The sequence below is a fragment of the Modicisalibacter sp. 'Wilcox' genome, from assembly GCF_010993675.1.
GTDB classification, from domain to species: Bacteria; Pseudomonadota; Gammaproteobacteria; order Pseudomonadales; family Halomonadaceae; genus Modicisalibacter; species Modicisalibacter tunisiensis.
Genome location: NZ_WNXF01000010.1, coordinates 1 through 57671, shown reverse-complemented (window position 1 = coordinate 57671; position 57671 = coordinate 1). Strand labels below are relative to the sequence as shown.

The window sequence follows — 57671 nt, the reverse complement described above, 5'->3', positions numbered from 1 at the left end:
GCAGAGCGATCAGGAAAAGCTCAGCTACAGCATTGGTGTGACGCTCGGCCAGAGCCTTTCCCAGGACATCAAGAACCTGGATATCGACAGCTTCACGCAGGCCATTCAGGACGTCTACGGTGGCAACGATCTGCAGATGAGCAAGAAGGCGATGACCGAAGCCCTCACGGCCTTCCAGAAGCAGAAGATGGCCGAGCGCAAGGCCGAGGCGGAGAAAGTCGCCAAGCAGAACAAGGCCGAGGGCGAGAAGTTCCTGGCCGAGAATGCCAAGAAGGACGGCGTCAAGGTCACCGATTCCGGTCTGCAGTACAAGGTCATCGAGTCCGGTGACGGCGCGAGTCCCGATGCCAACGATCAGGTCAAGGTCAACTACGAGGGCAAGCTGATCGACGGTACCGTCTTCGACAGCTCCTACAAGCGCGGCGAGCCGGTCGAGTTCCAGGTCGACCAGGTCATCCCCGGCTGGCAGGAAGCGCTGAAGAAGATGCACGTCGGCGACACCTGGATGATCTACCTGCCTTCCGACCTGGCCTACGGACCGGCCGGCACCGGCGGCCCGATCGGCCCCAACGAGGCGCTGACCTTCAAGGTCGAGCTGCTCGACGTCACCAAGAAGCCCAACGACGCCAAGGCCGACGCGGGCGCCAAGGCCACCCAGCAGGCCACCGACACCGCGAAGAACTGATCCCCCGCACCACCGGCCGCCCGAGGGCGGCCGGGCCCTCACGCCAGCGGCGCGTCAGGCGCCGTTGCCGGCCCCCGGCCGGTGCACATCGAAGTCGAACCAGCTGCCTCGCCGCCCTTCCGGGGTGGTCACGATCACCTCCGCCCGCCAGCGCGTGACCGACTCGTCGTCGACGCTGTTGACACTCAACACCCCTTCCCCGTGAAAGTCGCCGTCGCCCCGGTCCTGAAGCACGTAGCGGCGCAGCCCCATGTTGCGGTTGCGGCCGATGAAGGCCACCACGACCCGCTCGGGGCTCAGGCCGTCGACATGCACGTCGAGCGGCAACGGGTGCAGGGGGACGACCGCGCTGCCCAGCGAGAGCGTGACCCGCACGTCACCGCCGAGCCCGGCATGACAGGGCCCCTGGTGCAGCCGGCAGATCCCGTCCGGCGGGTACCAGACGACATCGTTGCTGCCGCCGCGCAGGTAGTAATGCGCCAGATAGCCGACGGCCACCACCATGGTCACCAGCGTGACAATGATCAGCAGGTTGAGAAACGGCGAGCGAGCGTTGTCGTCGTCGGCATAGGGCATGATCGGGCGGCGGACCTCATCGACAGGCGGGACAATCCGGGTAAGCTTACCAGTTCGCACTCGGGCGTGACGCGCGTAAGGTTGTCGCAGCGCCCTCGTCATGCACGCGACAAGGAGACTCGCCATGTCCGGCGTCCAGGCGGCACTGGGCCCTTTGTTCCTGCTGATCCTGCTCGGCGCCCTGCTGGGGTGGCGCCGCCTGCCCTCGGATACCTTCTGGCCGGCCATGGAGCGGTTGATCTACTTTTTGCTGTTCCCCGCCATGCTGGTGGCGACCCTGGCCACCGCCGACGTCTCGCGCGTGCCGATCGGCCAGGTGGCGATCGTGCTGCTGGGCGGCATCGGCGCCTTCGCCGCGCTGCTGTGGTGGGTCAAGCCATGGCTCGGGCTCGAGGCCCCCGCCTTCACCTCGGTCTTCCAGGGCGCGCTGCGCTTCAACACCTATGTCGGCGTCGCCGGTGCCGCGGCGCTGCACGGCCAGCCCGGCGCCACGGTGGCCGCGGTGGCGGTCGCCCTGATGGTACCGACCATCAACGTGCTGTGCGTGGCCAGCTTCATCGCCGCCGGCACCCTGGGCCCTTCCAGCCTGTCGAAGAGCCTCGCCGCCCTGACCCGCAACCCGCTGATCCTCGCCTGCGTGGCCGGCATTGCGCTCAACCTGAGCGGCATCGGCCTGCCGGGCTGGAGCGAGCGCGCGGTGTCGCTGCTGGGCCGGGCCGCCCTGCCCCTGGGCCTGGTCGCCGTCGGCGTGGCCCTGCGCCCGCGGGCGCTGCTGCGCCTGGACCGCGGCGTGTGGAGCGCCAACCTGGTCAAGCTGGCGCTGATGCCGGCGGTGGTGCTGGCCCTGGGCGCACTGGTCGGCCTCGACCCGGTGAGCCGCGATGTCACGCTGCTGTTCGCCGCCCTGCCCACCGCGACCTCGGCCTACATCCTCGCCCGCCAGCTGGGCGGCGACGCCGAGCTGATGGCCGCGCTGATCACCGGCCAGACCCTGCTGGCGATGCTCAGCCTGCCGCTGTGGCTGAGTCTGGCGGGCGGCTGACCGTCCACCGGCCGAAGTTGAAAATGATTCTCGAATGCCTTGACGATATAAATGAGAATCACTATTATCCACCTCGTGGTGCTCGCCAGGCACCACACAACCATCGCAGCGACCGTCAGGTTCCTGCCATGGTTATCTCCTCATCAGCTAGTCACGGTCTTGCGGCGGCTCCATCGAGCCGCCGCCTTTCTGTGTGCCTCGGGGAGACCGGGAAGGGAAGGCGCGGCGCGAGGCTCAGCCGTCGTGGCGCTCGAAGATCAGGTCGAAGACGCCATGGCCGAGTCTCTCGCCGCGGCGTTCGAACTTGGTCAGCGGACGGAAGGCCGGGCGCGGCACGTAGACGCCCTCGCTCGCGGTGTTGCGCCAGCCCGGGGCCGCGGCCATCACCTCGGCCATGTGCTCGGCGTAGGGCTCCCAGTCGGTAGCCATGTGCAGCCAGCCGCCGGGCTTGAGCCGCGAGCGCACCAGCGCGACGAACGCCGGCTGCACGATGCGCCGCTTGTGGTGCTTCTTCTTCGGCCAGGGATCGGGGAAGAACAGCTGCACGCCGTCGAGGCCGGCTTCCGGCAGGCAGTGACGAAGCACTTCCAGGGCATCCTCGCGGTAGACACGCAGGTTGGCGAGACCGCGCTTGTCGGCCTCGTCGAGCAGCTTGCCCACCCCGGGGGCGTGGACCTCGATGCCGATGAAGTCGGTGTCGGGGTGCGTCTCGGCCTGCTCGACCAACGAGCCGCCCATGCCGAAGCCGATCTCCACCACACGGGGCGCGCGGCGTCCGAACAGGGCGTCGAGATCCTGCCGGCCATCGGCCAGGCGAAGCCCCAGCCGCGGCCAGACCTCCTCGAGCCCGCGACTCTGGGCGGCGGTCATGCGCCCGGCGCGCAGCACGTAACTTTTCACGCCGCGATGTGGACGGGATTCACTGGACTGGGGGGTATCGACGCTCACGCTGGAGTCACTCATGCTCGTTGAAGGATCACTCGTTGATAAGGCCCTGGGTCGGCGAGGACGCCTGGGCATAGGCGCGCCGCGGCATGCGCTCGGCCAGGAACGCCTCGCGTCCGGCCTCGATCGCCTTGCGCATGGCACCGGCCATCACCACCGGATGGCGGGCATGGGCGATCGCCGAGTTCATCAGCACCCCGGCGCAGCCCATCTCCATCGCCAGCGCCGCATCGGAGGCGGTGCCGATGCCGGCATCGACCAGCACCGGCACCGTGGCGTTCTCGAGGATCAGCCGCAGGCTGGCCGGGTTGAGCAGGCCGTGACCGGAGCCGATCAGCGAGCCCAGCGGCATCACCGCCTTGCAGCCGCGATTCTCGAGCTCCCTGGCGACGATCGGGTCGTCGCTGGTGTAGACCATCACGTCGAAGCCGTCGCGGACCAGCTCGTCGGCCGCCTTGAGCGTCTCGACCACGTTGGGGTACAGCGTCCTGTCGTCGCCGAGCACCTCGAGCTTGACCAGGTTGTGGCCGTCGAGCAGCTCGCGCGCCAGCTTGCAGGTGCGCACGGCGTCGCTGGCGGTGTAGCAGCCGGCGGTGTTGGGCAGCAGCGTGTAGCGTTCGGGGGAGACGGCATCGAGCAGGTTGGGCGCGTCGGCATCCTGGCCGAGATTGGTGCGGCGCACCGCGAAGGTGACGATCTCGGCGCCGCTGGCGGCCACGGCGGCGGCGGTTTCCTCGAGATCGCGATACTTGCCGGTGCCGACCAGCAGCCGCGAGGTGAATTCGCGGCCGGCGACGTGCCACGGCTGGTCCAGTTGGGGGTCGGTCATGACAACTCCTGGGCTGTTCGAAAAACGGACCGCGTCAGGCCCGGCTGGCCTGCGCAGGACAGGGTGGACGACACGGCTCAACCGCCGCCGATGGCATGCACCACCTCGACCCGGTCGCCCTCGGCCAGGCGCGTGGCCGCATGCTGACTGCGCGGGACGATCTGCTCGTTGACCTCGACGGCGATGCGCCGCCCGGCCAGCCCCAGGGTATCGATCAGGTCAGTGATGGTCGGCTGACCAGCGAGATCATGCCGCTCGCCGTTGAGCTGAATCTGCATGGCTGTCCCTCGGGTAGCGTCGAACGAAAAACGGCCCGTCGGGATCGACGGGCCGTCATTTTAACGCCAAAGAGCGACTCAGACACCCTTGGGCGGCCAGACATCGGCGTCGACCTGATCGGGGCGCTTGAGCACCTTGGGATCGAACACCGGCTCGCTGACGCCGCTGTTGCGCTGGCGCTCATAGTCCTGCAGCACGCGGATGGCGATCGGTGACATGATCAGGATGGCGAACAGGTTGGTGGTGGCCATCAGGCCCATCGCCAGATCGGCGAAGTGCCAGACGAACTCCAGCTTGGCCATGGCCCCGACCAGGGTCATCCCCAGCACCGCCCAGCGCAGCACATGCACCGCCTTCCGGGCATGATGACGGAACAGGTACTCGATGTTGATCGCCGCATAGGAGAAGTTGGCGATGATCGAGGTGAAGGCGAACAGCAGGATGGCGATGGCGATGAACACCTCGCCGAAGGTGCCCAGGTGGTCGACCATGGCGTCCTGGGTCAGCTTGATGCCCTCGATCGACTGGCCGGCATGGCTGGCCAGCATGTCCTGATAGACGCCGGAGAGCAGGATCGCCACCGCGGTGCAGCTGCAGATCACCAGGGTATCGACGAACACCCCGAACGACTGCACCAGCCCCTGGGCCGCCGGGTGCTTGACCGTGGCCTGGGCGGCGGCGTTGGGCGCCGAGCCCATGCCCGCCTCGTTGGAGAACAGCCCGCGCTTGATGCCGTTCTCCATCGCCGCCTTGATCGCGTAGCCGGCGGCGCCACCGACCGCCGGGCCGAAGCCGAAGGCGCTCTTGACGATCAGCGCCAGCATCGCCGGCACGGCACTGATGTTGGCGAACAGGATCCACAGCGCCACCAGCAGGTAGGCGATCGCCATGAAGGGCACGATCCACTCGGCGGTGCGCGCTACCGACTTCAGGCCACCGAAGATGACCAGCGCCACCACCGCCACCAGCACGATGCCGGACAGCCAGTGCGGAATGCCGAACGCGCCGTTCATGCCCTGGGCGATGGTGTTGGACTGCGCGGCGTTGAACGCCAGCCCGTAGGCGACCAGCAGGAAGATCGCGAACAGCGAGCCCAGCCAGCGCCAGCCCAGGCAGCGCTCGATGTAGTAGGCCGGCCCGCCGCGGAACACGCCATCCTCGTTGCGATGCTTGTAGGTCTGGGCAAGCGTCGACTCGACGAACGAGGTGGCGAAGCCGACCAGGGCGGTGATCCACATCCAGAAGATCGCCCCCGGGCCGCCGACCCACAGCGCGATCGCCACGCCGGCCAGGTTGCCGGTGCCCACGCGCGCCGCCAGCGAGGTGGCGAATGCCTGAAAGCCGCTGACGCCCTCGCCGGCGCCACGGGCGGTAACGGTAACCTTGGCCATGTGACCGAAGAGACGAAACTGCATGCCGCGGGTCATCACCGTGAACAGGACCCCCGCCCCCAGCAGCAGGTAAACCAGTATGTAACTCCATATGAAATCACTGACGGGCGTCATGACCGCGTACAGGCCGTCGCGCAGGGGCGCGACGAGCGAGGCGAGGGATTCCATGGCATCATTCTCCTGTAGTGTTGTCTGCCGCATTCTGGATCGCGGCCGGCAGCGAATTGTCGTCAGTGGCTGCCGGCAACGGGCCGGCATCATAGCGGCCGGCGCGGGATAACGAAACATGAACGCCGACAGCCGCTTACTGCCTCCCCGTCTCAGGGTAGCCATACAGGAGCCGCTCATCATGCGTTATCGCGCCGCCTGGATCACCGTCGCCCTCAGTGGTTTCCTCATGGTCGCCGCCGGGGCCTTCGGCGCCCACGGGCTGCGGGATCATGTCACGCCGCGCCTGTTCGACACCTTCGAGACCGGCGTGCGCTATCAGGCCTGGCACACCCTGGCGATGCTGGCGGTACTGGTCTGGCGGGCACATACGCCGCAACCCGGCCAGGGCTGGGCGCTCAAGCTATGGGGAGCCGGTATCGTGCTGTTTTCCGGCTCGCTGTATCTGCTGGTACTGACCGGCACGCCGATGCTGGGAGTCATCACGCCGGTCGGCGGCGTGCTGCTGATGGCGGGCTGGCTGGCGCTGGCGGCGAGCGCCTGGCGGGCCCGTGCGCCGTCATCCTGAAGGGGAGGTCTGCCGGGACGTGCCGCTCAGTCGTCGTCCTCGTCGCGATCCGGCAGCACATAGGTCGCGGTGACGATCGCCACCGGTGCGTCGTCACCGGCGGAGAACAGCTCCACCTCGCCCACCGCCAGGCGGCTGCCCAGTTTGACCAGCCGGGCATTGGCGATCAGGTCGCGGTCGCCGCGGGCGCGGCGCAGGAAATGGCAGTTGAGGTCGCTGGTCACCGCCATCGCCTCCGGCCCGATCTGGGCCAGGATCGCCACGTAGAGACAGACATCCGCCAGCGCCATCATGCTCGGCCCCGAGACGCAGGCGCCGGGGCGCAGGTGCTCGTCCTCGATGGCCAGGCTCATGGTCGCGCGCATGTCGTCGACCCCCTCGATGGTGCCCTGACGAAAGGGGAAGACTTCGTCGAGAAACTCCTCGATGGCGGCGGCGGTCATCACGGTCATTGGGGGTCTCCTGGCGCAGGGCTCGGCGTGTCACTGCGCCCAAGATAGCGCAACGCAACCCGGCCGCACAGGGCACAGGCCGCGAGCCGAGGCGCCCAGCGTCAATCCGCCCGCCGGCCGGGCCCGTTACCCTCCCCCGGAAACGGCACCGCCCCCTGCCGTTCATGGCAGGGGGCGGCTTGTGGGGCAGGACACGCCCGGCCGGTCAGCCGGGGCAGGCCAGGGTCACCCCTTGGCCTTGTGCACCGCCCGCCAGTGATGCAGCAGCGGCTCGGTGTAGCCCGCCGGCTGCTCGCGGCCCTTGAAGATCAGGTCCGAGGCAGCCTGGAAGGCGCTGGAGTCGGCCAGGTGCGAGGTCATCGGCGTGTAGGTCGGGTCGCCGGCGTTCTGGTCGTCGACCACCTTCGCCATGCGCTCGAGGGTCTCCCTGACCTGCTCTCGGCTTACGATGCCGTGGTACAGCCAGTTGGCGATGTGCTGGCTGGAGATGCGCAGCGTGGCGCGGTCTTCCATCAGCCCCACGTCGTGGATGTCGGGCACCTTGGAGCAGCCCACGCCGTGCTCGACCCAGCGCACCACGTAGCCGAGGATGCCCTGGCAGTTGTTGTCGAGCTCCTGCTGGATCTCGTCGGCCGACCAGTCGGGGGTCTCGACCACCGGCACGGTGAGCAGGTCGTCCAGGTAGTCGGTGGCCGGGCGCGACTCGAGGTCCTGCTGCACGGCGGCGACGTCGACCTGGTGGTAGTGCAGGGCGTGGAGCACCGCGGCGGTGGGCGAGGGCACCCAGGCGGTGTTGGCGCCGGCCTTCGGGTGGCCGATCTTCTGCACCAGCATGTCGGCCATCAGGTCGGGCATCGCCCACATGCCCTTGCCGATCTGGGCGCGACCGCGCAGGCCGCAGGCCAGGCCGACCTGGACGTTGTTGGCCTCGTAGGCCTGGATCCACGGGGCGCTCTTCATGTCACCCTTGCGGCGCATGGGCCCGGCTTCCATGGCGGTGTGCATCTCGTCGCCGGTACGGTCGAGGAAGCCGGTGTTGATGAACACCACCCGCGAGGCGGCTTCCGCGATGCACGCCTTGAGGTTGACGCTGGTGCGCCGTTCCTCGTCCATGATGCCCATCTTGAGGGTATCGCGCTCCAGGCCCAGCACGTCCTCGATACGCGTGAACAGGGTGTTGGCGAAGGCGACCTCGGCCGGGCCGTGCATCTTGGGCTTGACGATGTACACCGAGCCGGTGCGGCTGTTGCGCGGCTCATTCTCGCCCTTGTTGAGGTCGTGGATGGCGATCAGGCCGGTGAGCACGCCGTCGAGGAGGCCCTCGGGGATCTCGTTGCCCGCCTCGTCGAGCACCGCCGGGGTGGTCATCAGGTGGCCGACGTTGCGCACGAACAGCAGCGAGCGCCCGGGCAGGCGCAGGCTGCCGCCGTCGGGGGCGGTGTAGTCGCGATCCGGGTTGAGACGACGGGTGACGGTCCTGTCGCCCTTGGCGAAGGACTCGGCGAGATCGCCCTTCATCAGCCCCAGCCAGTTGCGGTAGACGCCGACCTTGTCCTCGGCGTCGACGGCGGCCACCGAGTCCTCGCAGTCCATGATGGTGGTCACCGCGGCCTCGACGAGCAGGTCCTTGACGTGGGCCGGGTCGGTCTTGCCGATGGGGTGGCTGGCGTCGATCTGGATTTCCAGGTGCAGGCCGTGGTGGGCGAGCAGCACCGCCTCGGGGGCGGCGGCGTCGCCGCGGTAGCCGACCAGCTGGTCGGGCCGCGCCAGGCCGGTCTCGCGACCGTTGTCACGCGTGACCACCAGCTTGCCGTCGCGGATCGCATAGCCGGTGGCCTCGGTGTGGGACCCCTCGGCGAGCGGCGCGGCTTCGTCGAGCACCTCGCGGGCGTAGGCGATGACCTTCTCGCCGCGCTTCGGGTTGTAGCTCGTGCCCTTCTCGGCGCCGTCGGTCTCGGGGATCGCGTCGCTGCCGTAGAGGGCATCGTAGAGGCTGCCCCAGCGGGCATTGGCGGCGTTGAGCGCATAGCGGGCATTGTTGACCGGCACCACCAGCTGCGGGCCGGCCTGCACGGCGATCTCGGTGTCGACGTTGCGGGTGGTGACCTGCACCTCGCCCGGCTCGTCGGCGAGATAGCCCTGCTCGCGCAGGAACGCCTGGTAGGCAGTCATGTCGCGCACCGGGCCGGGATGGGCCTGGTGCCAGGCGTCGAGCTCGCCCTGCAGGCGATCGCGCTCGACGAGCAGTGCACGGTTGGTGGGCGCGAGGTCGTGAACCAGGGCATCGACGCCGGCCCAGAAGGCCTCGGGGTCGACACCGGTGCCGGGCAGGGCCTCGTCGGTGATGAAGCGGTCGAGTTCGGCGGCCACCTGCAGGCGGTGGCGGGTAACGCGGTCGGTCATGGAAGGATGTCCTCTCGCTGCGCTGTCGCATCGGCGTTCGAGCGCCGATTCGGTATTCATTATGGCAAAAGCAGTTATGGAAACGTCTTCCATATATTAACCGAAAGCGGGGTCACTGTGGATACCGCTCGACTAAGGGCTAAGAGCCCGTACCGCGCCGACGCCGCCATCATGCGCATCACGGGGATTGACCGGCGACAGACGACCTGCTCTCGTTCACAATCGGTACAAGCATGGAAGCGAACCTGGGAGATGCCATGACCGATTTCGCGCCGTTACAGGCGCTGGGACCGCTGGCCGTGGTCGATGCGCCGCGCGCCGAGGCGCTGGAGGAGTACCTGGCCCACTACCGACTGGCTCCCCTGCTGTCGGAGGGAGTCGAGCTGTACGCCGGTTTCGTGGATGCCGAGCGCTACCGGCTGTGGGCCCAGGTCTGGTGTCCCGGCGAGCCCTGCGGCACGGCCTTCGTGGTCCACGGCTACTTCGACCATCTGGGGCTCTACCGCCACCTGCTGGAGCGCCTGCTCGACCGGGGCTGGCGCGTGGTGCTGTGGGACCTGCCCGGTCACGGCCTGTCGAGCGGCCCCCGCGCCACCATCGACGACTTCGAGGAGTACGGCGCCTGCCTGCACGCGCTCCAGCGCCACCTCACCCGGCGCACGCTCGCCCCCGGCCCCTGGGTGGGGATCGGCCAGAGCACCGGCGCGGCGATTCTCGCCACCGACGCCCTGGGACGCGGCACCACGGCCCCCTGGGAGGCCCTGGTGCTGCTCGCACCGCTGGTCCGCCCCTGGGGGTGGCCGCAGTCGAGCTGGCTGCATCGCCTGGCCAGCCCCTTCATAAGCTCGATTCCACGGCGCTACCAGCCCAACTCCAACGACGCCGAGTTCGCCGCCTTCCTGCGCGAGCACGACCCGCTGCAACCGGATCGCCTGACCCTGACCTGGGTGACGGCGATGCGCCGCTGGATGGCCCACATGCTGGCCCTGCCGGCCAGCGACCTGCCGGTGCTGATCCTGCAGGGCGAACAGGACCTGACCGTCGACTGGAGCTGGAACCTCGAGGTGCTGACCCGCAAGTTCCCCCGCGCCCGGGTCCATCGCCACCCCGAGGCGCGTCACCATCTGGTCAACGAGAGCCCGCCGATCCGCGACACCCTGTTCGATGAGCTCGACCAGTTTCTCGACGGCGTCATCGAACCGGCCGACCAGCCCTCGGTGACGCCGTGAAACGCACGCTCTGCAGCCTCTGCCTCGCCCTGCTGCTGGCCGCCTGTGCCGGCGCCCCGCCCTCGAGCACCACGCCCGAGCGCCGAGCCCTGCAGGGGCTGAGCCAGCGCGCCGCCGAGGCCGCCATGACCGCCCCCCACTGGGCGATCCCGGCCGAGGAACGCGTCCTGCTGCTGGCCCCGCCCCGGGTCGATGCCGACCTGCCCATCGCCACCGACACCTTCCGCGAGGCGCTCACCCGCGCCCTGCTCGGCCGCAACGGCGGCCCCCAGGTCCTCAACTGGACGCCCACGGTGAACGAGTCCGCGGCCCCCGACAACCAGTGGATCCTGGAAAGCCGGCTGCAGACCGAAGGCCCGATCCTCGCCCTCTCCGACCGCCGCCTGCTGCCCTACCGCCTGGAGCTGACGCTGCGCCGCCCGGGCAGTGACGCGCCGCGCTGGCGCTACCATATCGACGGTGCGCTGGATGCCTCAGCGCTGTAATCGCCCCATCCCGCGTTTTGCGGCACCCGGCATCGCGCGCCACAATGACCGGCCAGCCTCACCCGAGCAAGGAGTCGTCAGTCATGCCCCGCTACGCCCGTCACCTCTATCGTGAAGGCCCCGCCAACCCCTTCCCCGGCCTCAAGGCCCTGGAACGCAAGCTGGGGCGTTCGATTCCGCACCGACTGGGCTCCAACGAAGGGCTCGACATGCCGCATCACGCCCTGAAGGCGCGTTTCGGCGAGGCCGTGGCCGAGCTGGCGCGCAGCTACGGCGATGCCGAGGCGCTGGGCGTGCGCCGCCGCCTGGCCGAGGCCGTGGACACCCCGGTCGAGGCGTTGCTGGTGGACGCCGGCGCCGACAGCCTGCTGGCCCTGGCGCTGCGCGCCACCTGCGAGCCCGGCGACACGGTGATCACCAGCGCCGGTACCTACCCGACCTTTCGCTACTTCGCCGCCGGCCAGGGCTGCCGGGTGGTCGAGGTCGACTACCGCCGCGCCCCGGGCCGGCTGGCGCCCGACCTCGCCGCCCTGGCGGAACACGCCCACCAGCATCACGCCCGGCTGGTCTATCTGGCCAACCCGGACAACCCCAGCGGCCACTGCCACGACGACGAGGCCGTGCAGGCGCTGCGCGACGCCCTGCCGGCGGAGTGCACCCTGCTGCTCGACGAGGCCTATCACGACTTCCGCGGCGATGCCGACGCGCCCGCCGCCGGCGCCGTGTGGCCCGGGGTGATCCGCGTGCGGACCTTCTCCAAGGCCCACGGCCTGGCGGGGCTGCGCATCGGCTACGCGATCGCCGACCCGGGAACGCTGGCCATGCTGCACAAGGTGCGCATCCATTACGCCGTCTCCTCGCTGGCGCTGGCCGCCGCGGAGACGGTACTCGATCACCCCGGCGAGACCCGCGAGCACGTCGAGGCGGTGGTCCGGCGCCGCGAGCAGCTCGCCGAACGGCTGCGCGGTCTGGGTGCCGAGGTGCCGCCGAGCGACACCAACTTCATCGCCGTATGCCTGCCCGATGCCGAGACCGCCGAGCGCGTGCACGGCGAGCTGCTCGCCGCGGGCGTGCTGATTCACCGCCCCGCGCACCCGGCGCTGGGCGACGTGCTGCGCATCAGCACCCTGGCCGACGCCCTGCCCGAGGGCCGCCTGGCGGCGCTGGAGGCCGTGCTGCCCGGGCGCTGAGGGCCCGCCCCGGTCACTCGGGCGAAGCGGCGTTCTGTCGGGGCCTCCGTGACCCGGATGGCCTGGCGTTCAGGCCGAGGATTCGCCGCCGCCGCGCAGCCGGTCGAGCTGGCGATAGCCGATCGCCTCCATCAGCTGGGGGCGCCCGGGATGCGGTACACCGGCCAGGTCGGCGAGCGTCAGCGCCACCCGCAGCACGCGATGATAGGCCCGTGCCGAGAGCTTGAGCCGGGTCAGCACCTCGGCCAGCCAGACCCGTTCGGCCTCCGGCAGGGCACAGGCGGCCTCCAGCGCGGCTCCGGGCAGCCGGGCATTGAGATGCCCCCGTGCCAGCTGCCGCTCGCGGGCGGCGAGCACCCGCTCGCGTACCGTGGCCGAACTCTCGCCCCGGGTGTCGCGGGTCAGCTGGTCGGGCGGCAGGGCCGGCACCTCGACCTGCAGGTCGATGCGATCGAGCAGCGGCCCGGATAGCCGCGACTGGTAGCGCTGGATCTGCGCCGGGGTGCATACGCAGGCCTGGCGCGGGTCGCCCAGGTGCCCGCAGGGGCAGGGATTCATGGCCGCGACCAGCTGAAAACGCGCCGGGAAGCGGCGCTGGCGGCTGGCCCGGGCGATGTGGATCTCGCCGGACTCCAGCGGCTCGCGCATCACCTCCAGCACGCCGCGGTCGAACTGCGGCAGCTCGTCGAGAAACAGCACCCCGTGGTGGGCCAGCGAAATCTCGCCGGGCCGCGGCCGCGAACCGCCGCCCACCAGCGCCGCGCCGCTGGCGGTGTGGTGCGGCGAGCGGAAGGGACGCTGCCCCCACTGCGCCAGCAGGTCGAGCCCGCAGACCGAGCGCACCGAGGCCACCTCGAGCGCCTCGTCCGCCGACAGCGGCGGCAGGATGCCCGGCAGGCGGCTGGCGAGCATGGTCTTGCCGGTGCCCGGCGGACCGGCAAACAACAGGTTGTGCCCGCCCGCCGCCGCCACCTCCAGCGCGCGGCGCGCCTGATGCTGGCCACGCACCTCGGCGAGATCCGCCAGCGGCGCCCGGGACGGGGTCGGTGCCGTGAGGGTGTGGGCCGGCAGCGTGGCCTGCCCCAGCAGGTGCGCGACCACCTCGCTCAGGTGCCCTGCCGCCTGCACCGTCAGCCCCTCGGCCAGCGCGGCCTCGTCGGCGTTGTCCTCGGGCAGCAGCAGGGTCCGCTCGGCACGGCGCGCCGCCAGGGCGGCGGGCAGCACGCCGGAGACCGGGCGCAGCCGCCCGTCGAGGGCCAGTTCGCCGAGGCACTCCACGGACTCGAGCGACGCGACGGGGATCTGCTCGGAGGCCGCCAGGATACCCAGCGCGATCGGCAGGTCGAAGCGGCCGCCCTCCTTGGGCAGGTCCGCCGGCGCCAGGTTGACGGTGATGCGCCGCGTGGTGGGAAAGTCGAACCCGGCATTGGTCAGGGCGCTGCGCACCCGCTCGCGGCTCTCGCGCACGGCGGTTTCCGGCAGGCCGACCAGCGTCATGCCCGGCAGGCCGTTGGCCAGGTGCACCTCGACCAGCACCTCCGGCGCCTCGAGCCCCAGCCCGGCGCGTGTATGAACGAGAGCGAGTGCCATGGGCGGCTCCTTGATCCGACGACGTGGCCGCGAGCCGGACCGGCAGTGCCCGGCTCGCTACTTAAGAATCTGTTGATTCAGCATTCATTGATACAGATCGGGCCGTCATCGGCAAGGGCGTGGCTCAACGCGACGCCGAGTCGTCGTCCGCGGGCCGGGGCTCATCCGCCGCGGCGGCCTCGCCGGTTCCGGCGGACTCGCGCTCCGACGTGGCGTCATCCGGCGCGGGAGCGGTCGCCGTCTCGCCGGCGGACACCGGGGCGGCGCTCTCGGCCGAGGGCGTCTCGGCGTCCAGCGACGCCTCCAGCGCGGCGACCTGCTTCTCGAGGGCCTCGACACGGGAACGGGTGCGCTGCAGCACGTCCATGAGGATGTCGAAGTCCTCGCGGGTCACCAGTTCCATGCGCTCGAAGGCACCGCGCATCACGTTGTGCACGTTGCGCTGGATATCCTCCGGCGCATGGGAAGCATCCTGCAGCCGCTCGCCGAGCTGCTGGGCGAGGCGGCTGATACGGTCGTTGGGGATCATGGGTCTCTCCTTCCAAGGGTGTCTCCAGCATACGCAACGCACCTTTCGCCTGCACCAGCCTGTGCCGCCCGCTTCCGGTCATGTCAGGGCGGGTCGCGAGCGCTCGACGCCACGTGCGCCAGGGTGATGCGCCGGTCGTCACCACCGGCACCAGAATGGTGCGCTGCGTTGCAGCATGTCATCCCGATGCGCCTCTAAATCGGTGGCGAAAACAATTCATCTCACTGTTTTCAATCAACAAAAACAAAGGTGGCACATCCTTCGCGTTATCGCTTTCAGGCGCCAGCCGACCACAAGGAGACGCAAGGGATGAAACTCATCACCGCCATTATAAAACCCTTCAAGCTCGACGATGTGCGCGAGTCCCTGGCCGACAACGGGGTGCAGGGCATCACCGTCACCGAGGTGAAGGGCTTCGGTCGCCAGAAGGGGCATACGGAGCTGTATCGCGGCGCCGAGTATGTCGTGGACTTCCTGCCCAAGGTGAAGATCGAGATCGCCCTCGACGACGACCGGGTGGACAGCGTGCTCGAGGCCATCCGAGCCGCCGCCAACAGCGGCAAGATCGGCGACGGCAAGCTGTTCGTCACGCCGCTGGAGGACGTGATCCGGATTCGTACCGGCGAACGGGGCCCCGACGCCGTCTGAGACGCAGGACAAGGAGACAACAACGATGACAGAGCTCAACTACGCGCTCGATACCTTCTACTTCCTCATCTGCGGGGTGCTGGTCATGTGGATGGCCGCCGGCTTCGCGATGCTGGAGGCTGGCCTGGTACGCTCGAAGAACACCGCGGAGATCCTCACCAAGAACGTCGTGCTGTTCGCCATCGCCTGCACCATGTACCTGCTCGTGGGCTACTACCTGATGTACTCGAGCGATGCCGGCGGTTTTTTGCCCAACCTCGGCGTGCTGCTGGGCAACGAGCACGGTGTGGACGCGGTGCTGGCCGGCGGTGACGACGCCCCCTACTATTCCGCCCGCGCCGACTTCTTCTTCCAGGTGGTCTTCGTGGCGACCGCCATGTCGATCGTCTCCGGCGCCGTGGCCGAACGCATGAAGCTGTGGGCCTTCCTGGCCTTCGCGGTGGTGATGACCGCCGTCATCTACCCGGTCGAGGGCTACTGGACCTGGGGCGGCGGCTGGCTGAACGAGCTGGGCTACTCCGACTATGCCGGTTCCGGCATCGTGCACCTCGCCGGGGCCGCCGCGGCGCTGGCCGGGGTGCTGGTACTCGGCCCGCGCAAGGGCAAGTACGGCAAGAACGGCGCCATCTTCGCCATTCCCGGCGCCAACATGCCGCTGGCCACGCTCGGCACCTTCATCCTGTGGATGGGCTGGTTCGGCTTCAACGGCGGCTCCGAGCTGAAGCTCTCCGACGTGACCTCGGCGAACCACATGGCGCAGGTACTGGTCAACACCAATGCCGCGGCGGCAGGCGGCGTGATCGCCGCGCTGATCCTGGCCAAGCTCTGGTTCCGCAAGGCGGACCTGACCATGGCGCTCAACGGGGCGATCGCCGGCCTGGTGGCCATCACCGCCGACCCGCTCTCCCCCACCGCCCTGGGCGCGACGCTGATCGGTGCCATCGGCGGCCTGCTGGTGGTGGCCTCGATCGTGACCCTCGACAAGCTGCGCATCGATGACCCGGTGGGCGCGATCTCCGCCCACGGCGTGGCCGGCATCTGGGGCGTGATGGCGGTGCCGCTGTCCAACGGCGAGGCGACCTTCGGCGCCCAGCTGATCGGGGTGATCGGCATCTTCGCCTGGGTGTTCCTCGCCAGCCTGGTGGTATGGCTGATCCTCAAGGCAGTCATGGGCATCCGGGTCAGCGAGGAAGAAGAATACGAAGGGGTCGACCTGGCCGAGTGCGGGCTGGAGGCCTATCCGGAGTTTACCGTCGGCGGCAACCAGTAACGCCGCCGACACACCGAGTGAGCTGGCGTGCTCCACCTGGCCCCCTTCGGGGGGTCTTTTTTATTCGCCCAACGAGCGGTGTATGCTTTAGGGCAACAATACCGACGCAATCCGGGGCCGGCCTCCGCGTGCCGGCCCCGCCCCAAGGCGAGGAGTCAAGACGATGAAACTGGTGACAGCCATCATCAAGCCGTTCAAGCTGGACGATGTCCGCGAGTCGCTCTCCGAGATCGGCGTGCAGGGCATTACCGTGACCGAGGTCAAGGGCTTTGGTCGCCAGAAGGGCCACACCGAGCTGTATCGGGGCGCCGAATACGTCGTCGACTTCCTGCCCAAGGTCAAGCTCGAGGTCGCCGTCGACGACAGCATGACCGAACAGGTCATCGAGGCGATCACCAGCGTCTCCAACACCGGCAAGATCGGCGACGGCAAGATCTTCGTCTCGCCGCTGGAGCAGGTGATTCGCATCCGCACGGGCGAGACGGGCAAGGACGCGGTCTGAGTTCGGCCTGAAAACTGGCTACGCTCGGCCATACGGCGTTAAAAATCAGCTCAAAATGCTCATTTACTCCGCGTAAACTCCGCTTTTTCGCTGATTTTTGCCTTGTCTGGCCATCGCTCGCCGACTTTTCAGACCAAACTGCCGCTCGCATCCATCCCGAACAACAACGCCCCCATGACCTTGTCATGGGGGCGTTCTTTATTTCCGTGTCGCGCTTGTGGCTTACCGCTCCCGGCGAAGCCGGGGCTTACTTCTCGACGAAGGCGCGCTCGATCACGTAGTCGCCCGGCTCGCCCATGCGCGGCGAGATCTTGAAGCCCAGGTCGTCGAGCAGCGCACTGGTCTCGTCGAGCATCGCCGGGCTGCCGCAGATCATGGCACGGTCCTGCTTGGGATCGAGCGCCGGCAGGCCGGTGTCCTCGAACAGCTTGCCGCTGCGGATGTGGTCGGTCAGGCGGCCCATGGTGCGGAAGTCCTCGCGGGTCACGGTCGGGTAGTAGACCAGCTTCTCGCTGATCTCCTCGCCCAGGTACTCGTGGGCCGGCAGCTCCTGCTCGATGAAGTCGGCATAGGCCAGTTCGCTGACGGTGCGCACGCCGTGGATCAGCACGATCTTCTCGAAGCGCTCGTAGACCTCCGGATCCTGGATCAGGCTCATGAACGGCGCCAGGCCGGTGCCGGTGGACAGCAGGTAGAGGTTGCGGCCCGGCAGCAGGTCGTCGGTGACCAGGGTGCCGGTGGGCTTGCGGCTGACCATGATCTGGTCGCCGACCTTGAGATGCTGCAGGCGCGAGGTCAGCGGGCCGTCGGGCACCTTGATGCTGAAGAACTCGAGATGATCCTCGTAGTTGGGGCTGGCGATGGAGTAGGCGCGCACCAGCGGCTTGCCCTCGACCTCCAGGCCGATCATCACGAACTGGCCGTTCTTGAAGCGCAGGCTGCGCTCCCGGGTCGTGCGGAAGCTGAACAGGGTATCGTTCCAGTGGTGGACACTCAGCACTTCTTCCAGGGCGTACTTGCTCATCAGGGCCTCTCAATATATTCCAAAAAAGAATAATGCAGCGGATTTTAACTTTCCCATAATTCTAAGACCCCGGCCGATATCTGTTAAATGGGTTGTCTGGATAACCCTTATCGGTAATCTTGATAAGCAAGCCGCCACGAGTCCGCCCATGCGCTACACCCTTCGCCAGCTCGAGGTCTTCGTCGCCGTCGCCCAGCAGCAGAGCGTCTCGCACGCCGCCCGCGAGCTGGCGCTCTCGCAGTCCGCCGCCAGCACGGCACTGGCCGAACTGGAACGCCAGTTCGACTGCCGGCTGTTCGATCGCATCGGCCGCCGGCTCAAGCTCAACGCCCTGGGCTTCCAGCTGCTGCCCAAGGCGGTGGCCCTGCTCGACCGCGGCGAGGAGATCGAGGAACTGCTGCGCGGCCAGCGCGGCATCGGTTCGCTGGACGTCGGCGCCACCCTGACCATCGGCAACTACCTGGCCACCCTGCTGATCAGCGACTTCATGCAGCGCCACCCCGGCAGCCGGGTACGCCTGCACGTGCGCAACACCGCCTCGATCGTCGAGCGCATCATCCAGCACGAACTGGATCTGGGGCTGATCGAGGGCAACTGCCAGCACGAGGACGTGGTGCTGCAGCCCTGGGTGGAGGACGAGCTGACGGTGTTCTGCGCCCCGCACCATCCGCTGGCCGGCGCCGGCGACGTGGGCCTCGACCGGCTGCTGCGGGAGGCCTGGATCATGCGCGAACAGGGCTCGGGGACCCGCCTGACCCTGGAGCAGGCCACCCGCCACCGCCGCGGGCGCTTCAACATCCGCCTCGAGCTGGAGCACACCGAAGGCATCAAGCGGGCGGTGGAATCGGGGCTGGGCATCGGCTGCGTCTCCAACCTGGCCCTGCGCGACGCCTTTCGGCGCGGCAGCCTGGTGCCGGTCGCCACGCCGGCGCTCGACCTGCGCCGCCAGTTCGCCTTCATCTGGCACCGTCACAAGTACCTGAGCACCGGCATGCGGGAGTTCCTGCGCCTGTGCCAGCAGATGACCGAAGGCGTCAGCCGCAGCGACGAGATCGAGCTGCCCAGCGTGCCCTGAGCCGGCCAGGCCCAGGAAAGTCACGCTCACCCCTTCAGAAACAGCGTTTTTCCCGCCCCGCCAGGATGAGCCCTGCCCCTCGCGTCGAGCTCACGACGCCCCTGATTTCCGGCGTTTTACTGCAACGCAAAATCAGCCTGGCGATGGGTCAATGTCAGGTTGGGCGCCCTCGCCGGCCCTCGTATCCTGACATGAGGATTTAACGCTTTGTAACGCGTTTGTCAGCCCGCTAACGCCGAACGCATCACTCGCCGGTTCAGGCGCAGGTACGAAAACAGGCGGCCGGGCACGGGATCTTCAGGCAACAGTGTGGGGGCGTGCGATGAACAAGCGGTCGATGACCTTGGGGACACTGGTCTGTCTGTCGGGGCTGCTCGGTGCACCCGCCGCCCTGGCCCAGAGCGGCAGCACGGATGCCCAGCGCGAGGCCTGGGTGGTCAAGGCCCGCCAGGGCGAGCGCGATGCGGCGATCGACGGCCTCAAGGCGCTCTACGCGCGCACCGGCGACACGCGGGTCCTCGACGACCTGATCGCGCTGCTGGTGCGCGCCGGCCGGCTCGAGGAGGCGCTGAACGCCTGCGGCCCCTGCCGGGCCGAGGACTACTCCGAGACCAGCCTGGTCGCCCTGGGCGGCGCGGCGCGCCAGCTCGGCCGCCCCGAGCGCGCCCAGGAGTTCTTCCGAGAGCTGACCCTGCGCGACCCCAACAACCCCCAGGGCTGGCTGGGGCTGGCGCTGACCCATACCGACCTGGGCAACGTCGAGTCGGCCGGCTGGGCACTGGCCCGCTACGAGGAGACCTTCGGCCGTACCGACGAGTACCTCGAGGCCCGCGCCTACCTGGCCGCGCGCACCGACAACACCCTCGGCGAGCTGCAGGCCCGCCAGCGTCTGGTCGAGCGCCAGCCCGAGAACGACCAGGAGGTCAAGGCCCTCTACCGGCTGGCCGTCACCCTCGGCGCCAGCGCCGCCGCCCAGCGGATGATGAGCGAGCATCCCGATGTCTTCACCGAGGCCGACCGGCTCTGGCTGCGCTACTACGATGCGGTCGCCAGCCTGCGCCTGGCCGACAGCACCGGCGACCTGAGCCATGCCGAGCAGGGCCTGGCGGGGCTGAACGCGGTCATCGCCGACGAGCGCTCCGCCCCCGGGCTGGTGCAGCGCGCCGAGTACGACAAGGTCGTCGCCCTGGCGACCCTGCGCCGCTTCCGCGACGCCGAGGCGCTGGCCGCCACGCTCGAGACCCGCTACGGCCCGCTGCCCAACTACGTGCAGGAAGCCCGGGCCGACGCCCTGAGCGGCCTGGGGCGCCCCGGCGAGGCGCGACGCCTCTACCAGTCGCTGGTGGCCTCCAACCCCGGCAAGGCCCGCGACGTCGATCACCCGCTCTATGAATCGCTGATCTACGCCTACGCCGACGCCCAGCAGTACGGCCGGGCCAACGACCTCCTCGAGCGCTGGAAGGCCGAGGAGCCGGCCACCCGCTGGGACTTCACCGGCACCCGGCGCATCGACAACCCCAACTTCGAGAAGGTGCGCTACCTGGAGGTCATGCTCACGGCCTGGCGCGGCGACGAGGACGGCGCCGAGGCGCAGCTCGACGACTACCTCGCCGAGGCCCCCGGCAGTGCCTCGCTGTGGCGCATCAAGGGCGACCTGTACCGCTGGCGCGGCTGGCCGCGCCAGGCGGAGCAGGCCTATCGCGAGGCCGCCGACCGCCGACCGCCGGACAGCCGCCAGGCGGCCGACTACGGCATTCTCGGCGCGCGCCTCGACCGCGGGCAGTGGCGTGACACGGTCGCCGCCATCAAGCAGGAAGTCGCGACTCGCCCGCCCAGCGTCGCGCTCGAGGGCCTCGAGCGCGACTGGCGCGAGCAGCGCGCCGGCAAGCTGTCGATCCAGGCCGAGCGGGGCGACACCCAGGGCAACGGCGTGCAGAGCTCCCGCGACTGGCGCTACGAGACCCGCCTCGATGCCCCGCGCAACGACGCCGGCTCGCGCTTCTTCGCCCAGCGCATCGGCATCTACGGCAAGTACAACGGCGACAATCTGTACGCCGCCTACGATGCCGCCGGCTACGAATTCAACCTCTACCCGGCGACGCTCTCCCTGGCGGTGGGCCAGGGCGCCCAGCTCAACGAGGACTGGCTGGCCTGGGGCCGCTTCAACTATGCCTTCTCGGACTTCTGGTCGATCAACGCCAGCGCCGAACTGAATACCGCCCAGACGCCGCTGCGCGCCCTCAACGACGACATTCAGGCCGACCGCTACAGCCTCGGCGTCAAGTACCGGCGCGACGAGAAGGGCGAGGGCGGCCTGGGCCTGGCCCTGACCGACTTCGACGACGGCAACCTGCGTCGCGAGGCCTTCGCCTACTGGGACGAGGACCTGATTCACCACGACGCCTGGCGGCTCAACGGCCAGCTTTTCGTCGGCGGCTCACAGAACGACACCCTCACGACCAGCTACTACAACCCCGCCAGCGACATCAGCACCAGCGGCCAACTCGCGCTGAGCTACCTGCTGCCGCTGGGCTACCGCAAGGGCTTCACCCAGACGCTGACCCTCGGCGGCGGCAACTACTGGCAGGAAAACTATGGCAGCAACGCCACCTGGCAGATCGGCTACGCCCACCAGTGGACGTTCGAACCCGACCTGCTCCTCAGCTACGGCATCGCCCGCCAGAAAGCCGTCTACGACGGCGACCCGGAATACGGCAACTTCATCACCGCCGGCATCGAATGGAGGTTCCTGTGAAAACGCGGCTGCTTGCTCTGCTGGCGCTGTGCCTGACCGTGGCACTCGCCGCCCCGGCCTTCGCCGGCCGCCAGCCCGGCGACCTGGCGGTGATCAGCTATCACGACATTGTCGATCTGGACCGCACCCCGAACCAGAAGCTCTACCCCCAGACGATCACCCGCAACAAGCTGATTCAGCACTTCAACCTGATCGCCGAACTGGGCTATCACCCGGTCAGCCTGCAGCAGGTGCTGGACGCCCGCGACGGCAAGCAGCCGCTACCGGACAAGGCCGTGCTGCTGACCTTCGACGACGGCTACCGCAGTTTCTACGATATCGTCTATCCGCTGCTCGAGCTCTACAACTACCCGGCGGTGGCCGCCATCGTCGGCAGCTGGCTGGACGTGCCCCCGGGCCGGCAGGTGCTGTACGGCAACGACCGCCTGCCACGCTCGCACTTCATGACCTGGGACCAGCTGCGCGAGATGGACGCCTCGGGCCGCGTGGAGATCGCCTCGCATACCTACGCCCTGCACTACGGGCTGGTGGGCAACCCCTTCGGCAACCAGCAGCCGGCCGCCGTGACCAGCGCCTGGACGACCCAGGGCTACGAGGATGCCGCCGCCTACCGCGCCCGCATCCGCGAGGACTTCCGCCGCTCCCAGGAACGCATGCGTCAGGAGCTCGGCCACCCGGCCCGGGCGATGGTCTGGCCCTACGGCGCCTACAGCGAAGCCACCCTGCAGATGGCCGCCGATGCGGGCATGCCGACCACCTTCAACCTGATCTCGCGCATGGACGACATCAACGAGGGCACCCGGGCCATGGGCCGCTACCTGGTGGATCAGGAGACCTCCCTTCAGTACCTGCAGGAGATCCTCGCCGGCAAGACCTGGGACCGCACGACCAAGCGCATCGTCCATGTCGACCTCGACTACGTCTACGACCCCGACCCCGCCCAGCAGGCGCGCAACCTCGACCGGCTGCTCGACCGCATCAAGGCCTACGGGGTGAGCACCGTCTACCTGCAGGCCTTCGCCGACGCCGACGGCAACGGCGTCGCCGAGGCGCTCTATTTCCCCAACCGCCACATGCCGGTCAAGGCCGACCTGTTCAACCGCGTCGCCTGGCAGCTGAAGAAACGCGCCGACGTCCAGGTCTATGCCTGGATGCCGGTGATGGCCTTCGACATGGGGCCGGGCTACCAGTACGTCAGCGACCTGCGGCTGGGCAAGCCCAACCCCCACAACTATCGCCGCCTGTCGCCCTACGTGGCGGAAAACCGCCGGATCATCGACGACATCTACGAGGATCTGGGCCTGTACACCAAGTTCGACGGCCTGCTGTTCCACGACGACGGTTTCTTCAGCGACTACGAGGACGCCGGCACCGCCGCGCTGGCCTGGTATCACCAGAAGTGGGGGCTGCCCCCCGGCGTCTCGCTGATCCGCCAGGACAAGGCGCTGATGGCCCGCTGGACCCAGCACAAGACACGCTTTCTGATCGACTTCACCCAGGAACTGGCCCGTGCCGCCGACCGCTACCGCCTGCACGACGAGCAGCGGCTGCGCACGGCCCGCAACGTCTACGCGCCGGTGGTCCTCGACCCCGAGAGCCGCGCCTGGTTCGCCCAGGATCTCGAGGCCTTCGCCGACGCCTACGACTACACCGCGGTGATGGCGATGCCCTACATGGAAGGCGCCCACGACGACGAGCTGTGGCTGCGCCGGCTGGCCCGCGACGCCCTGGCCAGGGTGCCGAGCGACAAGCTGGTCTTCGAGCTGCAGGCCACCGACTGGCGAGACAAGTCACCGGTGCCCAGCGACACGCTGGGACGCTGGATGCAGGTGATCCGCGAGGCCGGCGTGCGCAACTACGGTTACTACCCCGACGACTTCCTCAACAACCATCCGGACGCGGGCGTGCTGCGTCGCAACTTCTCGTTGACCGCCCGCCTGGGAGCCCGGCCATGACCTCCACGGAACTGCTCGAACTCCTGATCCTGTTCACCGTCGGCTATCCCAGCCTGATGGCGACCATCTGGATCTCCGGCGGCCTCTACTACTACTTCCACTGGGAACGCCGACAGGCCCACGAGGTAGTGAGCCCCTCGCGGGAGGACGACCCCTGGGTGACGGTGCTGGTGCCCTGCCACAACGAGGCCGCGCACATCGACGAGACCATCGGCCACCTGTTCCGGCAGAACTACCTCAACTACGAGGTGATCGCCATCAACGACGGCTCCCGGGACACCACCGGCGCCCGGCTCGACGCCCTGGCCCGGCAGTACGCGAACCTCAAGGTGCTGCACCAGACCAACCAGGGCAAGGCCGCGGCCATGAACAACGGCCTGCGCCAGGCCCGCGGCGAGCTCGTGGTGGGCATCGACGGCGACGCCGTGCTCGACTACGACGCCCTCTTCTGGATGGTGGCGCACTTCCGCCAGAGCCCCCGGGTGGGCAGCGTCACCGGCAACCCCCGGGTGCGCACCCGCTCGACTGCGATCGGCAAGATCCAGACCGGCGAGTTCTCGTCGATCATCGGCCTGATCAAGCGTGCCCAGCGCATCTACGGCATGGTGTTCACCATCTCCGGCGTGGTCTGTGCCTTCCGCCGCAGCGCGCTGCAGCAGGTCGGCGCCTGGAGCACCGACATGATCACCGAGGACATCGACGTCAGCTGGAAGCTGCAGCTCGCCGGCTGGCAGGTGCGCTACGAGCCCCGGGCGGTGTGCTGGGTGCTGATGCCCGAAACCCTGCGCGGCCTGTTCCGCCAGCGCCTGCGCTGGGCCCAGGGCGGCGCCGAGGCCTTCCTGCGCCACCTGGGCGCGGCGCTGCACTGGCGCAACCGCCGCTTCTGGCCGCTGCTGGTCGAGTACGTGATCAGCGTCGCCTGGTGCTACTCCATGCTGGTGCTGGGCGGCCTGTGGGTGGTCGACCTGGCGATGGGGGCGCCGGTCTCGAGCTGGTCGCCGCTGGAGGCGCTGCTGCGCTGGTCCGGCGGCCTGCTGGTCATGCTCTGCCTGCTGCAGTTCGCGGTCAGCTTCTTCATCGACAGCCGCTACGACCGGGCGATGTACCGCTGCCTGTTCTGGTGCATCTGGTACCCGTTCTTCTACTGGCTGATCAACATGGCCACCGTGGTGGTGGCCTTCCCCAAGGCCGTGGTGCGCCGCCGCGGCCAGCTTGCCATCTGGACCAGTCCCGACAGAGGAGAGCGTTTCCGTGAACCATGAACTCGGCTCGATGATCATCGACAACCCCGGGCGCCGCAGCCTGAGCTATCGGCTGCGCGATACCGCCCTGGTGATGGCCACCCTGGGCCTGTGGGGGCTGTTCGCCCTCCAGGCCTGGACGGCGCTGGCGAGCAGCGAAATCCTCATCGAGCAGGCCTATGCCCTGGCCGTGCTCAAGATCACCGCGCTGGACTTCGTCGGCGTGTTCTTCCTGCTGCACAGCTGGGTGATCTACGAACGCCTGCTGTTCCGCTGGCGACAGCGGATTGCGACCCGACACGCCTGACCCGCAGCGGGCGACGGAGGGCGGGAGCGTGCTCGACGGCGGCCGGGAGCGCCTTCATCGCGACCGAAGGCGCTCCCACAGCAATCGTGGCCATGCCGATCAGCCTGACTGGCGGGCCTGTGGGAGGGGATTCATCCCCGACGGCGGCGACCCGGTGGCATCTGCACCGCGACTGACGGCGCTCCCACGTCCGGGCGCCGGATGAACAGCCTGCCGGGAGATCACCGCTCGCGGTGCCCGGAGCACGCATCAGGGGACGAGTTGTGGCACTCGATGCGGTTGCGGCCGTGGCGCTTGGCCCGGTAGAGGGCGTGATCGGCGCGGACGAACAGGCTGTCGAAGCTGTCCCGTACCTGGCGGTCGGCCAGCCCCACGCTCAGGGTCACGTCGGTGTCGATCGACCAGGCGTGCGCGGCCACCGCACGGCGCAGGCGTTCCATGGCGCTGCACGCCTGGCGGGCGCTGGCCTCGGGCAGCAATATGGCGAACTCCTCGCCGCCGACCCGGAAGATGGCGTCGTGATCGCGGAAGGTGGCCCGCATCAGCCCGGCCAGCTGCTGCAGGATCTCGTCGCCCACCGGATGGCCATGGCGATCGTTGATGGCCTTGAAGTGATCGATGTCCATCAGCGCCAGCGTCAGCGGCGCGCCCTCGCCCCCCTCGGCCTCCTTCAGCCAGGCGGCGAGCGTCTCGTTGAAGGCGCGCCGGTTCTTCAGGCGCGTCAGGGCGTCGCTGTAGGCACAGTGCTCGAGATGACGATTCTGCTCGAGGAGCTCCCGACGGTGGGCTTCCAGCTCGGTCTTCAGGGCCTCGAGTTCCGCCACCGCGGCGACCTTGTCCTGCAGCGCGCGCTCCGTGGTCCGGCGCGCCTGGATCAGCTCCCGCTCGAGGCGGCTCTTGCGCCGGATCGGCATCAGCGCCCAGTGCCACTGCGTCTGTCCGGCCGCCTCGCGGCGCTCGATACCGCACAGCACCGGGATCTCCCCGCCCCCGGCGGTCTTCAGCGCCAGGTGCACCTCCTCGGCCTGTCCCGCCTGCTCGAGCTGCGCCACCACATGCCAGTGCAGCAGGGTGCGGGCACTCGCCGTCAGCCAGTCTTCCAGGGCCTCCCCCGCCAGCACCGGCACCCCCAGCCAGTCGTGCAGGCGCTGATTGGCCGCCACCACCTCGCCCGACGCCGACGTGATCATCAGTCCGCAGGGCGCCGTCAACCACGCCGTCAGGGTGTCGGCCTCCCACCGTGGCGCTTCCGGCCTCATGCCGCGATCCAGGTACGCAGGGCGTCGGCCAGCACGTCGGGGGCGCGAATCTGCGGGTAGTGCCCCTCGACCGGCAGCCCCGCGAGGCGCGCGTTCGGCAGCTGCGCGGCCAGGTACTCCGCCGCCTCCCGGGAGACCACGGCGTCGCCGTCGGTCTGCGCGACCACGACGGGCACCGTCACCTCGGGCAGCCGTGCCCGGGTATCGCTGAAGAAGACCACCTCGGCGAAGCGGCGTGCGACCACCGCCTCGGTGGCCAGGAACTGCTCGCGCAGCTGCGCTTCCGCCGGGGCCGATGCCGACACGCCGATCACCTCGGCGGCCAGGCGCCCGGCCCAGTCGAAGTGGTTCTGCTCCATCAGGTCCAGCAGGGCGTGGATATCCTCGCGCTCGAACCCGCCGTGATAGTCGGGCGCATCGTTGAGATAGCGGCTCGAGGCATTGATCATGATCAGCTGACGGAACCGCTCGGGGCGCCGTCGCGCCGCCAGCATGGCGATGATGCCGCCGATGGAGTGCCCCACCACCACGACCGGCTCCAGCCCGAGCGACTCGACCAGCCCCAGCAGGTCGTCGGCGTAGGCATCGAGCGTGGTGTAGCTGGCCAGCTCGGCGGCCTCGCGGGTGGCTCGCCCGGTGCCCGCGTGGTCAAAGCGGATCAGCCGGTACGCCCCGTCCAGCTGCTCGCACAGCGGCTGCCAGAGGCTCTGCTCGTAGCCGAAGCCGTTGACCAGCAGCACCGCTGTCCGACCGCGGCCCGTGATGCTGACCCCGTGGGTTCCGTTGTCCGAAACTGTTCTTTTCATGTGACCGCCAGGGTTGAAGACTATCGGGTCGATGAAGGCCGCTCCCTCAGCCAGGGTCAAATGTTTGTTTGACCCTCGACAATGGCCTTGATGACGGCCTGAACCAGCCTAATCGGACTCGATGCAGGAGCGCCATAGGCCGACGATCGATTCGTCGCAAAAAAGCGACAATTATGACGCCATGCATCCGGAAAGGCGCGCCATGACTGGCGACACTTCCGCCACCTCGAGCGGCACGGCTCCCTGGGGATTGACCCACGTCAACGCAATCGGTGCCCGGGGCCGGTATGCCTTGCCTGTAGCCCTGCCTGTGCGATGACTGCCCGGGAGACGCCCCGAGGTGGGCGCAGGGTGACATACACTGAATCGAAGACAGGGCGATCCGGAGGGAGGCGGGACATGGACAGGCGCAACCAGATTCACCTGTGGTACGCGATCGCGGCCTTCGTGCTGGTACTGATCTTCCAGAATGCCTATCTCGAATGGCGTTCCCGGGAGCCGATTCCCTATTCGGAATTCACCCAGCGGCTCGAGGCCGGCGACATCGCCACCATCAAGGTCGGCAGCGAGCAGATTACGGGGACGTTCAAGACGCCCGGTCAGGACGGCCGCACCGGCTTCACCACCAACCGCGTCGACCCGGCGCTGGCCGCGACGTTCGAGAAGTACGGCGTGACCTTCGACGGCACCCGCGAGAACACCTTCTTCACCACCCTGCTGTCGTGGGTGATCCCGGTGCTGTTCTTCTTCGTGCTGTGGTCGCTGGTGATCCGACGCCTGGCCGGCAGCCAGGGCATGGGCGGGATGATGACCCTGGGCAAGTCGAAGGCCAAGGTCTATGTCGAGACCGCCACCCGGGTGACCTTCGCCGACGTGGCCGGCGTCGACGAGGCCAAGGACGAGCTCAAGGAGGTGGTGGCCTTCCTGCGCGACCCGCAGCGCTACGGGCGGCTCGGCGCCCGGGTGCCCAAGGGCATCCTGCTGGTCGGCCCGCCGGGCACCGGCAAGACGCTGCTGGCCCGGGCGGTGGCCGGCGAGGCGGGCGTGCCGTTCTTCTCGATCTCGGGCTCGGAGTTCGTCGAGATGTTCGTCGGCGTAGGCGCGGCGCGGGTCCGCGACCTCTTCGAGCAGGCGGCCAAGGCCAAGCCCTGCATCATCTTCATCGACGAGCTGGATGCGCTGGGCCGGGCCCGCGGGCCCAACGTGATGGGCGGCCACGACGAGAAGGAACAGACCCTCAACCAGCTGCTCACCGAGCTCGACGGCTTCGACACCGCCTCGGGCATCGTCCTGCTCGCCGCCACCAACCGCCCCGAGATCCTCGACCCGGCGCTGCTGCGCGCCGGGCGCTTTGACCGCCAGGTGCTGGTCGATCGCCCCGAGCGTCTCGGGCGCAAGGCGATCCTCGAGGTGCACATCGGCAAGCTCCAGCAGCTCGCCGCCGACGTCGATCTCGACCACATCGCCGCGCTGACGCCGGGCTTCACCGGCGCCGATCTGGCCAACCTGGTCAACGAGGCGGCGCTGCTGGCCACCCGTCGCGGGGCGGAGGCCGTGAGCATGGCCGACTTCACCAACGCCATCGAGCGCATCGTCGCCGGGCTGGAGAAGAAGAGCCGGCTGCTCAACGCCCACGAGCGCGAGGTGGTCGCCCACCACGAGATGGGCCACGCGCTGGTCGCCGCCGCGCTGCCGGACATGGACCCGGTGCACAAGGTGTCGATCATCCCGCGCGGGGTCGGCGCGCTGGGCTACACCATCCAGCGCCCCACCGAGGACCGCTTCCTGCAGACCACCACCGAGCTCAAGCACCGCATGACGGTGCTGATGGGCGGCCGGGCCGCCGAACGCCTGATCTTCGACGAGATCTCCACCGGCGCCGCCGACGACCTGGCCAAGGTCACCGAGATCGCCCGCCACATGGTCACCCGCTTCGGCATGGCCGAGGGCATCGAGCCGGTGGTCTACGAGGAGGAGCGTCACGCCTTCCTCGGCGAGGCCTACGGCATGGCCCAGCCGCGCGAATATTCCGAGGCCACCGGCCGCGAGATCGACCTCGCCGTGCGCCAGCTGGTGGACGAGGCCTACCGCCGCGCCCTGGGCATCCTCGAGGCCTGCCGCGGCGACCTGCAGGCCGGCGCCGCCCTGCTGCTGGAGCGGGAAACCCTCACGGCGCAGGACTTCCCGCCGATCCGCCCTCGTGCCGGCCGGGCCCTGCCGGCCCCCGCCGAGCCGGCGGATACCGGCTCGTCGGCCTCCGGCGCCGCCTCGAACTCTTAGCCTGAGTCAATCCATGGCAAAACAGCGATAGCGAGAAATCACGAATTTTTCTTACCCTTGATAACCCAGGTTAAATCGACATCCGCATCAAGCTGCGAGAGTGTGCGATGTCGGGCAAGGGAGAGCCCGTCAGGGAAGATCGAGCAACGGAAGGCTCAAAAGCCAGGGATGTACGAGCAGGACGCTCGTTGAAGCCAGCAAGGAAACGCAGCGCTAGGCAGGATCGGCCCCAGGGGGCCGACCTTGTCGCCTTTTTCCATGACCGCACGAGATATGGATCGACATGCAGGCTCCGTGACCTGAAAGGGAAATTCACCTATCGGGTCACAATGTTAACTATTGTGTGCTAGTGTAACATGGCTCGTCGCGATCAGGACGATCGCCGGCAAGGAGGCCGCGGCCAGGAAGGCCCCGGTATCAGGACGATACCGCCACCAGGAACGGCAAGACCGGCCAGCGGAATGGCCGGCATGACGAGACTCCCTGCATGTGCGCCCTGCCAATCCTTGGCAGGGCGCTTTTTTTGCGTCGTTGCCTGCCGTCAGCGTGCCGCCGGGGCGTCGGGAATCGGCAACCGGGCGATCAATCCACCGACCTCCTCGGTCACCGTGGCGATGGTGGCCTCGTCGTAGAGGCGCCCCTTGCGCTTCTTCAGGCCGCGCTCGTAGAGCCGCACGTGCTCGGTGGGCGTCACCCCGGCGTTGGCCAGGCAGTGGCTGGCGCAGTGCATCTGGCAGCCGTCGATGGCGACGATCGGCCGCCCCGAGCGCGCCGTCTTCACCAGCCCCGGCACGCCGCCGCCGACGCCGGCGATGCACGACATCTCGGCGGTACCGGCGTGATCGAGGCGCAGCGCCACCTCGTTGGCCAGCTGGGCGACATCCGAGCAGCCCGAGCAGGAATAGACCAGCGGCGGCCGGGTGGATGCATCGCGTGTCATGACAACCTCCTTCCCCGCCTGTAGCAGCGGGGCCGTGACGGAACCCCGGCGCGGCGGCCGGGCGACGTTACTCAAGCGTTACTGCATCAGCGCGCCCTCGGCGTCGTCGTCGAGCCGGAACCCGGCAACGCCGATCTCGGCCTCCAGGGCCAGCAGGTAGTGGCGCAGGGCGCGGCGCGAGGCCTGCTCGCACAGGGTATGGCGGACCCGTTCGGCGACCGCCTCGAAGGGCTGCGGGCGGGCGTCGCGGCGCTCATCGATGCAGACCAGGTGCCAGCCGTAGCGCGAGGCCAGCGGCCGGTCGTGCAGGCCCTCGGGCAGGGTCTGCAGGGCGCGGTCCAGCTCGGCGACGGTCTGCCCCGGGGTGAGCCAGCCCAGCTCGCCGCCGCTTTCCTTCGAGGGGCAGGCGGAGTGGCGCCGGGCCAGGTCGGTGAAGCGTTCGGGGTGTTCCTCGAGCTCGGCGATCAACGCCATGCCCCGGCGGTAGCCGGCGTCGCGGGCCTCGGCATCGTCCGGGGCCGCCGCCAACAGGATATGGCGCACCGCCAGCCGCGCCGGCTCGCCGAAGCGCTCGCGGTGGGCGTCGAAGTAGCGTCGGCAATCGGCCTCGTCGGGCTCGGGAGTCGGCAGCTCCTGCTCGAGCAGGGCGGCGATGGCGGCCTCGTCATCGCCTTCCAGGCCCAGCACCTGCTGCGCGCGCTGACGCAGCAGCTCGCGGACCACCAGGGCCCGCACCGCGGCCTCGCGGGCGCCGTCGGCGCTGTCGGCCGGGTGGTGCTGCATCTCGCGGGCGATCTCGGTTTCGTCGATGGCGGTCTCGCCGACGCGGATCGGCGCGGCGCCGCCCGGCAGGGTTTCGATGGCAATCTGTTGCATGGTCATGATCTCGAATAGCTCTCAGCGGGTCTTTGCGGCGCAGGGCCTTGCCGGGGCAGGGCGTCGACAGGATTGCGCGAGGGCGCTGTGAACCCTTCCCTGGGCGCTACTTTTGCCATCCATGGCAAAAGACCCTCGCTTCACCCTGTCCCCGCCCCGCAGCAACTGTGGCCGGTCCAGCTCAACCCGATATTCATTTAGCTTTCCTGAAAAATCGCCGAGCGCAGGCATTTTTCGGCAGACCCTCAGGCCCGGCGCCGGACAATCTGATACCGCCGCCCCAGATACCCCAGCGGCGCGCTCCACACGTGCACCAGCCGGGTGAACGGGAAGAGCAGCACGATGGTCAGGCCCAGCAGGATGTGCAGCTTGTAGATCCAGCCGATCTCGGCGAGATGCACCGCGGCGTTGCCCTTGAAGTAGACGATCGCCTGCGCCCACTCGGCGAGCATCAGCATCGCCCCGCCGTCGAGGTGGTGCAGCGCGGAAAAGATCGTCAGCAGACCCAGCGAGACCTGGATGAGCAGCAGGATCAGGATCAGGTTGTCGGTGACGCTGGAGGAGGCCCGCACCCGCGGGTTGGTGAGCCGACGATGCAGCAGGATCGCCCCGCCGGCCAGGCAGGACAGCCCCGCCAGCCCGCCGACCACGATGGCGACGACCTGCTTGGTGCCGGCGGCCATGAACGGCGCGTAGACCCAATGCGGGGTCAACAGGCCCACCAGATGGCCGAAGAAGATCACCAGGATGCCGATGTGGAAGAGGTTGCTGCCCAGCCGCAGCTGGCGCCGCGAGAGCAGCTGGCTGGAACCGGTCTTCCAGGTGTACTGGCCATGATCGAAGCGCAGCAGGCTGCCGATCAGAAAGACGCTGCCGGCCAGGTACGGGTACAGCCCGAACAACAGGGTATTGAGGTAGTTCATGACGGCTCTCCGAATGACGATGAGACGCTGACGGGATCAAGGATGCGTACCGCCTCCTGCGGCGTGGTGCGCTTGCGTTCGGCGAGGCGGCGCCCCTCGGCGGACTGCAGCGCGCAGTCCTCGTCGGAGGCGGCGGAGAAGCGCACCGCCTCCTCCTCCCACACGGCGTCCAGCGCCGCGGGGGTATCGTCGCGGGGCTCCTGCTTCACCGGCTCGCGGTGCTCGGCGATATCGCCCTCGGCGCCGATCAGCGCCAGCAGCGTCAGCGGCACCAGGGCGTGGCCCGCCTCGCGCTCCTCCAGACGGGCGGCGAGCCGCGCCAGGATGTGACGGATCTCGCCCAGCCAGCGGCCGATCTCGGCCTCGTCGCGGGTGGACAGGTACTCGAGGAACAGCGGCAGGTAGTCGGGCAGCTCGCGGGCGTCGAGCGCGAAGCCGGCGGCCTGGTACTCGGCGAGCAGGTCGACCATCGCCTGGCCGCGGTCGCGGGATTCGCCGTGGACGTGCTCGAACAGCAGCAGCGAGGTGGCCCGGCCCTTGTCGAACAGCGCCACGTAGTCGGCCTGCAGGTCGAGCAGCGGCGTCGCGGCGATCCGCCGGCACCAGCCGACGAGCGCCTCGCGCAGCGCCGCGGGCAGGCGGGGCTCGGCGGCGAACACCGCCGCCAGTTCGTCGGCGGCGGCCTGCAGCTCGGCCTCGGGGTAGTCGAGCAGCCGCGCCAGGGCGCGCAGGCTGCGCTGGGTGGTGTCAGTCATGGGCGGTCTCCTCGGCCTGCGGGTCGTAGACGTTCACCGGCTGCACCAGGGTGGTGGTCTGCTTGCGGCCGCCGAACAGGCTGGTCTCGCTGTCGCCGCCCTGGCAGCCGTTGCCGAAGCTGAAGCCGCAGCCGCCGCGCTCGGGGAAGGCCTCGCGGGCCAGCTCGCGGTGGCTGGTGGGCACCACGAAGCGGTCCTCGTAGTCGGCGATCGCCAGGTAGCGGTACATGGCCTCGACCTGGGCCTCGCTGAGTCCCACGGCGTCGAGCACGGCCTGGTTCGTCTCGCCGTCGACGTGCTTGCCGCGCATGTAGACGCGCATCGCCATCAGCCGCTTGAGCGCCAGCACCACGGGGCCCTCGTCGCCGGCGGTGAGCAGGTTGGCGAGATACTGGACCGGGATGCGCAGCGACTCGATCTTCGGCAGCACGCCGTCGTCCTCGAGGTGCCCGGCCTCGGCCGCCGACTGGATCGGCGACAGCGGCGGCACGTACCAGACCATCGGCAGGGTGCGGTACTCGGGGTGCAGCGGTAGCGCCAGCTGCCAGTCCATGGCCAGCTTGTAGACCGGCGAGGCCTGTGCGGCGACGATGACGTTCTCCGGGATGCCGTCACGCCGCGCCTGGGCGATCACCTCGGGGTCGTTGGGGTCGAGGAAGATCTCGCACTGGCGCCGGTAGAGGTCGCGCTCGTCGGCGGAGGCGGCGACCTCCTCGATGCGGTCGGCGTCGTAGAGCAGCACGCCCAGGTAACGGATGCGCCCCACGCAGGTCTCGGAGCACACCGTCGGCTGGCCGGCCTCGATGCGCGGGTAGCAGAAGATGCACTTCTCGGACTTGCCGGACTTCCAGTTGTAGTAGATCTTCTTGTACGGGCAGCCGGAGACGCACATCCGCCAGCCGCGGCACTTGTCCTGGTCGATCAGCACGATGCCGTCTTCCTCGCGCTTGTAGATCGCGCCACTCGGGCACGACGCCACGCACGCCGGGTTGAGGCAGTGCTCGCACAGCCGCGGCAGGTACATCATGAAGGTGTTCTCGAACTGGCCGTAGATGTCGGCCTCGATCTGCGCGAAGTTGGCGTCGCGACGCCGCTTGGCGAACTCGGTGCCGAGGATCTCCTCCCAGTTGGGGCCCCATTCGACCTTCTTCATGCGCTCGCCGGAGATCAGCGAGCGCGGCCGCGCGGTGGGCTGGTGCTCGCCCTGCTTGGCGGTGTGCAGGTGCTGGTAGTCGAAGGTGAACGGCTCGTAGTAGTCGTCGATCTCCGGCAGGTCGGGGTTGGCGAAGATGTTCGCCAGCACCCGCCACTTGCCGCCGATGCGCGGCTCGATCTTGCCGTCCTTGCGGCGCAGCCAGCCGCCCTTCCACTTGGCCTGGTTCTCCCACTCCTTGGGGTAGCCGATGCCGGGCTTGGTCTCGACGTTGTTGAACCAGGCGTACTCGACGCCCTCGCGGCTGGTCCAGACGTTCTTGCAGGTGACCGAGCAGGTATGACAGCCGATGCACTTGTCGAGGTTGAGTACCATGCCGACCTGGGAACGAATCTTCATTTCACGGCCTCCTGTTCGTAATCGTTGCCTTCACCGTCCAGCCAGTCGACACGCTTCATCTTGCGCACGACGACGAACTCGTCGCGGTTGGAGCCGACGGTGCCGTAGTAGTTGAAGCCGTAGGCCAGCTGGCCGTAGCCGCCGATCATGTGGGTCGGCTTGGGACAGATGCGGGTCACCGAGTTGTGGATGCCGCCACGGGTGCCGGAGATCTCCGAGCCGGGGATATTCACCAGCCGCTCCTGGGCGTGGTACATCATCGCCATGCCGGTCTTGACCCGCTGGCTGACCACCGCGCGGGCGGTGACCGCGCCGTTGGCGTTGTAGAGCTCCAGCCAGTCGTTGTCCTCGACGCCGATGGCGCGGGCGTCCTCCTCGGAGAGCCAGACGATCGGCCCGCCGCGGGACAGGGTCTGCATCAGCAGGTTGTCCGAGTAGGTGGAGTGGATGCCCCACTTCTGGTGCGGGGTGATCCAGTTCAGCGCGATCTCCGGGTTGCCGTTGGACTTCGGCGCATGGACGCTGGCCACCGCCTTGGTGTCGATCGGCGGCCGGTAGGCCAGCAGGCTCTCGCCGAAGGCGCGCATCCAGGGGTGATCCTGGTAGAGCTGCTGGCGGCCGCTGACGGTGCGCCAGGGGATCAGCTCGTGGACGTTGGTGTAGCCGGCGTTGTAGGAGACGTGCTCGTCCTCGAGCCCCGACCAGGTGGGGCTGGAGATGATCTTGCGCGGCTGGGCGACCACGTCGCGGAAGCGGATCTTCTCCTCCTCCTTGGGCCGCGCCAGGTGGGTATGATCGCGCCCGGTGACCTTGGACAGCGATTCCCAGGCGCGCACCGCCACCTGGCCGTTGGTCTCCGGGGCCAGCGAGAGAATGGTCTCGGCGGCGTCGATGGCGCTCTCGATGCACGGGCGGCCCTTGGCGGCGCCGTCGAGCTTGCGGCGGTTGAGCCGGCCGAGCAGCTCCACCTCCTTGTCGGTGGCCCAGTTGATGCCCTTGCTGCCGTTGCCCAGCGACTCGAGCGCCGGCCCCAGCGAGGTGAAGCGCTCGTAGGTGGCCGGATAGTCACGCTTGACCTCGACCAGGCTGGGCATGGTCCTGCCGGGAATCGGCTCGCACTCGCCGCGCTTCCAGTCCTTGACGTCGAGCTGGGCGAGTTCTCCCGGGGAGTCGTGCTGCAGCGGCAGGGTGACCAGGTCGGTCTCCTCGCCGAGATGCCCCGGGCAGACCCGCGAGAACGCCCCGGCGATGCCCTTGTAGATCTCCCAGTCGCTGCGCGATTCCCAGGCCGGGTCGGTGGCCGCGGTCAGCGGGTGGATGAACGGATGCATGTCCGAGGTGTTGAGATCGTCCTTCTCGTACCAGGTCGCGGTGGGCAACACGATGTCCGAGTACAGGCAGGTGGTGGACATGCGGAAGTCCAGCGTCACCAGCAGGTCGAGCTTGCCCTCGGCGGCCTCGTCGCGCCATGTCACCTCCTCGGGCTTGACGCCGTCCATGCTGCCCAGATCCTTGCCCTGCACGCCGTGGTTGGCGCCCAGCAGGTACTTGAGCAGGTAGTCGTGGCCCTTGCCGGAGCTGCCCAGCAGGTTGGAGCGCCAGATGAACAGGTTGCGCGGGAAGTTCTGCGGGTTGTCCGGGTCCTCGGCGGCGAAGGCGAGCTTGCCGGCCTTGAGCTGCTGCACGACGTAGTCCTTGGTGGACAGGCCCGCCGCCTCGGCGGCCGCGGCCAGGCGCAGCGGGTTGGTGTCGAGCTGCGGCGCCGAGGGCAGCCAGCCCATGCGCTCGGCACGCACGTTGTAGTCGATCAGGCTGCCTCCGTACTGCTGGGGATCGGCCAGCGGCGAGAGGATCTCCTGGATCTTGAGCTTCTCGTAGCGCCACTGGCTGGAGTGGTTGTAGAAGAACGAGGTGCCGTTCATCTGGCGCGGCGGGCGCGTCCAGTCGAGGCCGAAGGCCAGCGGCAGCCAGCCGGTCTGCGGGCGCAGCTTCTCCTGGCCGACGTAGTGCGACCAGCCGCCACCGCTCTGGCCCACGCAGCCGCACAGCACCAGCATGTTGATCAGCCCGCGGTAGCTCATGTCCATGTGGTACCAGTGGTTCATGCCGGCACCGACGATGATCATGCTGCGGCCATGGGTCCTGGAGGCGTTGTCGGCGAACTCGCGGGCGATGCGCAGGCACTGGGCGGCGGGCACCCCGGTGATCTTCTCCTGCCAGGCCGGGGTGTAGGGGCGCACCTGGCCGTAGTCGGTGGCGCCGTCGTCGGCGTCCGCCGCACCGAAGCCACGGTCGATGCCGTAGTTGGCGCAGGTCAGGTCGAACACCGTGACCGCCAGCACCGTGCTGCCGTCGGCGCGGGTCAGGCGCTTGACCGGCAGGCTGTGGTAGAGCACGTCGTTGCCGGCGACGTGGGCGAAGTGCTCGCGCTCGATGCCGCCGAAGTAGGGGAAGGCGACCCGCGCCACGTCGTCACGATGCTCGGCGAAGGTGAGCAGCGGCTCGATCTCGCGACCCTCGGCGTCCCGCGGCTCGAGGTTCCACTTGCCCCGGTCGGCCTCGACGCCGTCCTGGCCCCAGCGGAAGCCGATCGAGCCGCGCGGCACCACCAGCCGGTCGCTCGCCTTGTCCCAGGCGACGGTCTTCCACTCGGGGTTGTTGGCCTGGCCGAGCGCCTCGCCGAAGTCGCTGGCGCGCAGCTGGCGGCCGGGGGCGTAGCTGCCGTCCTCGCGGGGCTCGAGCTCGACCAGCATCGGCATGTCGGTGTAGCGGCGCACGTAGTCGGTGAAGTAGGGGTCCTGGCGCTCGAGGTGGAACTCCTTGAGGATCACGTGGCCCATCGCCATCGCCAGCGCCGCGTCGGTGCCCTGCTTGGCGGACAGCCACTCGTCGGCGAGCTTGGCCACCTCGGCGTAGTCCGGGGTGATCGCCACGGTCTTGGTGCCCTTGTAGCGCACCTCGGTGAAGAAGTGGGCGTCCGGGGTGCGGGTCTGGGGCACGTTGGAGCCCCAGGCGATCAGGTAGCCCGAGTTGTACCAGTCGGCGGATTCCGGCACGTCGGTCTGCTCGCCCCAGGTCTGCGGGCTCGCCGGCGGCAGGTCACAGTACCAGTCGTAGAACGACAGGCAGACCCCGCCGATCAGCGACAGGTAGCGTGCCCCGGCGGCGTAGCTGACCATCGACATGGCGGGGATCGGCGAGAAGCCGATGACCCGGTCGGGGCCGTACTGCTTGGCGGTGTAGACGTTGGAGGCGGCGATCAGCGTCTCCATCTCCTCCCAGTTCGCGCGCACGAAGCCGCCCAGGCCGCGGGCCTTCTTGTACTGCCTGGCCCGGGTCGGGTCCTCGACGATCGACGCCCAGGCGTCCACCGGGTCGTCGTGGCGCTCGAGCGCCTCGCGCCACAGCGCCAGCAGCGGCTTGCGGATCAAGGGGTACTTGAGCCGGTTGGCGCTGTACAGGTACCAGGAGTAGCTGGCCCCGCGCGGGCAGCCGCGCGGCTCGTGGTTGGGCAGGTCCGGCCGGGTGCGCGGGTAGTCGGTCTGCTGGGTCTCCCAGGTGACCAGGCCGTTCTTGACGTAGATCTTCCAGCTGCACGAGCCGGTGCAGTTCACGCCGTGGGTGGAGCGCACGATCTTGTCGTGCTGCCAGCGGGCCCGGTAGCCGTCCTCCCAGTCGCGGGTCTCGTCGCGGGTCTCGCCGTGGCCCTCGGCGAAGTGCTCGGGGCGGCGGGTCAGGTACTTCAGGCGGTCCAGAAAATGACTCATGGAATCTCTCTCCTCAATGGCTCGGGGTCATGACGACGCGGTCTGGGCCGGCGTCGCCCGCCCGGGCTCCTGAAAGCGGATCTCGGCGTTGGCGCGGGTGTAGTAGAACCAGGTCAGGGCCACGCAGACGGCGTAGAAGGCGATGAAGCCGTACAGCGCCAGCTCGGCTCCGCCGGTCAGGGCGATGGAGCTGCCGAAGGTCTTGGGAATGAAGAAGGCCCCGTAAGCGGCAATCGCCGAGGTGAAGCCGATGGTCGCCGCGGATTCCTTCTCGCTCTGCTGGCGCTGCGCCGCGGCGTCGAGATCGGGCATCAGCCGCGCCACTTCCTGGCGGAAGATCTCGGGGATCATCTGGAAGGTGCTGGCGTTGCCCACCCCGGTGAAGAAGAACAGCAGCAGGAACATGGCGAAGAAGCCCCAGAAGGCGCCCGGCTGGTCCTTGATGCCGAGGAAGAACAGCACCCCGGCGACGCAGGCGATCATCGCCGCGAACACCCACAGGGTGACCCGGGCACCGCCGAAGCGATCCGAGACCCAGCCGGTGCCGGCGCGGGACAGCGCGCCCACCAGCGGCCCCAGGAAGGCGAACTGCAGCACGTCGACCGCGGGGAACTGATTGGAGGCCAGCAGCGGGAAGCCCGCGGAATAGCCGATGAAGCTGCCGAAGGTGCCGGTGTAGAGCACGCACATCAGCCAGTTGTGCTTGCGCTTGAAGATTACCGCCTGGTCCTTGAACGAGGACTTCGCGCTGGCGATGTCGTTCATGCCGAACCAGGCCGCCACCGCGCCGATCAGGATGAACGGCACCCACACGAAGCCGGCGTTCTGCAGCCACAGGCGGTCACCGTCGCCGAGGGTCTGGGGCTCGCCGCCCAGTGCACCGAACACCCCGGCGGTGATCGCCAGCGGGATCAAGAACTGCATGACGCTGACGCCCAGGTTGCCCAGTCCGGCGTTGAGCGCCAGGGCGTTGCCCTTTTCGCGCTTGGGATAGAAGAACGAGATGTTGGCCATGCTCGAGGCGAAGTTGCCGCCGCCGAAGCCGCACAGCAGCGCCAGGATCAGCATCACCAGGTAGGGAGTGTCGGGGTTCTGCACGGCGAAGCCGATCCACAGTGCCGGCAGCGCCAGCGAGGCGGTGGACAGCGCGGTGAAGCGCCGGCCGCCGACGATCGGCACCATGAAGCTGTAGAAGATGCGCAGCGTGGCGCCGGACAGCCCGGGCAGCGCGGCCAGCCAGAACAGCTGGTTGGAGCTGTAGTCGAAGCCCACCTGGGGCAGCTTGGCGACCACCACCGACCACACCATCCACACCGAGAAGGCCAGCAGCAGGTTGGGGATCGAGATCCACAGGTTGCGGGTGGCGATGCGCTTGCCCTTCTCGGCCCAGAAGTCCGGGTCCTCGGGACGCCAGTCCTGAAGCACGAAATGGCTGGGGGTGGCCAGTTCCGGCAGGTCGCGGACCTCGCGGCCGGTACGCCATTCGTGACGGCTGGCCCGCAGGATCGCGTAGTGCATCCACGCCAGCGCCGCGCCGGAGACCACGAACAGCAGCATGAAGCAGCTCTGCCAGATACCCACCACGTCGTTGAGCATGCCGAAGGTCAGCGGCAGGAAGAAACCGCCCAGCCCGCCGATCATGCCCACCACGCCGCCCACCGCGCCGACATGCTGCGGGTAGTAGCTGGGGATGTGCTTGAACACCGCCGCCTTGCCCAGCGACATGAAGAAGCCCAGCACCATGATCAGCGCGACGAAGCCGATCAGGTTCATGGTGAAGGAGAACTCCAGGGTGCCGTGCACGCCCTGCACGCTGTAGCGGGTCGGCGGGTAGCTGAGCAGGAAGCTGCACACCGCCGAGGCGATCAGCGTGGCGTACATCACGCGCCGTGCGCCGTAGCGATCGGAGAGCCAGCCGCCGAGGATGCGGAACAGCGACGCCGGGATGGTGTACAGCGCGGCGACGATGCCCGCGGCGGTGATGCTCAGGCCGTAGACCTCGACCAGGTAGTGCGGCAGCCACAGCGCCAGGGCGACGAAGCCGCCGAAGACGAAGAAGTAGTACAGCGAGAAGCGCCACACCCGCAGCTCGACCAGCGGCGCCAGCTGCTGCTTGAGCGGCACGGCGTCGGCACGACGCTGGGCGCTCTGCGGGTCGGTGCGGGCCAGCAGCAGGAAGGCCACGCCCATGATCGCCATCACCGTGGCGTAGACCAGCGCCGCGCCCTGCCAGCCCAGCGCCAGCAGCAGGAAGGGCGCCCCGAAGTTGGTCACCGCCGCGCCGACGTTGCCGGCGCCGAAGATGCCCAGCGCGGTGCCCTGACGCCCGGGCTCGAACCACGCCGAGGTGTAGGCCACGCCGACGATGAAGGAGCCGCCGGCCAGGCCGATGCCCAGGGCGCCCAGCAGCAGCATGGGGTAGCTGGTGGCGAAGGTCAGCAGGTAGACGCAGCCGGCGGTGGCCAGCATCAACAGGCTGAACACCCAGCGCCCGCCGAAGCGGTCGGTGAGGATGCCCAGGAACAGTCGGCTGATCGAGCCGGTGAGTACCGGCGTCGCCATCAGCAGGCCGAGCTGGGTGTCCGACAGGTCGAACTCCTGCTTGATCTGCAGGCCGAGAATGGAAAACAGCGTCCACACTGCGAAACACAGGGTGAACGCCAGCGTGGAAAGGCCCAGGGCGCGATTCTGGGCGCGCTTCGGCGGGCTGGTAGTGTTGGCCATGGTCGTCCCCTCTGGCTCGGTCAAAGACTTCCCGAGCGCCTTTTCGCCCGGGTCGGGCGCTGCGAAAGGCGCTCTGAGCGGACCTTGCTACAGGGGGGCGGGCCGGCCGTTGACCTGAGTCAATGTGCTTGTCCCGACGCCTCGGCGAGACTAGGCTGGATACCTCTTTCGGGGTATTCGGCCACCCCTGGCAACACCTTGAACAACAACAATTTTTCAGGAAGGGTCGCCCCGGCGGCGTGGCGCCCCCGGCCGGTTGACTCATTGGAGGTACTCCCCCGTCGTGTGTCGAGATCGTCTCTCATGCCCCGTTCCCTGACCTTTCGCGCCGGGCTGGCCATGGCCGGCATCGTGCTGCTGGCACTGACCAGCATGCTCGGCTCGATCGTCATCGCCGAGACCGCCAGCGGCGACGCGGCGGCGATCAACCAGGCCGGCGCCCTGCGCATGCAGGCCTACCGGCTGCTCGCCACGCGGGCCCGGCCCGACAGCGCCGAACGCCTGCCTGACCGGCTCGCCGAACTCGACCGCAGCCTGGCCTCGCCGGTGATCACCGAGCGCCTGCCGGACGACCCGCAGCACCCGCTGACCCGCCAGTACCAGGCGGTCGCCGAACAGTGGCGCGAGCAACTGCGCCCGCTGATGCAGACACCCGCGGCCACCGCACCGGCCGACGTCGCCGCCCGCGTGGGCGACTTCGTCGACCAGGTCGACCGGCTGGTCGGCCAGCTGCAGCGCGAGGCGGAATCGCGCATCCAGCTGCTGCGGCTGTTCCAGGGCGTCATCCTGTTCCTGACGCTGGGCCTGGTGTTCCTGGCCATGTACAAGCTGGCCGCCGGGGTGATGCCGCCGCTGCGCGATCTGCTGCAGGTGGTCGAGCGGGCCCGGCACGGCGACTTCAGCGGCCGCACCCGCTACACGGCGGGCGACGAGCTGGGTCTGCTGTCGCGCACCATCAACCAGATGAACGAGAACCTGTCGCAGATGTACGGCCGGCTGGAGGAGCGGGTGGCCGCCAAGACCGCCGAGCTCCAGCGCAGCAACGAGAGCCTCGGCCTGCTCTATCAGGCGGCACGCCGGCTCAACGGTGCCCCGCCCGGCGATGCCCGCTACCGGCACGTGCTCGCCCAGCTCGCCGCCGTCACCGGGCTGGGGCCGATCACCCTGTGCCTGGCCCAGGCCGACGCCGAGCAGGCCTACCTGCGCCTGTCCACCCGGGCCGAGGACTGCCCCGACTTCTGCCGGGCGCCGGACTGCGTGCCCTGCCTCGACGACCACGACGACACCCCCTCGCCCTGGGTCTACCGGGTGGCGGTCAGCGAGGCCGACCGCCACTACGGCGTGCTGCTGATCCAGCACCCGCCCCACTCGCCGCCCGAACCCTGGCAGCGCGATCTGGCGGACACCATCGCCGGGCTGATCGCCACCTCGATCTCGCTGGCCCAGGGCTACGCCGAGCAGCGCCGCCTGGCGCTGATGGACGAGCGCGCGGTGATCGCCCGGGAACTGCACGACTCGCTGGCCCAGTCGCTCTCCTACCTGAAGATCCAGGTCGCCCGCCTGCAGGCGCTGGTTCGCGCCCAGGCCCCGGCGGCCGACACCGAGGCGGTGCTCGACGAGCTGCGCGAGGGGCTCAACGCCGCCTATCGGCAGCTGCGCGAGCTGCTCAGCACCTTCCGTCTGAAGATGAGCGGGCCGGGGCTGGAGGCCGCGCTCGAGGAAACGGTGCGCGAGTTCACGCGGCGCGGCGAGCTTTCCATCCGCCTCGACTACCGGCTCGACCACTGTCCGCTGTCGCCCAACGAGCAGATGCACGTCCTGCAGATCGTCCGCGAGGCGCTGTCCAACGTGCTCCATCACGCCCGGGCGAGCCGCTGCGAGGTTCATCTGGCCACCGACACGCACGGCCAGGTGACGGTCAGCGTCGATGACGACGGCATCGGGCTCGGCGAGCGCACGGACCAGCCCGGCCACTACGGCACCACCATCATGCGCGAGCGCGCCGCCGGCCTGAACGGCCGGCTCGAGGTGTTCGAGCCGGCGCCGGGCGGCACCACGGTACGGCTGCACTTCACGCCTCAGATGCGCCGCGACACCCCTGCCACCACCCTGCCCGGAGACGCCGAATGACGACCCCGGTCCTGATCGTCGACGACCACCCGCTGTTCCGCCGCGGCGTTCGCCAGCTGCTCGAGATGGACGCCGCCCTGAGCGTCGCCGGCGAGGCCACCGACGGCCAGGCGGCCCTGGACATCGCCAGCCGCGAGGCCCCGGCGCTGATCCTGATGGACCTGAACATGGCCCGGATGGACGGCCTGGACGCCCTGCGGGCCCTGCGCGAGGCCGGCGTCGAGTCGCGCATCGTCATGCTCACCGTCTCCGACGCCGAGGAGGACGTCATCGCCGCGCTGCGTGCCGGCGCCGACGGCTACCTGCTCAAGGACATGGAACCCGAGGACCTGCTGGCGGCGATCAAGGAAGCCGCCGAGGGGCAGATGGCGATCAGCCCGCGACTCGCCGGCCTGCTGGCCCGAGCCCTGAGCGGGCCACGCGCCACCCCGGGCGAGGACGCCCTGGCCACCCTCACCGCCCGCGAGCGCGAGACCCTGCGTGCCCTGGCCCGCGGGCTGAGCAACAAGCTGATCGCCCGCCGGCTGGCCATCAGCGAAGGCACGGTCAAGGTGCACGTCAAGCACGTGCTCAAGAAGCTCGGGCTGCGCTCGCGGGTCGAGGCCGCGGTCTGGGCGGTCAATCACGACCTCAGCTAGCCGTGTCCCGGTGGCCGGTTCATCGCGACCGACGTCGCTCCCACGGCCAGGTGGTGAATGTGGCGAATGAACAACCCGACGAGAGATCACCGGTGGCACGGTCGGGTTGAACTATACTTCGGGTCCGCATTCCCATCGCGAGAGAGGCCATGCTGACCGTCAAGCTCTACCGCTACCAGCCGGAAACCGACGACGCCCCCTACCTGGACACCTTCGAGCTCGACGACCACTTTCGACGCCGGATGGTGCTCGACGTGCTCGAGCACCTGAAGGTCGCGCACCCGGACATCAGTTACCGGCGCTCCTGCCGCGAGGGTGTCTGCGGCTCCGACGGCATGAACATCAACGGCAAGAACGCCCTGGCCTGCGTCACGCCCGTCGGCGAGGTCCTGGGCAAGGGCGATACCCTGACCCTGCGACCATTGCCCGGCATGCCGGTGATTCGCGACCTGGTGGTCGACCTGGGCCTGTTCTACCGCCAGTACGAACGCGTCAGGCCCTACCTGATCAACGACCAGCCGCCCGCCGCCATCGAACGCCTGCAGAGCCCCGAGGAGCGCGACAAGCTCGACGGCCTCTACGAGTGCATCCTGTGCGCCTGCTGCAGCTCGGCCTGCCCCTCCTGGTGGTGGAATCCGGAGAGCTATGTCGGCCCCGCCGGGCTGCTCCAGGCCTACCGCTTCCTGATCGACAGCCGCGACACCGCCACCCGCGAGCGCCTGGCGGCGCTTCAGGACCCCTTCAGCGTGTTCCGCTGCCGGCAGATCGGCAACTGCACCTGGGTCTGCCCCAAGGGGCTCAACCCCATGAAGGCCATCGGCCACATCAAGGCGCTGCTGCTCGCCGAGGGCACCTGACAGCCCTCTTTGCGGGACGGGAAAAACATGGCATGGCACGTGCATGACTATGAGGAGAGGGTTCGATCGACATGGCGAACCCATGGCCCCCAGCCCATTCAGGAGGCAATCATGACCCTTCCCGCCATTCAGCGCCTGCAGGCCGATCACGTCCGCTACGAGACCCTGCTCTGCATCCTCGACCACCAGTTCCACGCCGCCGAGATGGGCGAGCCGACCGACGCCGCCCTGCTGCGCGATATCCTCCACTACCTGACGCACCATGCCGAGCGCGCGCACCACGCCTTCGAGGACCGCCTCTTCGCGCGACTGCAACAGCGCGACCCGGGCATCCGCGAGACGCTGGCGCTGCTGCAGGAAGAGCACCGGCGCATCGAGCGCTACGGCGAGGAGCTGCATGCGCATTTCGACCGCCGCGCCGCCAACGGCGCCGCGGAGGCGTGGGAGCCCGCGACGCTGAACCTGCTCCAGGCCTACATCGAGCTCTACCGGGGGCACCTGCACTGCGAGGAGACCCGGGTGCTCGAGCGGCTCGCCACCACCCTGACCGGCGGCGACTGGCTGGAGCTGGTCAGCGGCTGCGACTGGGGATGCGATGCTTCGCTGCTCCCCGAGGCCGATGCCGAGTACCGTGCCCTGAAGGCACGCATCGGCGCCGATGGCCGGGGCGTCTGGATGGGCGACGACGACACGCGGGCGGCCGACGCCTGCCCGCTGTGCCAGGCGTGACGAAGTCACTTCCGCAACCCCCTCCCGCAACAACCGCGGCCATGCCGATCAGCCTGACGAGTGGCCTTGCGGGAGGGGATTCATCCCCGTCATCGGGATACCGCTGCCGGGCTCATCGCGACTGAAGTCGCTCCCACAACACCCCCTCCCGCAACAACCGCGGCCATGCCGATCAGCCTGACGAGTGGCCTTGCGGGAGGGGATTCATCCCCGTCATCGGGATACCGCTGTCGGGCTCATCGCGACTGAAGTCGCTCCCACAACACCCCCTCCCGCAACAACTGCGGCCATGCCGGCCAGCCTGAGAGGTGGTCTTGTGGTCTTGTGGTCTTGTGGTCTTGTGGTCTTGTGGTCTTGTGGTCTTGTGGGAGGGGATTCATCCCCGACAGCGGTGTCCCGGTGGCGGGTTCATCGCGGAACCAAACAACTAGCCCGGCGCGCCATCGGCGCGCCGGCTGCCCAGCACGGCGACATAGCGCACCAGATACAGGGCCAGCGCCAGGCTCCAGGCGAGGACGGCGATATCCAGCGCCACGGGCCGGGTCTGCGGCCAGATCGCCGGCAGCAGCGCCCGCGCGACACCGGCCAGCAGCATCAGCGCCAGGGCCGTGGCGATGCCGCGCGGCGCGACGAGCGCCCGACCGGTATGTCCCAGTGCCACGCGCGCCATCATCGCCAGCATCATGCCGCCCATGCCGCCCACGGTCAGGGCGTGGACCGCCAGCGACAGGCTCACGAGATTCCAGGCCGACAGCGCCCACATCGTCAGACCCAGGCAGACGAAAGCGTAGCTCAGGTGCAGGCTCCACAGCAGCGGCTCGCGCCAGCCCTGCCAGCCGGCCCAGCGCAGCCCGCGCACGAGGTTGGCGAGCGCCGCCACGCCGGCGACCACGCCCCACACGCCGGCCGGCACGTCGCCACCGACCAGGGCCGCCAGCTGCAGGCCGACCAGTGCCACGACGCCGCCGATCGCCGTCGCCTCGAGCACCAGTGGCCGGCTCGCCTGGGGGCGGTTCAGACGCCGCGCGGTGAAGAAGGGAATCACCCGGCCGCCGAGGATCACCATCAGCAAAGTGATCAGCAGCACCGCGAGGGACTCGCCGCCGTGCAGCAGCCCCGGCGCGCCGCGGAACAGCGCCAGATGCGTGGCCAGGTTGGCCACGGCGAGCAGCGCGAGCACCGGCACGAAGACCAGGTTGCGCCACTGGCGCCGGTGAATCACCGGCCGCGCCAGCAGCACCGCGGCCAGCGGCAGGAAGGCCAGGTCAATGCCCGCCACCCAGGCCGGCGACAGCGCCTGGGGAAAGGCGATCGCCAGCCGCGCCGCCAGCCAGAGCGCGGCAAGCCCCAGCAGCGGCCAGCCGGAAAGCCCCGGCCGGCCGGTCCAGTTCTGCACCGCGGTGAGCAGAAAGCCCACCACCACCGCCGCGGCGAAGCCGAACAGCATCTCGTGGGGGTGCCACCACATCAGCCCGCCGTAGGGGGCGAGCCACACCTTGCCGTTCCACACCCCGCCCCACACCAGCATCGCCACCAGGCCGAACGCCGCGGCGAGCAGGAAGAAGGGGCGAAACGCCAGCCGCCACAGCGGCATGCGGCGCGTCAGGACGGACGATTCGTGCATCGGGCGCTCCCGGTCAGCCGGCCTGCAGCGGCCGCGAGGGGCCGAAGTGTTCGTAATGGCGCCGCTCGCCGGGCACACCCAGGCTGTCCAGGGCGTGATCGACGGCGGTCATGAAGCCCTGTGGCCCCACGAAGTAGCACTCCGGGTCGCCCTCGGGCAGATAGCGCGCCAGCAGCTCGCGATTGACGCGGCCGATGTGGTCGGCTCGATCGTCCTCGTCGCCCCGCTCGTAGAGCGTCACCGAGGTCAGGTGGTCGGCATGCTCGCGGGCCAGCGCCGCCAGTTCCTCGGCGAAGGCGTGGTGGGCGCGCTCCTGGGCGGCATGCAGGTAGACCACCCGGCGCCCCTGCTCCAGCGCCCGGCAGGCCATCGGCAGCATCGGCGTCTGCCCCACCCCGCCGCTGATCAGCATCACCGGTGTCGAGGCCTCGTCGAGCGTCAATTGCCCCGAGGGCTGCAGCAGCTCGAGCGTATCGCCGACATCGAGCCGGTCGTGGAAGTACTCGCTGACCCGGCCGCCCGTCTCGCGCTTGATCGAGATCCGGTAGCTCCTGCCGTTGGGGGTGCCGGACAGGCTGTAGTGACGATAGACAGGCTCGCCGTCGATGGTCAGCCTGACACCGATGAACTGCCCCGGTTCGAAATCCGCCACCGGCCCGCCGTCGACCGGCTCGAGCACGAAGGAGCGGATGACCCGGCTCTCCTGGCGTGTCTCGGCGATGCGGAAGGTGCGCGTGCCCTGCCAGCCGCCGGGGCGCGCGGCGAACTCATGGTAGGCTTCCGCCTCCAGCCCGATCAGCAGGTCGGCCAGCTCCTGATAGAGCGCGCCCCAGGCATCGGCGATCTCGGGGGTCACGGCATCGCCCAGTACCTCGCCGATCGCCGCCATCAGGCATTCGCCGACGATCGGGTACTGGTCGGGCTGAATCCCCAGCGAGACGTGCTTGCTGACCACCGTGGCCAGCACCTCGCGGGCCTGGTCCGGGTCCTTGCGCATCTGCACATAGGCCAGCACCGCACTGGCCAGCACCCGGGGCTGGCCGCCGTCGGCCTGGTGAGCCTGGTTGAACAGCGGCGCCACCTCCGGGTAGCGCTCGAACATCAGCGGATAGAAGCGTTTCGTGATCGCGTCGAGATGCTCGGCCACCACGGGAGCGGTTGCCTCGATCAGGCTTTCCTGCTGGTCCGTCAACATGTTGAACCTCTTTGATGTGTCGATTGGTCAGGCATGGGCCCATTACCGGTGTAGCAACCCATGTGCCCGCCTTCAAAACGGCTGCCCGGATGCGGCACTTTGTCGCGAATCAACCCCAACCAACTGATTTATCAACCATTCAACAATGACCGCAGCACCTGCCGGTAATTCCGCTGCGGCATCTTCCAACCCGGACAGTCAAGATGACAGCCTTTTTACTGTCTTATTGACAGCATTGTCAGGATGACACCCCCCTTGTTCGGCCTTGACCCGCGCGACGTTCACCAGTATCACCAGGCAATTCACGCCAATCGTCAGCCGTGCATGACGCCAGCCCGCTTCGTGCGGGTTGTCGAACGGGGCGACCGGGAAGTCGTGCCCCACTCGCCAGAGTTCGGCTGCCCCGTCCCCCGAGCCATTCACGGGACAAGGCTTCACCTCGGCTCGAGAAGACACTATCCACGCGGCGAAAACGCATCGCCGATGGCGCCGCCTGGACCACTCCGGACCGGCCCCTCTCGGCGGGGTGAGCGATGGCGTCGTCGCCACGGGCAGCTTTTGCAATTCGCAGGGATCTCACCGACATGACAAGACTCGCCCGACTGATCGATCGCACCGCGGCCGACTTCTTTCCCGGCTACTTTGCCGTCGCCATGGCTACCGGCACCCTCTCGATCGCGGCGCATCTTCTGCGGATCGAGGCGATGGCGCGGGCCTTTTTCTACATCAATTGCGCCGCCTATCTGGTGCTTTTCGGCCTGCTTCTCGTCCGCATCATCCGTCACCCTCATCGCCTGATCGCCGACATGCATTCGCATTCACGGGGCCCGGGATTCTTCACCCTGATTCCCGGCACCTGCATTCTCGGCGCGCAGATGCAGCTCATCGCCCACTCGCCGCTCATGGCCGATCTTCTTCTCGGCCTCGGCATGTTGCTGTGGGTGGGAGTGATGTACTGGTTCTTCATCGCCGTCATCGTGCACCCGAGAAAGCCCAGCCTGCGCAACGGCATCAATGGCTCCTGGCTTCTCGCCTCCGTGGCGACCCACTCGCTGGCCATCCTGTGCACGCTGATCGACTGGCCCAGCGCGTGGCAGACACTCGCCTTGCTGGCCGCCCTGTGCCTGTTCCTGGTCGGCGGCATGCTCTATCTGGTGATCATCCCGATCATCTTCTACCGCCTGACCTTCGTGGCCCTCGACGTGACGCTGCTCTCGCCCCCTTACTGGATCAACATGGGCGCCATGGCCATCGCCACCCTGTCGGGCGCGGGGCTCATGCTCACCCTGCCCACCGTGCCGGCCTTGAGCGACTTCCTGCCGTTCATCCGGGGCATCACGCTGTTCATGTGGGCATCGGCCACGTGGTGGATCCCGCTGCTGCTGGGCCTGTCGGCCTGGCGCTACCTGATCGCCCGCCATCCCCTGCGTTACGACCCCCAGTACTGGAGCATCGTCTTCCCGATCGCCATGTATACCGCCGCCACCGCGCGCCTGGGCGAGGCGCTGGCGATACCGGCGCTGCTCGTGCTGCCCCATCTTTCCCTCTGGGCGGCGCTCGCCGTGTGGGTCGGCACGGCCATCGGCATGCTGACGGCACGCCGGAATCAGCCTGTCCAGGGCAGCAGCAAGGCCGACGACTGAGCGGCGCTCTTAAAGCAACACAGGGGCATCGGAGAGCCCCAGTCGGCTTCGTGTCGCGACAGACAGGTTCTGCCAATGCTCGAAGAGCCAGTCTGAAAAATCATTGCCTCCCATGACCTGAATGCCATCCTTCTCCGCCAGCGCCTCGACACCCTCGTCGACAATGGCCGTCGTGATCAGCCAACGCTGGGCATCGTCATCATCAAGTGCGGCGAGCTGGCGGATGCCGTGAGCCCCGGTAGTGCCCTGATGATGCTTTACTTGAACAAGGAGCTTTGTGGGATTGAACCGGTCCTTCCGGTAAGCTTCGATATCGGCATCGGCAACTCCCTCATAGTGCCGCTTGCTGGGTCGACGGACCTCATACCCTTCCAGCTTCAAAAGCTCCATCACCAGCATTTCCAGCCCATTGCCACCGCCCGCAAGGAAAGTGCTCCCCTGCTGTATACGCTCCAGAAGCGTCTTCTTGAAGGTATTGACCGCTTCGCTGTTTTCGGCTTCATGCTGGCTATTGATGTTGCTGAAACCGCCAGACTCCAGCCGGGAATACAGCGTTTCCAGCTCATCTGAAAACTCATCCAGCGATGCAACGGCCATCCGAATTTTCAGTCGGGTCTCAAGAGCCGTGGAAAGGTCATCGCGAGGTATCCGCTTGACCTTCCCATCCGGGTCGCGCAGGAATGTCGCACCGATCCGGTTCTCCCCATAGCCGACATCCAGGCCGAATCCTTTCTCGCCCGTGGCCCGAGCCAGTAGAATGGCGCGAGGTACGGGGACCACGATCAGGTCACCGGCGCGAATATTGAAGAATCGCCGGATCTGATTGCCCTTCCTGCCGATCTCAATTCCCCGGTCTCGAAACGCCTTCATCAGAGAGTCGGCCGACGCGTGCTCTGAAAAGTTCATCTGCGACCAGCCATAGCCCGCCTGGTCCCCTGCAGTCAGCTCAAGCGGGCTTCTCACCATGACTACCCTTGACACAGCACTTTCCTTTTCGATTTAGAGTAAAACAGGCTTGGAAACGGCCTGAAGCCATTACCTTACGATATCCATCAGCTTGTCATAGGAATCCACCACGTCGTACTTCACCGTCGCCGTGGCGATGGTGTCGAAGAACTCCGTGGCACACTTGATCTTGGCCTGCTCGATTTCACGCAGCTCCAGCGATGACATGCTGCCCTTGGTCTCGGCCACGAAGTAGACGTGTTTCACGTCATTCTCATTGAAGGCGATGGCCCAGTCGGGGTTGTAGTTGCCCACCGGCGTCGGGATGAAGAAGCTCTTCGGCAGCTTGGCGTAGACCACCACTTCCTTGCCGGTGTCGAGCTCTTCGACGAAATCCCGCTCGATCCTGGAGTCGGTCACCACGTAGTCATAGACGTGCCGGTTGGCCTTGTAGGCCCGATCCAGATTATTTTCCGGCTTCTCGAGGGTGAAGATTTCCCGGCTGTGCTGCTCGTTGATGGGGTCGTAGCTGATGTGCTCGACCACCATGCTGGCCTTCTGCTCGTTGATCAGCCTGGCGGCCTGAGCCATGAAGTCTTCGGGGTTCATCGGGTACTGCTTGAAGGTCTTCGGCTGGATTTTCGAGAGAATCGCCGCGACGGTGCGCCGCGTTAGCTGTGTGGCCTCGGCCAGGCGGCCGATCAGGTCGTACTGCACCGCCGAGTGAAGCGAGCCGTCATGCTTGACCCGCTCGCTCTCGTTGACGGTGAAGGCCTGCCCGCTGGTCATGTCCTGGTAGCTGGCTTCCGCCTTCTGCGTGCCGCGCTCCACCTGGTACTCGAGCCGCTTCACGTTGAGTTTCAGGTCCAGATAGCCCACGCATTTCTCGATCAGCTCGTTGGAGTCGAAGCTGACCGAGTAGGCCGCCTTGCGGTTGATGCGCTCCCAGAGCGCCTGAAATTCCTTCTTGTGGAAGTTGTCGTTGAGCGGGTTCAGCTTGGCCTTGCGGCCGTCCTCGATGTGCGGCAGCTGGGCGTTGCTGAAGACGCTGTCGATCAGCTGGAAGACCTGCTGTGCATGGGGCTGTAGCGCCTCCGGCAGCTCGGCTCGGGTGCCGTCCTCCTTGGCCTGGTGGTAGGCCTCGGTGATGTGATCGGCGTTATCCGTGTAGTCGTTCTTGAGCAGGTAGCGGTAGATATCCTTGGCCATGGCGGGCGTGACCTCCACCTCGCCCTCATCCGACACGAGCAGCTTGCCGGTGAAGTAGGCCTCGTCGGCGACCCGCGGGCGTTCGGAGAGCTCATTGCTGATGTCGCGCTGCAAGGCGGTGACGAAGTCCTTGTAACTCTCGCTGGCGACTACCGCCAGCTCGTTGATGTCGTGTACCGTCAGCGGATCGTCCATGCGCTCGCCCAGCTGGTTGACCGCCAGACGCAGGCCGCGCCCCACCTCCTGGCGCCGGGAGATGGTGTTGTCGCTGTGCTTCAGCGTACAGATGACGAACACGTTGGGGTTGTCCCAGCCCTCTCGCAGTGCAGAGTGGGAGAAGATGAAGCGCGTGGGCTCTTCGAAGGAGAGCAGACGTTCCTTGTCCTTCAGGATCAGGTCGTAGGCATCGACATCGTCCGTCTCGGTCGAGCGCGCTTTGGTCTTGGGGTCAACGAGACGCTTGGACTTCTTGTCGATGGAGAAGTAACCGTTGTGGGTATCCGAGGTGTTGATGCCCTTTAAGTAACGGTTGTACTCACTATCTTCCAGGGTCTGCACCTGGTTGAGCTGACATTTGTATTCCTCCTCGAATATTTGAGCATATTCACCCAGCACCTCACCGCTGTCATCATACTGACGATACTTGGCCACCTCATCGATGAAGAACAACGTGAGCACCTTGACGCCCTGAGAAAAAAGCTGCTGCTCCTTCTGGAAGTGCGCCTTTATCGCCTCACGGATCTGAATCCGCCTAAGCGCCTTTTCGGTAACATCGACGGTTACCTCCCCGGCGGTAAGCTCGACGCCGTTGGTGAAGCTGAGTTGGTCGACCCGGGCGTCAATGTCCGAGACGACGAAGCCCTTGTACTGGTCCAGCCCACCCGACAGCTCATGGAGGTTGTCGCCCTTGCCGAGCTTGCGACGCTTGCGCTTCACGCCGCCGGCCGACTTCACTTCATACTCGATCCAGGCCACCGGGGGCTTGCTCCTGGCAGTCTCGATATTTTCCAGGTAGAGGTAGGCATCGGTGCCGGTGAGCCCCTTGGTAGTGACACCATGCACCGAGATCTTCTTCACCAGCTTCTGGTTGTAGGCGTCCAGGGCATCCAGGCGATGGATCTTGTTGTAGGTCGTCTTGTGGGTGGCCGAGTAGCGCACGATGAACAGCGGGTTGAACTCGCTCAGCGAGCTGAGCGTCTTGCCCCCTTCCATCTTCTGCGGCTCATCGAGGAACAGGATCGGCCGGTTGGCCTTGATCACGTCGATGGGGCGCCGTGACTGGAAATCGTCCAGCTCATCGTAGATGCGGCGGTTGTCGGCACCACGGGAGTTGAAGGCCTGCACGTTGATGACCATCACGCTGATGCCGGCATCCGAGGAGAAGCTTTCCAGGTTGTGCAGCTGCTTCGAGTTGTAGATGAAGAAGCGCGCCTTCTCCCCGTAGCTCTCCAGGAAGTGGTCGGCGGTGATCTGCAGCGACTTGTAGACCCCCTCGCGGATGGCAATGCTGGGCACCACCACGATGAACTTGCTCCAGCCGTAGCGCTGCTTCAGCTCGAACATGCTCTTCAGATAGACGTAGGTCTTGCCGGTGCCAGTCTCCATCTCCACGTCCAGGTTGTAGGGGCAGCCGGTCTTGTCATCCTTCTTCAGGCCGTCGGAGAGCGGCAGGTTCTGGCGGCGCTGCACAGCCCGGATATTGTTCAGCAGATCCAGCTCCGTCAGCTCCAGCGCGGCGTTCTTGAAGCCGGCGTCGTCGGGGTCTGGCGAGGCGTAGAGGTCACGCTGCAGCGGCTGCGCCAGGGGTGCTGCCTCGCCCGGATCGATGCGATAGCGGATACCACTGCTAAAGGGCTGGCCGGCAAAGCAGTCCGCCAGTGCCTCGACGGCCCGCGTCTGGTATTCCTGGGTCTTGAACTTGAGCTTCATGACAACCCTCTGTGACCGTCTCTCTGCACGCTCTCTGCAAACAAGACGCCACAGAGAGATGTAATCCTTTGATTTTCAACAAATAGTTGAATTTTCTTGCTGCACGCCTCTATTGACCACCTTGCGCGGTCTCTGCAAGACACCAGCGAGGAGCCGTATCAGAGCCCTTGTTGACGATGACGCCCTGGCGCCGGAGCTTTGTCAGCAAATTGCTGATTTTATTGTATTTTTGTTTGTATGTAAGGGCATCACTCAGCTTGTCCAGCAACAGCGCGTTGATATCCGAGCGGTTCGCCTGACCGAACTTTTCGAGATAATCCTTCAGCAACTTTGCATAGAACTCATCGTCCTGAGCACGGGTGCGGATATATTCGGCTTTGCTGGCCGTCGCTCCCGCCACGCTGGCGGAGACGTGGTAGTTAGGCTTGCGCCCTTCGATCAGGCCGGCCCGTTTGAGGCGAGCCACCGCATCATCGGCGATCGGCAGCTTCTTCTGGATGCGATCCAATGCCAGCACATCGACAAGAGACAAGTCCGTCTTCTGAATCAACAGGCGACTGTACGCGGAGTCGACCACGCCACCGTAGATACCAAGTCTGACGGCGCCTGGCTCGCTCAGATCATAGTCAGGCAGGGGGAGATAACGCCGGGCCTGGCGGGAATACATGTCGTGAATGCCGTAGCCCATGGTATCGATCATGTTGAGCTCGGCCATGGCCTGGGTCAGAAAAGGGTTACGGTAGCGCTTCGGTACCCGGTGTCCCTCCAGGTAATCATCGGGCTCACCCTCGAAAAAGCTGCCTTCATTGTCGAAGACCAGCCGGTCGGATTGCTCGACCACCACCACACGCGCATTGCGACTGTAGTCCTGATGAGCGATGCAATTATGCAACGCTTCCAGCACGATTTTCTGGTCGTACTTGGACACTTCGATAGGTAATAGCTCGTCCTGAGGCAGCAGCCGCAACTGGATATTGCGGATACGCTGATACAACTGCGTCGTGGCCAGCAGGAACGGCGGGCCGAAGTGCTGGTAGGCCCGCTCCGGCCCCTCCAGCTTCCAGGTCAGCTGAGCGGGATGGGGGGATAGCAATGGCGCCGCCTCTTCCTTGCCCAGCAGCAGGAGAGCCGCCCGGGTCACCCTGCCGTCCAGGGTCAGCTTGGCGCGATCCAGGAAAGTAGCCAGCGGCCATCCCATTACTTCGTCAGGCTCGAAACGGTTGGCGTACTTCTTGGCAAAGGACTCTCGGGCCTTGCTGACCGCCTCGGGGTCGAGATGGTCGAGTGTGGCATTCGGCACCAACTGCACGGACCAGTCGGTGGCGTCAGTCTGTCGCCGGATCGCATCCTGCTTGTCCAGGCCCAAGCCGGTCAGACTCTCCCCGGCGCGGGCGTAGTAATGCCCCAGCCAGGCGATGGGCATGCCCATCGGTGCGGGCGGAATCTCGAACAGCAGCACCCGGCCCTCCGGCGTTTCCAGCTCGTGGATGTCACGGAAGGTGATGCTGGGCTCGGTGCCATCGGCGATCTGCATCTTCAGCTTGTCGAGCTCGCCTGGGGCTTGGCGGTACTCGGAGCCCAGGATGCGCCGGGTCTTGTCGTCGATGCCAAAGACCAGCCAGGCGCTTTCGCAGGCACGCAGATTCGCCTCGTTGGCCAGCGCCGAGAGGTACTTGCCGAGATCCGAGGTGGAAAAGCCCTTGCCACCGCGTTTGAACTCGACCACCTCGCTTTCCCAGCGCTCGATCAGGGAGTGCAGCAACTGCTTCAGCGCCTGCTCGTCCATGCTCATGGGCCTAGATCACCTTGACGTCGGTATTGGGCGACTTCTGGGCGAAGATCTGCTCGACGTTGATCTTGACGCTGTCGCTGGCGAAGCCGGCATCGCGGAATACCACGCGCAGCGGCTCGTACTCGGCCAGCTGCTTGACGAAAGCCTCGTCGATATCGAGGTCGAAGCAGGCGGCCAGGGCCATATGCTTCTCGGCTCCATCGACGAAGAAGACGTTTTTTCCATCAACCTCCTGGCGGGAGATCGGAAGCGAAAGGTCTACACCCCAATCCAGCAAGACCTGGAAGAGCAGGTCTTCTGAACTCCGACCCTCGCGGATATTGTCGATATTTTTAGACAGCAAGTCTTGGCTAAGTGCGTCTGGAGAATAATGAGTGTCACGCATGTTTGATGAATCAATCTTAAATGCTCGAAAACCGATATCTCGGTTCCAATGGGAATCGCAGCCGTTTTCGATAATTTTTTCCCCAGCTCGGCGGATGCGTTCTTTAGAAATTTCAGCGATATCTTGATATCCAGCATTCCACGCATCCGAGCTCTCATCTGTAGGCTCTGGAAGCTGTATCGTAATAAATTTCCGATTCCCACCATCAGCGGCATTTAACTTCATAGTAGCATGTGCGGTGGTGGCAGACCCTGCAAAAAAGTCGAGAACAAGTGAGTCAGGCTCTGTCGCAAGATGCAACACGCGCTCTAACAACCTAACTGGTTTAGGCGTATCAAAAACTGATGCTTCAGGGAAAAGTTCATTGACTTCTTTTTTTCCTTCTTGGTTATGCCCAACTTCATTATATTTCCAAATCGTCTGGCAAGCTGCGCCCTGCTTGACCTCAGAAAGAAACCTTTTTATAGAAGGCACATTGTTCCCATCAGCCCCGAACCAAACTCGGTTGTCCTCAATCATCCTTTCAAAAACTTCTTTCGTATAGACCCAACAACGACCGTTTGGCAAAGAGTGTCTCTTCCCATTTGGAGCAATCAGTTCATAAAACTGACCTTTTGTTCCATGACCAGCTTGAGCCGTTGCATCTGCAGGCTTCCATATACCACGTGGATCGTTATCAGGGTTTCGGTAGCGAGCATTCATCGCATCTGTGCGCGGCAGTAGCTTCGGATACCAATTAAGCTTGTTTTTAGCATAAACTAACAGAAAATCATGCGACTCTGAGAACCATTTTACAGCATTCTGAGGGCTGTATCGCTTCTCCCAGATAATCGTATTCACGAAATTTTGACTTCCAAATACTTCATCGCAGATGCGTTTTAGGTTCGCCTGCTCATTGTCATCGATGCTGATGAAAATCACACCGTCATCACGAAGCAGGTTTCGAGAGAGCTGAAGTCTGGCATGAATCATAGTTAGCCAGTCTGAATGAAATCGGCCATTGCTAGTGGAATTAGCGACTAGCCGGCTCCCTATTTCATCTACCTGATTCGACCGTTGCAGAAACTCCTCTGGATTCTCAGAAAAATCATCTTCGTAAACAAAGTCTCCCCCAGTGTTATATGGTGGATCAATGTAGATCAGCTTGACTTTTCCCAGGTAGTTTTCTTGAAGAAGCTTGAGCGCCTCAAGATTATCTCCCTCAATGAAAATATTTTTGGTGGTATCGAAGTTCACACTCGGCGGTCTCAAGTTCCAAGTGCAACACGTGACCCATCAGGTACGGTGTTGCTATGACTCACTGCTATCGCCACCTCTCTGCTGAAGACCGAGCCGCCATCATGATGATGCGAGCCACGCATTCGATCCGGGCCATCGCCACTCACCTGGGCCGTGCGCCGAGCACCGTGTCGCGAGAAATAGCCCGCCACACGGTTGATCCCATCAAGGGCTACGATGCCGGCCTGGCGGGCTACCGGGCTCGTCTGACGCGACATCGGCCACGTCAGCGTCCCAAGCTGCACCCCGACGGGGAGCTCTTCGAGGTGGTGGTCTACCTGCTGCGCAAGTACTGGT

At 67.1% G+C, this 57671-nt stretch carries 46 protein-coding genes (1 of these 46 running past the window's edge); 21 read left to right on the top strand and 25 right to left on the bottom strand.

Translation table 11 applies throughout. The features are described from left to right. Window positions 1-685, top strand: the 3' portion of a protein-coding gene (locus G7A98_RS10580; protein WP_163649642.1) for an FKBP-type peptidyl-prolyl cis-trans isomerase. The gene continues 68 nt to the left of window position 1, outside the view; 685 of the gene's 753 nt are visible here — the last part of the coding sequence; its start codon lies beyond the left edge, outside the window; its stop codon occupies window positions 683-685. Between the two features lie 54 nt (window positions 686-739). Here G7A98_RS10580 and G7A98_RS10575 read toward each other — a convergent pair whose 3' ends face one another. Beyond that, window positions 740-1261, bottom strand: coding sequence for a hypothetical protein (locus G7A98_RS10575; RefSeq protein ID WP_163649641.1), 522 nt, complete (start codon window positions 1259-1261; stop codon window positions 740-742). A 124-nt stretch (window positions 1262-1385) separates the two neighbouring features. Here G7A98_RS10575 and G7A98_RS10570 point away from each other — a divergent pair, with 124 nt between their 5' ends. Further along, window positions 1386-2303 carry an AEC family transporter gene (locus G7A98_RS10570; protein WP_163649640.1) on the top strand — a complete coding sequence of 306 codons (918 nt, stop codon included), beginning with the start codon at window positions 1386-1388 and terminating at the stop codon, window positions 2301-2303. Window positions 2304-2537: 234 nt separating this feature from the next. Here G7A98_RS10570 and trmB read toward each other — a convergent pair whose 3' ends face one another. From trmB to G7A98_RS10550, 4 genes are all read right to left on the bottom strand, one after another. After that, window positions 2538-3266, bottom strand: coding sequence for a tRNA (guanosine(46)-N7)-methyltransferase TrmB (trmB, locus tag G7A98_RS10565; protein WP_163649639.1), 729 nt, complete (start codon window positions 3264-3266; stop codon window positions 2538-2540). A gap of 13 nt (window positions 3267-3279) precedes the next feature. Continuing rightward, on the bottom strand, window positions 3280-4077 hold the full coding sequence (locus G7A98_RS10560) for a thiazole synthase (RefSeq protein WP_163649638.1): 798 nt from the start codon (window positions 4075-4077) through the stop codon (window positions 3280-3282). A gap of 77 nt (window positions 4078-4154) precedes the next feature. After that, window positions 4155-4355: a sulfur carrier protein ThiS gene (gene thiS / locus G7A98_RS10555; RefSeq protein ID WP_163649637.1), complete on the bottom strand. Its 201-nt coding sequence runs from the start codon at window positions 4353-4355 to the stop codon at window positions 4155-4157. A gap of 78 nt (window positions 4356-4433) precedes the next feature. Beyond that, window positions 4434-5915, bottom strand: coding sequence for a sodium:alanine symporter family protein (locus tag G7A98_RS10550; RefSeq protein WP_163649636.1), 1482 nt, complete (start codon window positions 5913-5915; stop codon window positions 4434-4436). Window positions 5916-6096: 181 nt separating this feature from the next. Here G7A98_RS10550 and G7A98_RS10545 point away from each other — a divergent pair, with 181 nt between their 5' ends. Continuing rightward, entirely contained in the window at window positions 6097-6483 is a 387-nt protein-coding gene (locus G7A98_RS10545; RefSeq protein WP_163649635.1) for a DUF423 domain-containing protein, read from the top strand. Window positions 6484-6509: 26 nt separating this feature from the next. On the opposite strand, the gene G7A98_RS10540 is transcribed toward G7A98_RS10545, so the two are convergent. Together G7A98_RS10540 and G7A98_RS10535 are read right to left on the bottom strand one after the other, a co-directional pair. Continuing rightward, complete coding sequence (locus tag G7A98_RS10540; RefSeq protein ID WP_163649634.1) at window positions 6510-6935, bottom strand: PaaI family thioesterase; 426 nt, start codon at window positions 6933-6935, stop codon at window positions 6510-6512. 225 nt (window positions 6936-7160) lie between these two features. After that, a complete protein-coding gene (locus G7A98_RS10535) occupies window positions 7161-9338 on the bottom strand; it encodes a malate synthase G (RefSeq protein ID WP_163649633.1) in 2178 nt (725 codons plus the stop codon). A gap of 257 nt (window positions 9339-9595) precedes the next feature. Here G7A98_RS10535 and G7A98_RS10530 point away from each other — a divergent pair, with 257 nt between their 5' ends. The 3 genes from G7A98_RS10530 to G7A98_RS10520 all read left to right on the top strand — a co-directional run bounded on the left by G7A98_RS10530 (window position 9596) and on the right by G7A98_RS10520 (window position 12242). Further along, window positions 9596-10567, top strand: coding sequence for an alpha/beta hydrolase (locus G7A98_RS10530; protein WP_163649632.1), 972 nt, complete (start codon window positions 9596-9598; stop codon window positions 10565-10567). Then, a complete protein-coding gene (locus G7A98_RS10525) occupies window positions 10564-11052 on the top strand; it encodes a hypothetical protein (RefSeq protein WP_163649631.1) in 489 nt (162 codons plus the stop codon). Before G7A98_RS10530 ends, G7A98_RS10525 begins: the two co-directional genes overlap by 4 nt. Before the next feature lie 83 nt (window positions 11053-11135). Continuing rightward, entirely contained in the window at window positions 11136-12242 is a 1107-nt protein-coding gene (locus G7A98_RS10520; RefSeq protein WP_163649630.1) for an aminotransferase class I/II-fold pyridoxal phosphate-dependent enzyme, read from the top strand. 69 nt (window positions 12243-12311) lie between these two features. On the opposite strand, the gene G7A98_RS10515 is transcribed toward G7A98_RS10520, so the two are convergent. Together G7A98_RS10515 and G7A98_RS10510 are read right to left on the bottom strand one after the other, a co-directional pair. Continuing rightward, window positions 12312-13832 (bottom strand): YifB family Mg chelatase-like AAA ATPase, encoded by a 1521-nt coding sequence (locus G7A98_RS10515; protein WP_163649629.1) that lies wholly within the window; start codon window positions 13830-13832, stop codon window positions 12312-12314. Between the two features lie 124 nt (window positions 13833-13956). Further along, the gene (locus tag G7A98_RS10510; RefSeq protein ID WP_163649628.1) at window positions 13957-14361 is read right to left on the bottom strand and encodes an accessory factor UbiK family protein; all 405 of its coding nucleotides are present in this window, start codon (window positions 14359-14361) and stop codon (window positions 13957-13959) included. 309 nt (window positions 14362-14670) lie between these two features. Between G7A98_RS10510 and G7A98_RS10505 the strand changes: the two genes are divergently transcribed. The 3 genes from G7A98_RS10505 (at window position 14671) to G7A98_RS10495 (ending at window position 16781) form a co-directional block, all read left to right on the top strand. Further along, window positions 14671-15009, top strand: coding sequence for a P-II family nitrogen regulator (locus G7A98_RS10505; protein WP_163649627.1), 339 nt, complete (start codon window positions 14671-14673; stop codon window positions 15007-15009). Between the two features lie 25 nt (window positions 15010-15034). Beyond that, window positions 15035-16279, top strand: a complete 1245-nt coding sequence (locus G7A98_RS10500; RefSeq protein ID WP_163649626.1) for an ammonium transporter — start codon at window positions 15035-15037, stop codon at window positions 16277-16279. A gap of 163 nt (window positions 16280-16442) precedes the next feature. Further along, complete coding sequence (locus tag G7A98_RS10495; protein ID WP_163649625.1) at window positions 16443-16781, top strand: P-II family nitrogen regulator; 339 nt, start codon at window positions 16443-16445, stop codon at window positions 16779-16781. 247 nt (window positions 16782-17028) lie between these two features. Here the strand turns inward: G7A98_RS10495 and G7A98_RS10490 are convergent, their stop codons facing one another. Beyond that, window positions 17029-17805: a ferredoxin--NADP reductase gene (locus G7A98_RS10490; RefSeq protein ID WP_163649624.1), complete on the bottom strand. Its 777-nt coding sequence runs from the start codon at window positions 17803-17805 to the stop codon at window positions 17029-17031. 148 nt (window positions 17806-17953) lie between these two features. On the opposite strand from G7A98_RS10490, the gene G7A98_RS10485 reads away from it, so the two are divergent. The 5 genes from G7A98_RS10485 to G7A98_RS10465 all read left to right on the top strand — a co-directional run bounded on the left by G7A98_RS10485 (window position 17954) and on the right by G7A98_RS10465 (window position 25138). Further along, the gene (locus tag G7A98_RS10485; RefSeq protein WP_163649623.1) at window positions 17954-18880 is read left to right on the top strand and encodes a LysR family transcriptional regulator; all 927 of its coding nucleotides are present in this window, start codon (window positions 17954-17956) and stop codon (window positions 18878-18880) included. Window positions 18881-19217: 337 nt separating this feature from the next. Further along, a complete protein-coding gene (gene pgaA, locus G7A98_RS10480) occupies window positions 19218-21635 on the top strand; it encodes a poly-beta-1,6 N-acetyl-D-glucosamine export porin PgaA (RefSeq protein ID WP_240464734.1) in 2418 nt (805 codons plus the stop codon). Then, the gene (gene pgaB / locus G7A98_RS10475; RefSeq protein WP_240464733.1) at window positions 21632-23590 is read left to right on the top strand and encodes a poly-beta-1,6-N-acetyl-D-glucosamine N-deacetylase PgaB; all 1959 of its coding nucleotides are present in this window, start codon (window positions 21632-21634) and stop codon (window positions 23588-23590) included. Before pgaA ends, pgaB begins: the two co-directional genes overlap by 4 nt. Further along, window positions 23587-24852, top strand: a complete 1266-nt coding sequence (gene pgaC / locus G7A98_RS10470; RefSeq protein WP_163649620.1) for a poly-beta-1,6-N-acetyl-D-glucosamine synthase — start codon at window positions 23587-23589, stop codon at window positions 24850-24852. The genes pgaB and pgaC overlap by 4 nt, the downstream gene beginning before the upstream one ends. After that, the gene (locus tag G7A98_RS10465) at window positions 24842-25138 is read left to right on the top strand and encodes a hypothetical protein (protein WP_163649619.1); all 297 of its coding nucleotides are present in this window, start codon (window positions 24842-24844) and stop codon (window positions 25136-25138) included. Before pgaC ends, G7A98_RS10465 begins: the two co-directional genes overlap by 11 nt. Window positions 25139-25359: 221 nt before the next feature. Here G7A98_RS10465 and G7A98_RS10460 read toward each other — a convergent pair whose 3' ends face one another. Next, window positions 25360-26397 carry a GGDEF domain-containing protein gene (locus G7A98_RS10460; RefSeq protein WP_163649618.1) on the bottom strand — a complete coding sequence of 346 codons (1038 nt, stop codon included), beginning with the start codon at window positions 26395-26397 and terminating at the stop codon, window positions 25360-25362. Next, window positions 26394-27203, bottom strand: a complete 810-nt coding sequence (locus G7A98_RS10455) for an alpha/beta hydrolase (RefSeq protein ID WP_163649617.1) — start codon at window positions 27201-27203, stop codon at window positions 26394-26396. Before G7A98_RS10455 ends, G7A98_RS10460 begins: the two co-directional genes overlap by 4 nt. A 399-nt stretch (window positions 27204-27602) precedes the next feature. On the opposite strand from G7A98_RS10455, the gene ftsH reads away from it, so the two are divergent. Next, window positions 27603-29483: an ATP-dependent zinc metalloprotease FtsH gene (gene ftsH, locus G7A98_RS10450; protein ID WP_163649616.1), complete on the top strand. Its 1881-nt coding sequence runs from the start codon at window positions 27603-27605 to the stop codon at window positions 29481-29483. A gap of 541 nt (window positions 29484-30024) precedes the next feature. Here ftsH and G7A98_RS10445 read toward each other — a convergent pair. The 7 genes from G7A98_RS10445 to G7A98_RS10415 form a co-directional block, all read right to left on the bottom strand. After that, a complete protein-coding gene (locus tag G7A98_RS10445; protein ID WP_163649615.1) occupies window positions 30025-30423 on the bottom strand; it encodes a putative zinc-binding protein in 399 nt (132 codons plus the stop codon). Between the two features lie 78 nt (window positions 30424-30501). After that, on the bottom strand, window positions 30502-31299 hold the full coding sequence (locus G7A98_RS10440; RefSeq protein WP_163649614.1) for a peptidylprolyl isomerase: 798 nt from the start codon (window positions 31297-31299) through the stop codon (window positions 30502-30504). Between the two features lie 245 nt (window positions 31300-31544). Continuing rightward, a complete protein-coding gene (gene narI / locus G7A98_RS10435) occupies window positions 31545-32222 on the bottom strand; it encodes a respiratory nitrate reductase subunit gamma (RefSeq protein WP_163649613.1) in 678 nt (225 codons plus the stop codon). Continuing rightward, entirely contained in the window at window positions 32219-32977 is a 759-nt protein-coding gene (gene narJ, locus G7A98_RS10430) for a nitrate reductase molybdenum cofactor assembly chaperone (protein ID WP_163649612.1), read from the bottom strand. Before narJ ends, narI begins: the two co-directional genes overlap by 4 nt. Next, complete coding sequence (gene narH, locus G7A98_RS10425) at window positions 32970-34529, bottom strand: nitrate reductase subunit beta (protein ID WP_163649611.1); 1560 nt, start codon at window positions 34527-34529, stop codon at window positions 32970-32972. Before narH ends, narJ begins: the two co-directional genes overlap by 8 nt. Continuing rightward, the gene (locus tag G7A98_RS10420) at window positions 34526-38296 is read right to left on the bottom strand and encodes a nitrate reductase subunit alpha (RefSeq protein ID WP_163649610.1); all 3771 of its coding nucleotides are present in this window, start codon (window positions 38294-38296) and stop codon (window positions 34526-34528) included. The genes narH and G7A98_RS10420 overlap by 4 nt, the downstream gene beginning before the upstream one ends. Before the next feature lie 27 nt (window positions 38297-38323). Further along, window positions 38324-41020, bottom strand: coding sequence for an MFS transporter (locus G7A98_RS10415; protein ID WP_163649609.1), 2697 nt, complete (start codon window positions 41018-41020; stop codon window positions 38324-38326). 303 nt (window positions 41021-41323) lie between these two features. Here G7A98_RS10415 and G7A98_RS10410 point away from each other — a divergent pair, with 303 nt between their 5' ends. The 4 genes from G7A98_RS10410 to G7A98_RS10395 all read left to right on the top strand — a co-directional run bounded on the left by G7A98_RS10410 (window position 41324) and on the right by G7A98_RS10395 (window position 45374). Beyond that, on the top strand, window positions 41324-43150 hold the full coding sequence (locus tag G7A98_RS10410; protein ID WP_163649608.1) for a type IV pili methyl-accepting chemotaxis transducer N-terminal domain-containing protein: 1827 nt from the start codon (window positions 41324-41326) through the stop codon (window positions 43148-43150). Next, on the top strand, window positions 43147-43788 hold the full coding sequence (gene narL, locus G7A98_RS10405; protein ID WP_163649607.1) for a two-component system response regulator NarL: 642 nt from the start codon (window positions 43147-43149) through the stop codon (window positions 43786-43788). The genes G7A98_RS10410 and narL overlap by 4 nt, the downstream gene beginning before the upstream one ends. 152 nt (window positions 43789-43940) lie before the next feature. Further along, the gene (locus tag G7A98_RS10400; protein ID WP_276207494.1) at window positions 43941-44645 is read left to right on the top strand and encodes a succinate dehydrogenase iron-sulfur subunit; all 705 of its coding nucleotides are present in this window, start codon (window positions 43941-43943) and stop codon (window positions 44643-44645) included. A gap of 111 nt (window positions 44646-44756) precedes the next feature. After that, the gene (locus tag G7A98_RS10395; protein WP_163649605.1) at window positions 44757-45374 is read left to right on the top strand and encodes a hemerythrin domain-containing protein; all 618 of its coding nucleotides are present in this window, start codon (window positions 44757-44759) and stop codon (window positions 45372-45374) included. A gap of 427 nt (window positions 45375-45801) precedes the next feature. Here the strand turns inward: G7A98_RS10395 and G7A98_RS10390 are convergent, their stop codons facing one another. After that, complete coding sequence (locus tag G7A98_RS10390; RefSeq protein ID WP_163649604.1) at window positions 45802-46998, bottom strand: NnrS family protein; 1197 nt, start codon at window positions 46996-46998, stop codon at window positions 45802-45804. A gap of 13 nt (window positions 46999-47011) precedes the next feature. Then, entirely contained in the window at window positions 47012-48193 is a 1182-nt protein-coding gene (gene hmpA / locus G7A98_RS10385; RefSeq protein WP_163649603.1) for an NO-inducible flavohemoprotein, read from the bottom strand. Between the two features lie 584 nt (window positions 48194-48777). Between hmpA and G7A98_RS10380 the strand changes: the two genes are divergently transcribed. Further along, window positions 48778-49836, top strand: a complete 1059-nt coding sequence (locus tag G7A98_RS10380; protein WP_163649602.1) for a tellurite resistance/C4-dicarboxylate transporter family protein — start codon at window positions 48778-48780, stop codon at window positions 49834-49836. A 9-nt stretch (window positions 49837-49845) separates the two neighbouring features. On the opposite strand, the gene G7A98_RS10375 is transcribed toward G7A98_RS10380, so the two are convergent. The 4 genes from G7A98_RS10375 to G7A98_RS10360 all read right to left on the bottom strand — a co-directional run bounded on the left by G7A98_RS10375 (window position 49846) and on the right by G7A98_RS10360 (window position 57332). Next, on the bottom strand, window positions 49846-50817 hold the full coding sequence (locus G7A98_RS10375) for a restriction endonuclease (RefSeq protein WP_163649601.1): 972 nt from the start codon (window positions 50815-50817) through the stop codon (window positions 49846-49848). A gap of 54 nt (window positions 50818-50871) precedes the next feature. Further along, the gene (locus G7A98_RS10370; RefSeq protein ID WP_163649600.1) at window positions 50872-53919 is read right to left on the bottom strand and encodes a DEAD/DEAH box helicase family protein; all 3048 of its coding nucleotides are present in this window, start codon (window positions 53917-53919) and stop codon (window positions 50872-50874) included. 109 nt (window positions 53920-54028) lie between these two features. Further along, a complete protein-coding gene (locus G7A98_RS10365) occupies window positions 54029-55711 on the bottom strand; it encodes an RNA-binding domain-containing protein (RefSeq protein WP_240464732.1) in 1683 nt (560 codons plus the stop codon). 4 nt (window positions 55712-55715) lie between these two features. After that, window positions 55716-57332: a site-specific DNA-methyltransferase gene (locus G7A98_RS10360; RefSeq protein ID WP_163649599.1), complete on the bottom strand. Its 1617-nt coding sequence runs from the start codon at window positions 57330-57332 to the stop codon at window positions 55716-55718. Between the two features lie 104 nt (window positions 57333-57436). Here G7A98_RS10360 and G7A98_RS10355 point away from each other — a divergent pair. Next, the coding region (locus tag G7A98_RS10355; RefSeq protein ID WP_240464731.1) for a helix-turn-helix domain-containing protein at window positions 57437-57671 on the top strand (235 nt) is incomplete at its 3' end.

Bases quoted from the DNA above. Each gene is read 5' to 3' on its own strand.
- G7A98_RS10575 (WP_163649641.1), bottom strand. From the start codon at position 1,261: ATGCCCTATGCCGACGACGACAACGCTCGCTCGCCGTTTCTCAACCTG.
- G7A98_RS10570 (WP_163649640.1), top strand. From the start codon at position 1,386: ATGTCCGGCGTCCAGGCGGCACTGGGCCCTTTGTTCCTGCTGATCCTG.
- trmB (WP_163649639.1), bottom strand. From the start codon at position 3,266: ATGAGTGACTCCAGCGTGAGCGTCGATACCCCCCAGTCCAGTGAATCC.
- G7A98_RS10560 (WP_163649638.1), bottom strand. From the start codon at position 4,077: ATGACCGACCCCCAACTGGACCAGCCGTGGCACGTCGCCGGCCGCGAA.
- thiS (WP_163649637.1), bottom strand. From the start codon at position 4,355: ATGCAGATTCAGCTCAACGGCGAGCGGCATGATCTCGCTGGTCAGCCG.
- G7A98_RS10550 (WP_163649636.1), bottom strand. From the start codon at position 5,915: ATGGAATCCCTCGCCTCGCTCGTCGCGCCCCTGCGCGACGGCCTGTAC.
- G7A98_RS10545 (WP_163649635.1), top strand. From the start codon at position 6,097: ATGCGTTATCGCGCCGCCTGGATCACCGTCGCCCTCAGTGGTTTCCTC.
- G7A98_RS10540 (WP_163649634.1), bottom strand. From the start codon at position 6,935: ATGACCGTGATGACCGCCGCCGCCATCGAGGAGTTTCTCGACGAAGTC.
- G7A98_RS10535 (WP_163649633.1), bottom strand. From the start codon at position 9,338: ATGACCGACCGCGTTACCCGCCACCGCCTGCAGGTGGCCGCCGAACTC.
- G7A98_RS10530 (WP_163649632.1), top strand. From the start codon at position 9,596: ATGACCGATTTCGCGCCGTTACAGGCGCTGGGACCGCTGGCCGTGGTC.
- G7A98_RS10520 (WP_163649630.1), top strand. From the start codon at position 11,136: ATGCCCCGCTACGCCCGTCACCTCTATCGTGAAGGCCCCGCCAACCCC.
- G7A98_RS10515 (WP_163649629.1), bottom strand. From the start codon at position 13,832: ATGGCACTCGCTCTCGTTCATACACGCGCCGGGCTGGGGCTCGAGGCG.
- G7A98_RS10510 (WP_163649628.1), bottom strand. From the start codon at position 14,361: ATGATCCCCAACGACCGTATCAGCCGCCTCGCCCAGCAGCTCGGCGAG.
- G7A98_RS10505 (WP_163649627.1), top strand. From the start codon at position 14,671: ATGAAACTCATCACCGCCATTATAAAACCCTTCAAGCTCGACGATGTG.
- G7A98_RS10500 (WP_163649626.1), top strand. From the start codon at position 15,035: ATGACAGAGCTCAACTACGCGCTCGATACCTTCTACTTCCTCATCTGC.
- G7A98_RS10495 (WP_163649625.1), top strand. From the start codon at position 16,443: ATGAAACTGGTGACAGCCATCATCAAGCCGTTCAAGCTGGACGATGTC.
- G7A98_RS10490 (WP_163649624.1), bottom strand. From the start codon at position 17,805: ATGAGCAAGTACGCCCTGGAAGAAGTGCTGAGTGTCCACCACTGGAAC.
- G7A98_RS10485 (WP_163649623.1), top strand. From the start codon at position 17,954: ATGCGCTACACCCTTCGCCAGCTCGAGGTCTTCGTCGCCGTCGCCCAG.
- pgaA (WP_240464734.1), top strand. From the start codon at position 19,218: ATGACCTTGGGGACACTGGTCTGTCTGTCGGGGCTGCTCGGTGCACCC.
- pgaC (WP_163649620.1), top strand. From the start codon at position 23,587: ATGACCTCCACGGAACTGCTCGAACTCCTGATCCTGTTCACCGTCGGC.
- G7A98_RS10460 (WP_163649618.1), bottom strand. From the start codon at position 26,397: ATGAGGCCGGAAGCGCCACGGTGGGAGGCCGACACCCTGACGGCGTGG.
- G7A98_RS10455 (WP_163649617.1), bottom strand. From the start codon at position 27,203: ATGAAAAGAACAGTTTCGGACAACGGAACCCACGGGGTCAGCATCACG.
- ftsH (WP_163649616.1), top strand. From the start codon at position 27,603: ATGGACAGGCGCAACCAGATTCACCTGTGGTACGCGATCGCGGCCTTC.
- G7A98_RS10445 (WP_163649615.1), bottom strand. From the start codon at position 30,423: ATGACACGCGATGCATCCACCCGGCCGCCGCTGGTCTATTCCTGCTCG.
- G7A98_RS10440 (WP_163649614.1), bottom strand. From the start codon at position 31,299: ATGCAACAGATTGCCATCGAAACCCTGCCGGGCGGCGCCGCGCCGATC.
- narI (WP_163649613.1), bottom strand. From the start codon at position 32,222: ATGAACTACCTCAATACCCTGTTGTTCGGGCTGTACCCGTACCTGGCC.
- narJ (WP_163649612.1), bottom strand. From the start codon at position 32,977: ATGACTGACACCACCCAGCGCAGCCTGCGCGCCCTGGCGCGGCTGCTC.
- narH (WP_163649611.1), bottom strand. From the start codon at position 34,529: ATGAAGATTCGTTCCCAGGTCGGCATGGTACTCAACCTCGACAAGTGC.
- G7A98_RS10420 (WP_163649610.1), bottom strand. From the start codon at position 38,296: ATGAGTCATTTTCTGGACCGCCTGAAGTACCTGACCCGCCGCCCCGAG.
- G7A98_RS10415 (WP_163649609.1), bottom strand. From the start codon at position 41,020: ATGGCCAACACTACCAGCCCGCCGAAGCGCGCCCAGAATCGCGCCCTG.
- G7A98_RS10410 (WP_163649608.1), top strand. From the start codon at position 41,324: ATGCCCCGTTCCCTGACCTTTCGCGCCGGGCTGGCCATGGCCGGCATC.
- narL (WP_163649607.1), top strand. From the start codon at position 43,147: ATGACGACCCCGGTCCTGATCGTCGACGACCACCCGCTGTTCCGCCGC.
- G7A98_RS10395 (WP_163649605.1), top strand. From the start codon at position 44,757: ATGACCCTTCCCGCCATTCAGCGCCTGCAGGCCGATCACGTCCGCTAC.
- G7A98_RS10390 (WP_163649604.1), bottom strand. From the start codon at position 46,998: ATGCACGAATCGTCCGTCCTGACGCGCCGCATGCCGCTGTGGCGGCTG.
- hmpA (WP_163649603.1), bottom strand. From the start codon at position 48,193: ATGTTGACGGACCAGCAGGAAAGCCTGATCGAGGCAACCGCTCCCGTG.
- G7A98_RS10380 (WP_163649602.1), top strand. From the start codon at position 48,778: ATGACAAGACTCGCCCGACTGATCGATCGCACCGCGGCCGACTTCTTT.
- G7A98_RS10370 (WP_163649600.1), bottom strand. From the start codon at position 53,919: ATGAAGCTCAAGTTCAAGACCCAGGAATACCAGACGCGGGCCGTCGAG.
- G7A98_RS10365 (WP_240464732.1), bottom strand. From the start codon at position 55,711: ATGAGCATGGACGAGCAGGCGCTGAAGCAGTTGCTGCACTCCCTGATC.